This is a genomic window from Cupriavidus sp. C1SS-2L (genome assembly GCF_057073735.1).
On sequence record NZ_CP172709.1, the window covers coordinates 1759019 to 1816689 of the forward strand.

At 63.2% G+C, this 57671-nt stretch carries 44 protein-coding genes and 1 pseudogene (1 of these 45 cut by a window edge); 32 read left to right on the forward strand and 13 right to left on the reverse strand.

The window, feature by feature from the left end; all coding sequences use genetic code 11:
• The first annotated feature begins 691 nt into the window (after positions 1-691).
• The 6 genes from ACIGJG_RS25815 (at position 692) to yedA (ending at position 9565) form a co-directional block, all read left to right on the forward strand.
• Positions 692-2578, forward strand: coding sequence for a phage integrase family protein (locus ACIGJG_RS25815; RefSeq protein ID WP_483673266.1), 1887 nt, complete (start codon positions 692-694; stop codon positions 2576-2578).
• A 374-nt stretch (positions 2579-2952) separates the two neighbouring features.
• Positions 2953-5745, forward strand: a complete 2793-nt coding sequence (locus ACIGJG_RS25820; RefSeq protein ID WP_483673267.1) for a hypothetical protein — start codon at positions 2953-2955, stop codon at positions 5743-5745.
• A complete protein-coding gene (locus ACIGJG_RS25825; protein ID WP_483673268.1) occupies positions 5745-6794 on the forward strand; it encodes an AAA family ATPase in 1050 nt (349 codons plus the stop codon). Before ACIGJG_RS25820 ends, ACIGJG_RS25825 begins: the two co-directional genes overlap by 1 nt.
• A gap of 21 nt (positions 6795-6815) precedes the next feature.
• Entirely contained in the window at positions 6816-8093 is a 1278-nt protein-coding gene (locus ACIGJG_RS25830; protein WP_483673269.1) for a TniQ family protein, read from the forward strand.
• Positions 8094-8274: 181 nt separating this feature from the next.
• Positions 8275-8460, forward strand: a complete 186-nt coding sequence (locus ACIGJG_RS25835) for a hypothetical protein (protein ID WP_041680250.1) — start codon at positions 8275-8277, stop codon at positions 8458-8460.
• A 226-nt stretch (positions 8461-8686) separates the two neighbouring features.
• Entirely contained in the window at positions 8687-9565 is an 879-nt protein-coding gene (yedA, locus tag ACIGJG_RS25840; RefSeq protein ID WP_140951516.1) for a drug/metabolite exporter YedA, read from the forward strand.
• Between the two features lie 15 nt (positions 9566-9580).
• Here yedA and ACIGJG_RS25845 read toward each other — a convergent pair whose 3' ends face one another.
• From ACIGJG_RS25845 to ACIGJG_RS25855, 3 genes are all read right to left on the reverse strand, one after another.
• Positions 9581-10273, reverse strand: coding sequence for a GntR family transcriptional regulator (locus ACIGJG_RS25845; RefSeq protein WP_011300789.1), 693 nt, complete (start codon positions 10271-10273; stop codon positions 9581-9583).
• 137 nt (positions 10274-10410) lie between these two features.
• Complete coding sequence (locus ACIGJG_RS25850) at positions 10411-12033, reverse strand: OpgD/OpgG family glucan biosynthesis protein (protein WP_140951518.1); 1623 nt, start codon at positions 12031-12033, stop codon at positions 10411-10413.
• Between the two features lie 107 nt (positions 12034-12140).
• Positions 12141-12893 carry a TerC family protein gene (locus ACIGJG_RS25855; RefSeq protein ID WP_011300787.1) on the reverse strand — a complete coding sequence of 251 codons (753 nt, stop codon included), beginning with the start codon at positions 12891-12893 and terminating at the stop codon, positions 12141-12143.
• A 192-nt stretch (positions 12894-13085) separates the two neighbouring features.
• Here ACIGJG_RS25855 and ACIGJG_RS25860 point away from each other — a divergent pair, with 192 nt between their 5' ends.
• From ACIGJG_RS25860 to ACIGJG_RS25915, 12 genes are all read left to right on the forward strand, one after another.
• Positions 13086-14063, forward strand: coding sequence for a 2-dehydropantoate 2-reductase (locus tag ACIGJG_RS25860; RefSeq protein ID WP_011300786.1), 978 nt, complete (start codon positions 13086-13088; stop codon positions 14061-14063).
• Positions 14064-14349: 286 nt separating this feature from the next.
• Positions 14350-15069 (forward strand): GntR family transcriptional regulator, encoded by a 720-nt coding sequence (locus ACIGJG_RS25865; protein WP_011300785.1) that lies wholly within the window; start codon positions 14350-14352, stop codon positions 15067-15069.
• A 503-nt stretch (positions 15070-15572) separates the two neighbouring features.
• The gene (gene frc, locus ACIGJG_RS25870) at positions 15573-16805 is read left to right on the forward strand and encodes a formyl-CoA transferase (RefSeq protein WP_011300784.1); all 1233 of its coding nucleotides are present in this window, start codon (positions 15573-15575) and stop codon (positions 16803-16805) included.
• 85 nt (positions 16806-16890) lie between these two features.
• Positions 16891-17673, forward strand: a complete 783-nt coding sequence (locus ACIGJG_RS25875) for a fumarylacetoacetate hydrolase family protein (protein ID WP_483673270.1) — start codon at positions 16891-16893, stop codon at positions 17671-17673.
• Between the two features lie 25 nt (positions 17674-17698).
• On the forward strand, positions 17699-19255 hold the full coding sequence (locus ACIGJG_RS25880; RefSeq protein ID WP_483673271.1) for a Re/Si-specific NAD(P)(+) transhydrogenase subunit alpha: 1557 nt from the start codon (positions 17699-17701) through the stop codon (positions 19253-19255).
• A gap of 10 nt (positions 19256-19265) precedes the next feature.
• Positions 19266-20663, forward strand: a complete 1398-nt coding sequence (gene pntB, locus ACIGJG_RS25885) for a Re/Si-specific NAD(P)(+) transhydrogenase subunit beta (RefSeq protein WP_011300781.1) — start codon at positions 19266-19268, stop codon at positions 20661-20663.
• A gap of 285 nt (positions 20664-20948) precedes the next feature.
• Positions 20949-22283: an oxalate/formate MFS antiporter gene (oxlT, locus tag ACIGJG_RS25890; protein WP_011300780.1), complete on the forward strand. Its 1335-nt coding sequence runs from the start codon at positions 20949-20951 to the stop codon at positions 22281-22283.
• A 573-nt stretch (positions 22284-22856) separates the two neighbouring features.
• A complete protein-coding gene (gene oxc / locus ACIGJG_RS25895) occupies positions 22857-24590 on the forward strand; it encodes an oxalyl-CoA decarboxylase (protein WP_011300779.1) in 1734 nt (577 codons plus the stop codon).
• A 54-nt stretch (positions 24591-24644) separates the two neighbouring features.
• Positions 24645-25895, forward strand: coding sequence for a formyl-CoA transferase (frc, locus tag ACIGJG_RS25900; RefSeq protein ID WP_011300778.1), 1251 nt, complete (start codon positions 24645-24647; stop codon positions 25893-25895).
• Between the two features lie 181 nt (positions 25896-26076).
• Complete coding sequence (locus ACIGJG_RS25905) at positions 26077-26514, forward strand: PAS domain-containing protein (RefSeq protein WP_011300777.1); 438 nt, start codon at positions 26077-26079, stop codon at positions 26512-26514.
• 453 nt (positions 26515-26967) lie between these two features.
• Entirely contained in the window at positions 26968-27810 is an 843-nt protein-coding gene (locus ACIGJG_RS25910; RefSeq protein ID WP_483674044.1) for an alpha/beta hydrolase, read from the forward strand.
• Between the two features lie 159 nt (positions 27811-27969).
• Positions 27970-28653: a Fe2+-dependent dioxygenase gene (locus ACIGJG_RS25915; protein WP_011300775.1), complete on the forward strand. Its 684-nt coding sequence runs from the start codon at positions 27970-27972 to the stop codon at positions 28651-28653.
• A gap of 107 nt (positions 28654-28760) precedes the next feature.
• Here ACIGJG_RS25915 and ACIGJG_RS25920 read toward each other — a convergent pair whose 3' ends face one another.
• The 3 genes from ACIGJG_RS25920 to ACIGJG_RS25930 all read right to left on the reverse strand — a co-directional run bounded on the left by ACIGJG_RS25920 (position 28761) and on the right by ACIGJG_RS25930 (position 32710).
• A complete protein-coding gene (locus ACIGJG_RS25920; protein WP_483673273.1) occupies positions 28761-31004 on the reverse strand; it encodes a TonB-dependent receptor in 2244 nt (747 codons plus the stop codon).
• A 353-nt stretch (positions 31005-31357) separates the two neighbouring features.
• Positions 31358-31660 carry an HAD family hydrolase gene (locus tag ACIGJG_RS25925; protein WP_011300773.1) on the reverse strand — a complete coding sequence of 101 codons (303 nt, stop codon included), beginning with the start codon at positions 31658-31660 and terminating at the stop codon, positions 31358-31360.
• Between the two features lie 111 nt (positions 31661-31771).
• Positions 31772-32710, reverse strand: a complete 939-nt coding sequence (locus ACIGJG_RS25930; RefSeq protein WP_011300772.1) for a LysR family transcriptional regulator — start codon at positions 32708-32710, stop codon at positions 31772-31774.
• A gap of 208 nt (positions 32711-32918) precedes the next feature.
• Here ACIGJG_RS25930 and oxlT (ACIGJG_RS25935) point away from each other — a divergent pair, with 208 nt between their 5' ends.
• The 6 genes from oxlT (ACIGJG_RS25935) to fdhF all read left to right on the forward strand — a co-directional run bounded on the left by oxlT (ACIGJG_RS25935) (position 32919) and on the right by fdhF (position 42530).
• Positions 32919-34250, forward strand: coding sequence for an oxalate/formate MFS antiporter (gene oxlT / locus ACIGJG_RS25935; protein WP_011300771.1), 1332 nt, complete (start codon positions 32919-32921; stop codon positions 34248-34250).
• A gap of 255 nt (positions 34251-34505) precedes the next feature.
• Positions 34506-35438 (forward strand): LysR family transcriptional regulator, encoded by a 933-nt coding sequence (locus ACIGJG_RS25940; protein ID WP_011300770.1) that lies wholly within the window; start codon positions 34506-34508, stop codon positions 35436-35438.
• A gap of 143 nt (positions 35439-35581) precedes the next feature.
• A complete protein-coding gene (locus tag ACIGJG_RS25945; protein ID WP_011300769.1) occupies positions 35582-35800 on the forward strand; it encodes a hypothetical protein in 219 nt (72 codons plus the stop codon).
• 673 nt (positions 35801-36473) lie between these two features.
• Positions 36474-37793, forward strand: a complete 1320-nt coding sequence (oxlT, locus tag ACIGJG_RS25950) for an oxalate/formate MFS antiporter (protein WP_011300768.1) — start codon at positions 36474-36476, stop codon at positions 37791-37793.
• Between the two features lie 184 nt (positions 37794-37977).
• Positions 37978-39720, forward strand: a complete 1743-nt coding sequence (locus ACIGJG_RS25955; protein WP_483673274.1) for an NADH-ubiquinone oxidoreductase-F iron-sulfur binding region domain-containing protein — start codon at positions 37978-37980, stop codon at positions 39718-39720.
• Entirely contained in the window at positions 39717-42530 is a 2814-nt protein-coding gene (gene fdhF / locus ACIGJG_RS25960; protein ID WP_483673275.1) for a formate dehydrogenase subunit alpha, read from the forward strand. The genes ACIGJG_RS25955 and fdhF overlap by 4 nt, the downstream gene beginning before the upstream one ends.
• 16 nt (positions 42531-42546) lie before the next feature.
• On the opposite strand, the gene ACIGJG_RS25965 is transcribed toward fdhF, so the two are convergent.
• Positions 42547-42762 (reverse strand): hypothetical protein, encoded by a 216-nt coding sequence (locus tag ACIGJG_RS25965; RefSeq protein WP_049796501.1) that lies wholly within the window; start codon positions 42760-42762, stop codon positions 42547-42549.
• A gap of 240 nt (positions 42763-43002) precedes the next feature.
• Here ACIGJG_RS25965 and ACIGJG_RS25970 point away from each other — a divergent pair, with 240 nt between their 5' ends.
• Both ACIGJG_RS25970 and ACIGJG_RS25975 read left to right on the forward strand, forming a co-directional pair.
• Entirely contained in the window at positions 43003-44259 is a 1257-nt protein-coding gene (locus ACIGJG_RS25970; RefSeq protein WP_011300764.1) for a serine hydrolase domain-containing protein, read from the forward strand.
• Between the two features lie 69 nt (positions 44260-44328).
• Entirely contained in the window at positions 44329-44580 is a 252-nt protein-coding gene (locus ACIGJG_RS25975; RefSeq protein ID WP_011300763.1) for a hypothetical protein, read from the forward strand.
• Positions 44581-44592: 12 nt separating this feature from the next.
• Here the strand turns inward: ACIGJG_RS25975 and ACIGJG_RS25980 are convergent.
• Positions 44593-45114, reverse strand: a pseudogene (locus ACIGJG_RS25980) (adenylate/guanylate cyclase domain-containing protein); the annotation flags it as partial.
• 186 nt (positions 45115-45300) lie between these two features.
• Between ACIGJG_RS25980 and ACIGJG_RS25985 the strand changes: the two are divergent.
• Together ACIGJG_RS25985 and ACIGJG_RS25990 are read left to right on the forward strand one after the other, a co-directional pair.
• On the forward strand, positions 45301-47427 hold the full coding sequence (locus ACIGJG_RS25985) for a TonB-dependent receptor family protein (RefSeq protein WP_483673277.1): 2127 nt from the start codon (positions 45301-45303) through the stop codon (positions 47425-47427).
• Between the two features lie 158 nt (positions 47428-47585).
• The gene (locus tag ACIGJG_RS25990; protein WP_483673278.1) at positions 47586-48878 is read left to right on the forward strand and encodes a DUF3422 family protein; all 1293 of its coding nucleotides are present in this window, start codon (positions 47586-47588) and stop codon (positions 48876-48878) included.
• 4 nt (positions 48879-48882) lie between these two features.
• Here ACIGJG_RS25990 and ACIGJG_RS25995 read toward each other — a convergent pair whose 3' ends face one another.
• Positions 48883-49848: a Bug family tripartite tricarboxylate transporter substrate binding protein gene (locus ACIGJG_RS25995; protein ID WP_011300760.1), complete on the reverse strand. Its 966-nt coding sequence runs from the start codon at positions 49846-49848 to the stop codon at positions 48883-48885.
• A gap of 47 nt (positions 49849-49895) precedes the next feature.
• Complete coding sequence (locus ACIGJG_RS26000) at positions 49896-51044, reverse strand: L-talarate/galactarate dehydratase (protein ID WP_483673279.1); 1149 nt, start codon at positions 51042-51044, stop codon at positions 49896-49898.
• Between the two features lie 263 nt (positions 51045-51307).
• Between ACIGJG_RS26000 and ACIGJG_RS26005 the strand changes: the two genes are divergently transcribed.
• The gene (locus ACIGJG_RS26005) at positions 51308-52303 is read left to right on the forward strand and encodes a LacI family DNA-binding transcriptional regulator (protein ID WP_483673280.1); all 996 of its coding nucleotides are present in this window, start codon (positions 51308-51310) and stop codon (positions 52301-52303) included.
• Positions 52304-52311: 8 nt separating this feature from the next.
• Here ACIGJG_RS26005 and ACIGJG_RS26010 read toward each other — a convergent pair whose 3' ends face one another.
• Positions 52312-53295, reverse strand: coding sequence for a Bug family tripartite tricarboxylate transporter substrate binding protein (locus tag ACIGJG_RS26010; RefSeq protein WP_483673282.1), 984 nt, complete (start codon positions 53293-53295; stop codon positions 52312-52314).
• Positions 53296-53376: 81 nt separating this feature from the next.
• The gene (locus ACIGJG_RS26015; protein WP_483673284.1) at positions 53377-54369 is read right to left on the reverse strand and encodes a 2-hydroxyacid dehydrogenase; all 993 of its coding nucleotides are present in this window, start codon (positions 54367-54369) and stop codon (positions 53377-53379) included.
• Between the two features lie 52 nt (positions 54370-54421).
• Between ACIGJG_RS26015 and ACIGJG_RS26020 the strand changes: the two genes are divergently transcribed.
• The 3 genes from ACIGJG_RS26020 to ACIGJG_RS26030 all read left to right on the forward strand — a co-directional run bounded on the left by ACIGJG_RS26020 (position 54422) and on the right by ACIGJG_RS26030 (position 56449).
• Complete coding sequence (locus ACIGJG_RS26020; protein WP_483673285.1) at positions 54422-55351, forward strand: LysR family transcriptional regulator; 930 nt, start codon at positions 54422-54424, stop codon at positions 55349-55351.
• 154 nt (positions 55352-55505) lie between these two features.
• Positions 55506-55787: a hypothetical protein gene (locus tag ACIGJG_RS26025; RefSeq protein ID WP_140953594.1), complete on the forward strand. Its 282-nt coding sequence runs from the start codon at positions 55506-55508 to the stop codon at positions 55785-55787.
• 182 nt (positions 55788-55969) lie between these two features.
• Positions 55970-56449 carry a VOC family protein gene (locus tag ACIGJG_RS26030; RefSeq protein WP_011300753.1) on the forward strand — a complete coding sequence of 160 codons (480 nt, stop codon included), beginning with the start codon at positions 55970-55972 and terminating at the stop codon, positions 56447-56449.
• Between the two features lie 60 nt (positions 56450-56509).
• Here ACIGJG_RS26030 and ACIGJG_RS26035 read toward each other — a convergent pair whose 3' ends face one another.
• A protein-coding gene (locus ACIGJG_RS26035; RefSeq protein WP_483673286.1) for a coniferyl aldehyde dehydrogenase crosses the window boundary here: on the reverse strand, positions 56510-57671 show its 3' portion. It continues 311 nt past the right edge of the window; the window shows 1162 of its 1473 coding nt (coding positions 312-1473); its start codon lies off the right edge, out of view; its stop codon occupies positions 56510-56512.

The following is a 57671-nucleotide window of genomic DNA, read 5'->3' on the forward strand; positions in this document are numbered from 1 at the left end:
CACTATTGTCGACGAAATCCATGGGAAACGGCACGACCACGGGACCCTCCATTAGAGGGACTTGCGCGCTCACTCAGACGCGGATGTGCCTCAAGTACGGCCGGCATGGCCGTCTTCGCAACCCTGGCAGTCGGCATGCATTGGCAGGGATTGCGGCTTCTGGAAGGTAAAAAGGGGCGGGCGTAGATGTCCGTGGATATCACCTGAGGTCCTGCGCTCATTGTTGAGGCAGGCGGCGGGTCGACCTTCTTTTAAGGGGAGGTTGCAGATCCGGCAGGCGGTGAAGTCCGGTCGATAAGCGGTATGCACTCCGGTCGGGGGGGCCTGCGCCGCACGTTGTGCGGCCGCGCCGCTGATCACCGGTGGCGGCCAGTCCGCCTCGGGAAACGTGCCCTCGAGTACGGCCTGCCCATGTGCTGCCGCGCGCCTCGGCTGCTCATAGTGGAATCCAGTGCGCATCTGCTAGGGCCGTTGGGCCTCGTTTTGTCACGTCAGCTTTGCTGCCTTTCTGCAAAGATGTCCCCGGACGACCTGTCATCCGGCGTCCGGGGGCGGAGTCGCGGACGAACTGGCCTTCGCGAGCAAATCTGCCTATATAGATATCGCTACCTATCTGCATGAGCGTTTCTGCGTCACACCCACCAAGCGCCGACTGCGCCACGCGCACGTCGCTGACAACAGGAGGGCCCGTATGGCTTCCGCTCCCGCAGCTTCCCGCCGCCCGGCCGCGCCCGGGACCCCGTCCGACCCGGCAAACCACGGACCTCATGACCGTCGCTGCCGCAGCGCCGGCCAGCCCATCACCCAGGCCCGCCATCTCGGTGCCCACCTGTTCGCGTTCTACCGCGGTGTGCTCGAAGGGCTCGATCTCGCCGACCTAGGGGAACGGTATCTGGAAACCGGGCGCGACCGGCGCCAGGCGCGCCTGACCCAGCAAGTCATTGAGGCCGAACTGCTGCGCGGCGTGCGTCGCCTGACCTCGGCCACGGTGACCGCTGGCGCGCCGGCACTCGCCGACACCGGTGCGCTGCCCGACGAAGCTGGGTGGCGCGCGCTGTTTCGCGACACCGGCACGGCAGTGCCGGCGCGGCGCCGGCGCCGCCAGCTCGACGCGCTCGAGGCGGTGCGCCCGCACCTGACCTGTCTCCCCACCCCCGCCGATTCGGTCGCCGGCTGGTTCGCGCCGCCGGTCGCGGCGCGGCTGGCGCGCGCGGAGCTGGCGACGCTGGCCGACCTGCGGGCCCATGTCATCGCGCGCGGCCTGCGTTGGTATTGCGCCGTGCCGCGCGTCGGCGCCGCGACGGCCCGGCAGATCACGGCGTGGCTGACCGCCGAGGCGCCGGCGCTCGGGGCCCTCGCGCCGGCCGCGCTGGTGCCTCGGCACCGCATGCCGAGCAAGACCCGCGCGGTGCTGCGTCCGCCCGCGGTGATGATCGCGCCGCTGGAGGCGCTGCTGTTGCCGGCCACCTGCGATGGCCGCGCCGGCCACAACCGGCCCGGCCCGGACGCGACCCCGCGCACCGCCGCGCAGACCGACCTCGCTGCGATCCAGGCGTGGCTCGCCACCCACGAGCCCGAGGGCGGCCCGACCTGGCGCACCTATCGCTGCCATGCCGAGCGGTGGCTGCTGTGGTCCATCTTTTCGCGGGGCAAGGCGCTGTCGGACCTGACCGTGGAGGACTGCACCGCCTACTTGGCGTTCCTCGCCGACCCACAGCCGGCGGACCGGTGGGTCGGCCCGCGCGGCGTGCCGCGCTATTCATATGAATGGCGTCCCTTTGCCGGGCCGCTGTCGCCCAGCAGCCGCCGCCAGAGCTATACCGTGATGCGCGGCCTGTGCGCGTGGCTGGTCGACGCCCAGTATCTGCGCTACAACCCGTGGACCCTGGTGCCCACGCCCAAGGTGGCGCGTTCGCGCCTCCAGGTCTCGCGCAGCTTCACCAAGACCCAGTGGGCCAATCTGCAGCGTTGTGCTGCCGATTTGCCGGTCGACGATCCGCGTAGTGCACGACTTTGTTTCCTGTTGCGGTTTGCTTACGCAACGGGCCTGCGCATTGCGGAACTGTCGCGAGCCACGCTGGGGGATCTGCGCCATCATGACTTGCCGGACGATCCGCGCGGATCCTGGGAACTGGTCTTCACGGGCAAGGGCACCCTCGAGCGCGAGGTGCACGTCTCGCACGCGGTGATCGGCGCGCTGCGTCGCTACTTGGTGGCTCGCGGACTGGGGCAGGATTTCGGGCGACTTCATCCGGCCACGCCCCTGGTGGGACGCGTCAAGGCGGATGGTCGTGCGGGCGCGCTGTCGGTGGGGCAACTCCACGCCATCCTGACGCGCTTCTTTACGCACGCGGCTGTCGCCTTGCACGACGAGGATCCCGCGGGCGCGGCGCGTCTTGCATCCGCCTCGGCGCACTTCCTGCGCCACACCTTCGGTATGCATGCGGTCGCGGCCGGCGTGGGCCTGGACGTGGTGCAGAGCCAGTTGGGCCACGCCTCGCTGGCGACCACCTCGGTCTATGTGCGCGCCGACGCCGAGCGGCGTGCACAGGAACTCGAGCGCGTGGGGATTTTCTAGATCGGCCTGACACGTGACAGATAGGGATGCAAGAGGAAAAATGGATTTTTGTCGCATAGAAAATAAATATTAAATTTGCGCGTAAAAGTCCACGTCTATTCGGAAATTGAGTGCTTTGGATCAGTGAATTTCTGATTCATGGAGTCTTGCGAGGGATGCCGGTATGCCCAGTGCGTCATTGAGCAGCGGCGCTCGAGAGAAATCGCGCGCGGGTGTTTACGGCCACGCTTTCAGCGTCTAGAACTACAACAGCTACACGCCTTCCGACAGCAACTGCTGACGTACTCTGTCACGCTACATCGGCGTGACAGGGCATCCACCAGTGATTGTTGCCATCGTGAACGGGTAGGCCTCACCGGATGCAGGAGCAAGCCATGCTGGATGCGGATGCGTTAGACCTATTGCTCTCCAATAGGACAATCCCAGCGCCGGGGCGAACATTGCTCGCGAGCGTTCGGGAGCACGATTTCTCGAAGTTGTCGCGATCGATCAGCGGATGTGTCGAATACTTGAACAGCGAGAAGATGAGGGGAACTGTCGCAGTTCCTGGTCGCACCGTTGGGGCTCCGTTGGCGGAGCTACTCGAACTGGACGTGAATGTGCTGGAGTTCTATTTCCAGCCCTGGGAATTCGAGATTCTTGTACGAACGGAGGCCCGTCCCAACGGAGCAACACGCTTGCTCCATCGCCCCGCGGTAGTGCTTGTCAAGAAGGATGGGATTGTGGTGCAGGACTGGAAGGAGGAAAGAGTTCTCTTTCGCCAGAGCCAGAATTCCACAAATTTCTACAAGGAAAGTGAGTCGCCGTATCACTGGCACTGGCGACCCGGTGAATCAACCTATGAAGCCTTGGGGTTCCAGTATGAAATACACAGTCTTGCCGAGATACCGTTTGTTCTGGTCGGAAACATGCGGGATTTGCAGCGGTACGCTGGCATGGCGGCCATAGACAGGGAGATTGAAAGAGAGCTTCGCGATGTGATAGAACGGGAGGTCGTGCTGACGCTGCGACAACTGCGCGAGCAGTATCAATTTGATGCCGATACAATTCGACTCGCCATCGTACAGCGCATTCTATGGTGCGACCTCGTACATTGCCGTCTAGATAGCGACGACACCTTCCGAGTCTTTCGGGATCCTGTGGCAATGGCGATCTGCGGCCTTGGCGACAACGGTCGTGACAGCCTGCCGCTTCCGCGGCGCGGTAATGTCGTTCCAGGAGCTCTCATTCAATTCAACGGCGAAAGCCATTGGATTGAGGTCATCGATGGCGAATCGGTTCGGCTGCGGGGGCCCGGTGACACGGTGAGAGTACTTCCACGCGAAGTGGTCGCGTATGCCTGTTTGCCGCCCGCGATAGCCGAGGCAGATGGTTCGGTTCGTCCAGCCCTTCGAGAGCAGCTGTCATTGCTACCCCAAGCCTTGTTGGATCAAGGGATAGAGAGGCTGAGCGCAGTCCGTGAGGGTCGTGAGATTCGTTCTAAACGACAGATGGCACGGTACCGTGCCATCGTCGCGTCGAGCGATACCGACACGGAAGCTGCCATCCGCTTGGTCGAGAATGTCCGACAACGGGGAAATCGGTCGCCACGTTTGCCTGATGACGTTGAGCTGCTGGCCGAGAAGACGATTGGCCACGTCTATCATCGCTCGCCCAATGTCACAGCGCATGGCTGCTACATGCGATACAAGGGACTCGCATTGCGGCTGCATCGGGTGCCGATGAGTTATCCGACTTTCGCTGTCCGTGTGGGCCGCTTTCGCAAACTGGAGAAAAAGCACGGAGCACGCGCGGCGCTGGCCATGAAGCCAATCGCGACAAGCCTTGACCCAGGGCTGTCGCCTCACGGACTCTTGCCGCACCAGTGTGTACACATTGACCACACGCCCGCAGACGTGGAAACTATCGCGCCGGCGGCTAGCCTCCGGCTCGGGCGACCGTTGATAACGCTCGCGCATGATGCCAGCTGTAAGCGATCTCGCGCGCTTTATTTGTCGTATGGCGGCGCGTCGGCGGAATGTGTATTGATGGTATTGCGCGACTACGTGCGGCGCTGGGGACGGTTGCCGCAAACCATCATTGTGGATGGCGGCGCAAACTTGCGTAGTCCAGCGGTAATGCGTTTTGCCAAGCTGCATCACATCACAATCCGCCAACGAGCCAAGAACAACCCTCGTCAGGGGGGACCCATCGAAACGCAAAACCGAGCCCGAGAGTGGGAGGTAGATCGGCTCTTGCCCGGCAGCACGTCGCACATGAAGGCGCCTCGTCCTTACAACGGATATCCCTCACCGAAAGACGTCGCGGAAGAAACGTTGTTCAGCGTTTATCGTCGATACGAGCAGTACTTCTTCACGGTCAAGGACTGCGAGCACGTGCATCCGGAGCTTGGGATGACCCCAAAAGAATACGAGCAGATGCTTGAGCGCGAGCGAGGGACGCAACCGTTTCGCCGTGTGGCATTCGACGAACATTTACTAATTCTCACGTCGCCATTCGCGTCGCATCCGAAGCATGTTATTGAGCGGCGTCGAGGCGTATGGGTCGACTACCGATGGTATTGGAACGACGCATTTGCCGGTGCAAAGGAACACGACACTGCCTTAGTAAGGGTCGAGCCGTTCAATGCTGACGTGGTCTATGTGGAATACAACGGGCAGATGCTGGTGGCCATCGCGCGCGACCTAAGTCCCGTGCCCAACCGTACTCGGTTCCAGGTGGAGCAAGCAATCCGCCAGATGCGGAAAGAGGCCGGAGCAAAGGCACAGCGCTCACGATTTGAGTATCACGAAGAGCGCGACGTGATGTCCTTAGACGCGCACCATTTCGATCCTTGTCTCGCCTTGAAGCAACAGGAAATGCTCCGCCTTTACAGCGCCTTGGCCATGGTGGCACGTATCGATTGGCCTTCGCACTCGGTTCAACCTCCAGAACCTAGCGCCGATCCGAGCGATCGGGTCATGCCGAAAATTCCCTCAACTGAGAGTTGCTTCTCAGGTGGGCTAGACACTTCCCTCCACGATAACGTTGCGGCGCGCGGCACATCTAGTTCAAAAAGAGCTACCCAAAAGACGTTCCCGCCCGCGGGGGGGGCGACCGTAGCAGACGCAGAGGAGCGCCTTGCGCTGAAATCAGTCGATCTTAAATTAGTCAAAGGGCTTGCATAATGAAAAAAAATATCCATCCTTTGGTTGAGATGACCTCAAGTGCACGTTACGCATTGTCGAATCAAGATAAAGTCGACGCTTTCAAGTTTTTGAGTATTGCACATCCACTGTTGGAGGATGTTATGAATATGATGACGCACTATTTATGCCCAAATAATGGGATCGAAATTATTATTTTGGTTGGTGTTTCTGGGGTTGGAAAGTCATGGTTGCTGCACGAGATACTTCCCGGTGTCGTCGTGCAGAAAGATTATAGGAAGCCTGGTGGCATTGTATATGTCGAAGCGCCGGCGCTCGGTGAGCAGAGAATGATGTTGAAAGCATTCTACACACTTGTTTTACGCGCGGGAAACGAGCCGTTGATCGATAAAAAGGTCGGATTTGTCGTCAAAAATGGTCGATTGAGGCTCGAGAATAAAGGGCGCGGGCCAACAGCTGGAGTTTTGTTTGAATCGATACAAAGCATGTTCGAATGCAGACAGCACCTCGCGCTTGCCATCGACGAGGTATTACATCTTCTGCGGTTCCGTGAGGTCGAGCCAATGATGGATATGCTCAAGTCAATGGCTAAGGATGGCTGTCCGAAGCTGATTGTGGTCGGTGATTTTAATGTCACGGAACGGGCCAGAAATTATGAACAATACGTGAGGCGAGGAAGGACGGTTTTCTTCCCGCGCTATGACTATCGCTTGGCTGTTGCTAAAAAGTCGGGCGCCGAAAGAGAGTTGCAGGAGGCGGTATTAAGTCAGTTTCTTTCGATCTTACTGAAGATAAAGAAATATTGGCCTTGGCAGGAGTTCATGGATGTGGATAAATTTTGTCCGAAGCTATTGTGGCAGTGCTTGGGGAACATGGGGCTGCTCAAGCAAATTATGTCTAGTTGCTTGTCGATGCAGAATGACAGTGATGGGGATTGGGACGACAAATTTTTGCAAAAGAGTTTTCTGCCAGCTCTGCAGCGGGCAAGTTTGGAAGGTAAGTTTAATGATAATGAGGTAGAGATGAGAAAATTTGATTGTTTGGGCGATCCAGCAGAGTTCCCTGTTTGAGAGGCTGGCTGGAGCGTTAAGATGAGCGTTACGGAAAGCAGCACGCTGTATCCAATTCCATGGATCGGTGCGGGTACACTATTTAGTGAATCGATATGCAGCTATTTTTATAGATTGGCATATCTGCATCGCGTTACTCCGTCTACGCTGTATCGCTCCTATATTGTTCCACGCCTAAGAGATCTAGGGATGGGAACTCATGTCTGCTATCAAATTCAAGACGGATTGGGACTATCGGCCGATAGCGTGGTGCTGCGATGCTTGACGGACACACTAGTGGAGCTGACGGGCGTCGAAACCATTCGCTACGGGAGTTTACAAGGGATGGCCGCGCTCGTTGGTCATCGAGGCCTTGCGCATCTTAAACGACGTTATTGTCCCAAATGCTTTGCAGAACCGCGTCTCGGTCGGTATGGGCATGCACTCTGGGAGTTTCAAGCGGTTCAGGCATGTCCGATACATGGCGTGCGCCTGGTTGCTGAAGTATGTGGCGACTCTTCGGTGCGACTCGCCCCGAGCCACCGGCCTCAGTTGTACGGCGTCTGCCGTCAATGTGGCAGTATCGGGATGGCTTGTGGTGCCCAACCTCAGGTGCTGGCGGGCAGCAATGAAATCTGGGTAGCGCAGGAGGTTGGGGATGTTGTTGCCTATGCCTCTGGAGGCGGTCAGCTCTCTCGTGACGGCTTGGAAGCGGGTATTACTGCCTGCATTGGTTTATATCGTTCCCGGTCAGAACTAGCGCGGCGCTTGCATTGCACGCCGTCAGCATTAATAGCGGGTGCTCGAGGTCGACCGAGCCTTTCTGTGCTACTAGCGATGTCCGCGCACTGTGGATGTAGTCTTCTCAGCATTTTTCAGGGGAGGCCGGTACCTACAGGCAATGGGCAGCAACGCTTCGCCCTCCCTAATAGGGTCGAAGCGTCGTGGCGACGTGACGCTCAACTGAAACGCAACATCGAACTGCTCGAAGAAAAATACCGCTCTCTGGACATGTGTGCCGACTCAGGCGCCGTCGTGTCGCAAAGGTTAGGCGTGAAGCGCATGTTTCTAAAACGGCGTGCGCCTGTTCTGTGGGAGCAGATCGTGTTAGCGCATCGAACGTACGTAGCAGCCGAGCTAGCGCAACGCCTCGAATTGAAGAGGGCGCTACTTCTCACCGCGATTGAAGAAGTTATCGCGTCGGAAGAACCTCTCACGGCCCAGTCGATACTGCGAAAGCTAAGGGTAGTGGATTGGCAGGTCTACGAAATGATAAAAGTGCTCAAAAAAACACTTTGTCTCCTCCCAGCGCCGGTGTAAGCATAATGTGGCCTTTCTTCCTTGCAAGGATAACGTGGCATTTCGGCCATGAATTGCTTAACTTCCCAGGCGGACCGTTGCGCTTTCACATACGTACATTTACGTAATGCTGCAGCGCGACAATTCCTTTGCTACAATCAGGGAAAACCCCATGAGGGTAATCCCTGTAAGGAAGGACGCCATGAACACCCAATCCGATATCAAGCTGACCGACCAACTGGAACGCGACCTCATCGATCGTGAACTGGGCTACCGTGGCCTGGGCATTGGCAATGATGTGAAGCGCGCGATTGCGTTTGTGCAGTCGGTGCTGACGCGTCTGCAAATGCAAGCCCGCAAGGCCAAGGTCAGCTACGCCAACGGCTGAGAGATCGCTCCCTGAGCGTGCTGGTCTCCTGATCGAGACCGGAAAAAAGCCGGCTGAAGCCGTCCCTCGGGGCGCTCTTGCCGGCTTTGCCATTTAAGGCCTGGTGACTTCAAGTGATGTGCCCTTGACTTGTGAGCTGCATTCGCAAGCGTTGCCAGACCTTTTCGTTTTGAGCCGGCGTGGCGGAAGGCTATCGTGGAGGCCTTTCCGCAGTTGCCCACACGCCATGCCGCCGCTCGTCCTGTGCTGCCTGCTGATCACCTACGTGGTCTGGGGCACGACTTATCTCGCTATCCGGTTCACGCTGGAGAGCTTCCCGCCGTTGCTGATGATGGGCTCGCGCTTCCTCTGCGCGGGGCTGCTGCTGGCCGCCTGGCTGGCCTGGCGACGCACGCCGATGCCGACTTGGCGCCAACTGCGCAACTGCGCGGTACCTGCGGTATTCCTGCTCGTCGGCGGGATGGGACTGACCGCCATTGCCGAGCAAACCATCTCTTCGGGGGCGACCACGGTGATGATCGGGTCGATGCCGATCTTCGGCCTGTTCTGGAGCGCGTGTTTCGGCACGCGTCCGCGCTGGTATGAGGGGCTGGCGATTGCGATCGGTAGCGTCGGCATACTTGTGCTGACCGCCGGCGCCGAATTCCGCGTCAGCACCGCAGGCGTGGTGGCGCTGTTGCTCGCTGTGGCGAGCTGGTCGTTCGGGTCGCAGCTTGCGCGCCGGATTGAACTACCGGACGGTGCTTCCGCGTTCGCCGCTGAGATGCTGATCGGCGGAGCGATCCTGCTGGTGTTGTCGGCGCTGCGCCAGGAGCCGTGGCCGGCCACGATCAGCACGCAGGCGTGGTGGGCGTGGGGTTATCTCGTGGTGATTGGCTCGCTGGTGGCGTTTTCCGCTTACATGTACCTCGTCGCGAACGTGGCCCAGACGCTGGCCACCAGCTATGTCTATGTGAACCCGCCCGTGGCGCTGGCCGTGGGCGCGTGGCTGGGCGGGGAGCAGGTTGCCCCCCAGACGCTATGGGCGATCGTGCTGATTCTTGCGGCGCTGGCGGTGTTGAGCGTGGGCAGCCTGCGCACGGCGCGTGCGGCAGCGGCTGCCTGAGCCGCGCCGGGTGCCTCAGGATGACGACTGTTCTTCGATCCAGAGCGACAGCCGCACCTTGTAGGCCTGCTGGATATGGCGGCGCGTGATCTGCTCGGCCAGCGCGGGGTCACGCTTTTCCAGCGCTTCAACGAGGGCAAGGTGTTCCTCGTAGGAACTGCGAGGCCGGCCCGGTACTGATAGTGTGGTGCGGCCGAGAAGCGCCATGGACTCGTGCAGCGACCGCAGCGTCTTGAGCAGGTAGCGGTTGTGCGCGCAACGATGCAGCGTTTCGTGGAACAGTCGGTTGTTGGCGGCCAGCCGTTCGGGATCGTCGATCATGGAAAGGTCGCGCTCGACGATATCGCGCAGCAGCGAGATCTCGACATCGGTGGCGTGGCGTGCGGCCAGCGCGGCCGCGGTGCCTTCCAGCACTTCGCGCATGACATAGAGTTCGCTGACCATGCTGGCGTCGAGCTGGGTCACCATCATGCCGCGGTTCGGCTCGTTGACGACGAGGCCCTCGGATTCCAGCCGCGACAGCGCTTCGCGCACGGGCGTGCGCGACAGGCCCAGCGATTCCGCCAGTTCGACCTCGCGCAGGCGCGTCCCCGGGGAAAGCTGTCCAGCCTGGATGGCCGCACGCAACTGCTGGTAGGCGCGCTCGGAGCGCGGCAGGGACGAGGCCTGGCCGGCGTCGGTGCCGCCGGCGAATTCGGTGGAGATCATGTGAAGCTGGCTGGTTGACCCGTGTAAGCGGTCATCATACCCGCTCGCAAGCCGCTGACATCACTGCGCCGCAATACTGTGCAACGCGGCCGGACGCTTGCCAGGCCCCGCAAGCCGGGGCTGCGGCGTGCGGCGCGTCAGGCGCCGTAGGCCGTCTGCGACTGGAACGGGTGGTACTGGTAGAGCCACGTCTCGGACAACGGCTTGCCATCCAGCCGCAGGAACAGCCGCAGATCGACCGGCTCCTTGCCGTCGGCCGTCAGGTCGAACTGGGCGCGCCAGTGGCCCGGTACGCCGTTGGGCACGGCCTCGGTGAAGACATAAGAGAACTTGCCGCGCGAGGCGGTCAGCACCGCTTCGGGCTTGACGCCGAACGGCAGCTTCTCAAGCGGGGCGCCCTTGAATTCCACCATGAACTTGCGCACGCCCTTCGGGCGCGGCTGGCCCGGCTGGCCGCCGTTGCCCATGCGCGTGGCGACGCAGCGGGCCAGTGGCGAGGGAAACGGCTCGTCGGCCAGCCAGTGGAGCCGGTAGCGAAGCCGATAGGTGTTGCCCGCGCGCGCGGGCGCCTTGGGCACCCACATGGCGACGATGTTGTCATGGATCTCGTCATCGGTGCGCAGCTCGACAAGCTGCACCGCGCCCGCGCCCCAGCCGTCGCGCGGCTCGACCCACAGGCTTGGCCGGCGTTCGTAGTTGACGCCGTCCTGGTAGTGGTCGAACAGGCGGTCGCGCTGCAGCAGGCCGAATCCGCGCGGGTTGTCGTCGCCGAACGCGGATGCCATGGTCTGCGGCGGGTTATTGAGCGGACGCCAGATATGCTCGCCTGCGCCGTTCCAGATCGCCAGGCCGTCGGAGTCGTGGACTTCGGGGCGCCAGTCCACGGCGGTCCCTTTCATGGTCTCGGAGAACCAGTACATCGACGTAAGCGGTGCGAGCCCGAGCCGCGCCACGTCCTTGCGCAGGAACAGCGCGCATTCGACGTCCATGACCACGGCCTTGCCACGCTGCATGACGAACTTGTAGGCGCCGGTGATGCTCGGTCCGTCGAGCAGCGCATAGACAGTGACCGTGTCGCCCTTGCCCTCGGGCGGTTCGAAATAGAAATGCGTGAAGTTCGGGAATTCCTCCGACTTGCCGGCCTCCGCCACGTCGATGGCGATGCCGCGCGCCGACAGGCCGTACTGGTACAGCTCGCCGATCGCACGGAAGTACGACGCGCCGAGGAAGGCGACCCAGTCGTTCTTCTTCCAGTCACGCACCTTCTGGTCGCCCAGCCGGCTTTCCTGGAAGCGGAAGCCCGCGAAGCCGCTGCCGCGCGGCAGCTTGTGCGCTGGACTGTCGGTGGGCATGTCGAAGTAGCTCTCTTCGTAGACGATTTCCCGTGCGTTGCCCTTGCTGTCCTTGCCGCGCTCGATCACGTGCATGCGCACCGGCGTGCGGAAGTAGGTGCCCAAGTGGAAGAACGTCACCGGGAACTGGCCCGGGCCGTCGGCAAACAGCGCGTTTTCCGGACGGAAGCGAATCTTGCCGTGGGCATCGTAGTCGATGCGATCGAGGATCTCGGGTGGCGGCGCGGGCGGGGCGGCATAGGGTTTGCCGGCCAGCGCGCGCGCCTGGTCGATGAGAGCGTCGAAGCTGAACGGGCGGGCGTCGCCCAGCTTGATCCCGCTGGCGGCCAACGCCGAAGGGGGGATGCCCAGTGCGGCCAGGGCAGCCGAGGCGGTGGCGGAAACCAGCAGGGTGCGGCGGTTCATCATGTGGCGTCAGCGTCCTTCTTCTCATCTTCGATCAGTGCAGAACTGTAAGAGACGCCATCGCCGGGCGAAAGTTCGGACACCGACTGTTACAGCAGGTGGTTCAGCCGTCACTGTCCGGCGCGTGCGCGGCGCTGCGCACGCCGCTTCCTGGAAACCATGTTCAACCCTTCAACTGCGGCCGAGAACGCCATCGCCGTATAGATATAGCCCTTGGGCACGTGCGTGCCGAAACCTTCGGCAATCAGCGTCATGCCGATCATCATCAGGAAGGCCAGCGCCAGCATCACGATGGTCGGGTTGCGGTTGATGAAGTTGGCCAGTGGCGTGGCGGCAAACAGCATCGCCGTGACTGCGGCGATCACGGCGATGAACATGATCTCCACATGCTCGGTCATGCCGACCGCGGTGATGATGCTGTCGATCGAGAACACGAGGTCCAGCACCAGGATCTGGCCGATGGCGCTGGCAAAGCTCTGCGATGCACGGGCCTTGCCCGTGTCGTCGCCTTCCGCCTCCCCCGAAACGTGGTGATGGATTTCCCGCGTCGCCTTCCACATCAGGAAAGCACCGCCTGCAATCAAGATCAGGCCGCGCCACGATATGCCGCGCCCTAGTACGGTGAAGAGCGGCTCGGTGAGCGTGACGATAAACGCGATGGTGGCCAGCAACGCGAGCCGCAGGATCAGCGCCAGGCCGATGCCGACGCGCCGCGCCTTTTCGCGCATGTCTGCCGGCAGCTTGTTGGTGAGGATGGAGATGAAGATCAGATTGTCGATGCCAAGCACGATCTCCATGACCACCAGCGTGGCCAGCGCCGCCCACGCGGCGGGATCCTGCAGCAATGCGAGGGACGATTCCATGTCAGCTCCGTTCGAGAGTGGGGCCGATGGAACCGGGCCCGCAAGCGCAGTGTTGCCGACATGTTAGCAACTGCCTTGTGACGAAGGAAATCTAGTTCGCTTGCGAGCGAAAATTAGGGTTGTCGTTCGGCCTTGTGGAATATAGTATGTGATATATCAATGAATACTATCGAGCCATCAAGGAGACAGGCAATGAAAGTGTGCATCTATGGGGCAGGGGCCATCGGCGGCTATGTGGGCGCCCAACTGGCGCGCGCGGGGGCCGAAGTCAGCTTCGTCGCGCGCGGTCCGCACCTGGCGGCCATGAAGGCCAACGGCGTTCGGCTGCTGATCGACGGCGAGGAGCGGGTGGCCAGGGTCAACTGCACGAGTGATCCGCGCGAACTCGGTCCCCAGGATTATGTGTTTATCACGCTCAAGGCGCATTCGGTGCCCGGCGTGGTGGATCTGATGCAGCCGCTGCTGGGACCGCAGACGGCGGTAGTCACGGGCGTCAACGGTATTCCTTACTGGTATTTCTACAAGCATGGCGGCGAACTGGCGGGCAGCACGCTCGAAAGTGTGGACCCGGGCGGCAAGCAGTGGCGCGGCTTCGGCCCCGAGCGTGCGATCGGTTGCGTCGTCTATCCCGCCGCGGAAATCATCGAACCGGGCGTGATCAAGCATGTGTATGGCAAGAAATTCCCGCTTGGCGAGCCGGATGGCAGCCAGTCGGACCGCGTCACACGACTGAGCGAGATGATGATGGCGGCTGACCTGGAAGCGCCGGTGCGAGAAAACATCCGCGATGAAATCTGGCTCAAGCTGTGGGGCAACCTCTGTTTCAACCCGATCAGTGCGCTGACCCACGCCACCTTGGACGTCATCACAGCAAATCCCGCCACGCGGGCCCTGTCGCGCCAGATGATGCTGGAGGCCCAGAGCATTGCCGAGTCATTCGGCGTGAAATTCCGCGTGGACGTCGAGCGCCGCATCAACGGCGCGGGCGCCGTGGGCGCCCACAAGACGTCGATGCTGCAGGACCTGGAGGCGGGCCGCGCGATGGAAATCGACCCGTTGCTCACCGTCGTGCAGGAGATGGGCCGCCTGGTCGGCCATCCGACGCCGATGTGCGATGCAGTACTGGGCCTCATCAAGCAGCGCGACGAAATGGCGCGCCTGGCGGCCTGATCGTCGGCATGACCTACGCCCCGTGCCACAGCCCGCGTGGCCGGGGCGCATTTGATGCATGCAAGTCCGCCGGGAAAGTCACCTTTTCGTGGCTTACCGCCCGGAATGGATATCCATTGTGATATACCATATACGACAGGCCGGGCACCGGGTGGCACGCCGGACTTATAACCGATCGGGTTTGATGCGATCCGGGAATGAGTCCAGATGATTTTGCTAAGCTGTGCAGGAATGCGGAGGGCAGCCATTGTGGCCGCCGCGCCACCGGTCTCACACGAGCTCATTCATGTCTGCGCAAACCCAACCTATCGTCCAGTCACCGGGACTGACCCTCTCCGTGCAACCGATCAACGCCGGCGCCAGCCTGCGCGACCAGGCCTATGCCATGTTGCGCCAGGCCATCGCCGACGCGGATATCTACCAGTCGCGCGACGAGATCCGGCTCGATGAACGCGTGCTGAGCGAGGCCATGGGCGTGAGCCGCACGCCGATCCGCGAAGCCATGACACTGCTGGAGCAGGAAGGCTTCCTGCGCACGGTGCCCCGCCGCGGCATCTACATCATGCGCAAGACCAAGCGCGAGATCGTCGAGATGATCCAGATGTGGGCGGCGCTGGAAAGCATGGCGGCGCGCCTGGCCACGCTGCACGCCACCGACGCGGAAATCGCGCAACTGCGCAGCATGTTCGACAGCTTCCGCGATTCGACGCCGGCCGAGCATATCGAGGAATACTCCGACGCCAATATCGTGTTCCACCAGGCGATCGTGCAGTTGTCGAAGTCGCAGATCATCATGGACACGATCCGCAACATCTTCATCCACGTGAGGGCGATCCGGAAGATGACCATCTCGCAGAGCGACCGCGCGGCGCGTTCGATCGTGGATCACTTGCGCATCATCGAGGCGCTGGAAAAACGCGATACGGAACTGGCAGAGCGCCTGGTGCGCCAGCATTCGCTGGACCTGGCCGACTACGTCGAAAAGCACTGCGACTTCCTTGACTGATCGGCTATTTTTACAGCTTACCGATAAGAACGGCGGACCGAGTCCGCCGTTTTTTGTTTCTGAACGCGGACGTGGGCCGGCTTCACCGTTGGTATGTGATATATCAAGTAGACTGGCGCAAAGGCACCGCCCGGTTGGCCCGATACATCATTTGGTAGCGAGTCAGAAGCCGCCGCTTCAGTGCTGGCAAGGGCTCGCTCGGGTGGGGCGTGGTCCGGACGGCGTCGTAATTGTTGCGGTGCACCGACGAAAGTTGAGGCCGAGGTGGGAAAAGAGCTTGCCGTTCTCTGATATATCACATACCGTATGTCATCAAGACGGTCGAAAACGATCGGCAAGAGATAGAAGCATCCAGCGGGCCACCCGCCACCGAATTCAAGTCAAACGAGGAGACCAAGCATGTCCGAAGTCCACGCGAAGCGCGCCGAGAGCCGTACCGCGGAAAACACCCTGAAGACCCTGTACCAGTAAACAGACGCCATCGGAACCGAGGAGACATCGCCATGGAACGAAAAGCACTGGATGGCATCCGTGTTCTGGACATGACGCACGTTCAGGCAGGCCCTTCCGCCACGCAGCTGATGGCATGGATGGGCGCCGACGTGATCAAGGTGGAAATGCCGGGCCGCGGGGATATTACCCGCAGCCAGCTGCGCGACGTGCCCAACGCCGACAGCCTGTACTTCACCATGCTCAACAGCAACAAGCGCAGCCTCACGCTGAACATGAAGACGGCGGAAGGCAAGGCGTTGCTCGAAGACCTGATTCAGCGCAGCGACGTGCTGATCGAGAACTTCGGCCCTGGCGTGCTCGCACGTGCGGGTTTCGACTGGGACCGCATGCAGGACCTGAACCCGCGCCTGATCTATGCATCGATCAAGGGTTTCGGCCCCGGTCCGTACCAGGACTGCAAGGCCTATGAAAATGTGGCCCAGTGTATGGGCGGCTCGGCCTCCACGACCGGCGATGCCGCAGGCGTGCCGACCGTGACCGGTGCGCAGATCGGCGATTCGGGTACCGGCGTGCATTGCGTGGTCGGCATCCTGGCTGCGCTGCTGCAACGCGAGCATTCGGGCCGCGGCCAGCGCGTGGAAGTGGCCATGCAGGATGCGGTGCTGAACCTGTGCCGCGTGAAGCTGCGCGACCAGCAACGGCTCGATGCGGGCCCGCTGCGCGAGTACCCCAACGAGCAGTTCGACGACCACGTGCCCCGCGCCGGCAACGCATCAGGCGGCGGCCAGCCTGGCGCCGCGCTGCGCTGCTCGCCCGGCGGCCCGAACGACTATGTCTACGTCATCATCCAGCCGCAGGGCTGGGAGCCGCTGATGCGCCTGTGCGGCCGCGAAGATCTGATCACCGATCCGGAGTTCGCCTCGCCCGAGGTGCGCCTGAAGAAGCTCGGCGAATGCTTCGGCATCATCGAGCAGTGGACCATGGGACTGACGAAGTTCGAGGTGATGAACGCGCTCAACGAGGTCGATGTGCCGTGCGGTCCGATCCTGTCGATGAAGGACCTGATCGAGGACCAGTCGATGTACGACCGCGGCTATCTGGTGGAGCTGGAGCACCCGACGCGCGGCAAGTACGTGCAGCTCGGTTCGCCGATTGCACTGTCCGATTCTCCGGTAAAGGTGGAACGTGCCCCGCTGCTGGGCGAGCACACCGAGGAAATCCTCGAGTGGCTGGGCCGCACGCCAGCCCAGATCGCCGCGATGAAGCTGGCCGGCGCCGTCTGAGCGTCCGCCTTCCTCTCCTCTTCTTCCCCTGTTTCTCACACCGAGCGGGCGCGCCTGGCGCGTGCCCGCCGGAGGAGTTCGTGCTGTGAAATCCTGGATTCGTTTTCGCCGTCCCGACGGCAGCGTCGGCTACGGCCGCACGGAAGGCGACGGCAGCGACTGCGTCATTGAGTTCGATGGCCCTGGCTATGTCGATCCTCAACCCACGGGCGCCAGTTACAAGCTTGGCGAACTGCATCTGCTCGCCCCGTGCGAGCCCGGCAAGGTCGTGGCGCTTTGGAACAACTTCCACGCTCTGGCACGCAAGCTGGAAAAGCCCGTGCCAACCCATCCGCTGTTCCTGATCAAGCCGGCCACTTCGCTGGCGGGCCCTGGCGATGCCGTGGAGCGGCCGCGCAGCTATGACGGCAAGATCGTCTACGAGGGCGAGCTTGGCATCGTGATCGGCAAGAAGGCGCGCAACGTGTCGGTGACCGAGGCGGCATCGCACATCTTCGGCTACACCGTCGTCAACGACGTGACCGCCGCCGAGCTGATCGCTGCCGACCCGAATTTCCCGCAGTGGACCCGTGCCAAGGGCTTCGACACCTTCGGCTGCGTCGGTCCGGCCATCGTGCCCGGCTTCAATTGGCGCGCGGCCAGCGTAAAGACACGCCTCGACGGCGTGGAGCGGCAGAACTACCCGCTCTCGGACATGATCTTCACGCCCGAAGAGCAGGTCAGCCGCATCTCGCAGGACCTGACGCTGATGCCGGGCGATGTGATCGCTGTCGGCACCTCGCTGGGCGTGGGCTCGATGAAGGATGGCGCGGTGGTGGAGGTGAGCATCGAAGGCATCGGCTCGCTGGTGAACCACGTTCGCGGGTAATCGCGCAATAATCAAAGGGAAAGCCATGCCAATGACAATTGGTGTCCCCCGGGAGGTCCATCCCGGGGAGCGGCGCGTTGCCGCGACGCCCGATTCGGTCAGGGAGCTGACCAAGCTCGGTTATGAGGTGGCAGTGGAATCCGGCGCAGGCCAGCAGGCCTCGTTCTCGGACGAAGCGTATCGTGCCGCCGGCGCAGCCATTGTCGATGCCGCCAGCCTGTGGGCGTCGGTCGACGTCGTCATCAAGGTGCGCCCGCCGCAGGTCCACCCGAGCCTCGGCGTGGAAGAGGCGGCGCTGCTCAAGAAGCACGCCACGCTGATCAGCTTTGTGTGGCCCGCGCAGCAGTTGACGCTGCTGGAGCGGCTGTCGCAACGCGGCGCCACGGTGCTCGCGATGGATTGCGTGCCGCGCATTTCACGCGCGCAGAAGCTCGATGCGCTCAGCTCGATGGCCAATATGGCGGGCTATCGCGCAGTGATCGAAGCCGCGCATGCCTTCGGCCGACCGTTCGCAGGCCAGATCACGGCCGCGGGCAAGATTCCGCCCGCGCGCGTGCTGGTGATCGGCGCTGGCGTGGCTGGCCTTGCCGCCATTGGCGCAGCGCGCAGCCTCGGTGCCGTGGTACGCGCGTTCGACACGCGACCCGTGGTGCGCCAGCAGATCGAAAGTCTCGGCGCCGAATTCCTGACGGTGGAAATCGAGGAAGACGGCAGCGGCAGTGGCGGCTACGCGAAGGAGATGAGCCCGGCGTTCATCGAGGCCGAGATGAAGCTGTTCGCCGAGCAGGCGCGCGAAGTGGACATCATCATCACGACCGCGCTGATTCCCGGCAAGCCCGCACCCCGCTTGCTGGAGGCCGACACGGTGGCGCTGATGCGTCCCGGCAGCGTGGTGGTCGATCTCGCCGCGGAGCAGGGCGGCAATTGCGTGCTGACCGTGCCTGGTGAATCGGTGACGCACAACGGGGTCACGGTGGTCGGCTACACCGACCTGCCCAGCCGCATGGCCGCACAGTCGAGCCAGCTCTACGCCACCAACATCCGGCACCTGCTGACGGAGCTGACGCCCGCCAAGGACGGCCAGCTCGTTGTCGATATGGATGACGAGATGATCCGTGGCGCCACGGTGCTGCACCAGGGCGACGTGACCTGGCCGCCGCCACCGCTGAAGACCTTGCCGCCACCGGCACCTGCAGCGGAAGTGCAGGCGCCCTCCGAACCCGTCGCGCCACCGAGCCGCACGGGCACGACGCTGGCGGCACTGGCTATCGCCGTCATTGCGTTGCTGGCGCTCGGTGCCGTGGCACCACCAGCGTTCATGGCGCACTTCACGGTGTTCGTGCTCGCCATTTTTGTCGGCTACCAGGTCGTGTGGAACGTGACGGCAGCCCTGCACACGCCGCTGATGAGCGTGACCAATGCGATCAGCGGGATCATCGTGGTCGGCGCGCTCGTGCAGCTCGGCAAGCCGTCGCTCGTTACCGCCATCGTCGCCGGCGCGGCGGTGCTGATCGCCACCATCAACATCGCAGGCGGCTTCCTCGTGACGCAGCGCATGCTGAAGATGTTCCAGCGGGACTGAGGAGACAGACATGCCTTCGGGAATCAGCAGTATTGCTTACCTGGGCGCGAGCGCGCTCTTCATCCTCAGCCTGAGCGGGCTGAGCCATCCGGCCAGCGCGAAGCGCGGCAACCTGCTCGGCATCGCGGGTATGGTGATCGCCGTGCTGACCACGGTGCTGGCCGGCAGCCCGGACGGGGTGCCCATCATCATCGGCGCGATGGTGCTCGGCGCGGCGGCCGGCGCGGTGCTGGCCCGACGCGTGGAAATGACGCAGATGCCGGAGCTGGTTGCGGTGCTGCACAGCTTCGTCGGCCTGGCTGCGGTGCTGGTGGGCTATGCGAACTATCTGGACGCGCATGCGCTGACCGGTGCGGAGAAGGCCATCCACGAGATCGAAACCTACCTTGGCATCCTGATCGGCGCGGTGACGTTCACGGGTTCGGTGATCGCGTTCCTCAAGCTGCGCGGCACGCTCGGCGGCAAGCCGACGCTGCTGCCGGGCCGTCACGTGCTCAACGCGCTGGCGCTGATCGTGTGCGTGGTGCTGGCCTACCAGTTCCTCAATGCGCCATCGGTGCAGGACGGGCTGGTGCCGCTGGGCGTGATGACGGTGATCGCGCTGCTGGTGGGTGCACACCTGGTCGCGGCGATCGGTGGTGCCGACATGCCGGTGGTGGTGTCGATGCTTAACAGCTACTCGGGCTGGGCCGCCGCGGCGACTGGCTTCATGCTCGGCAACGACCTGCTCATCATCACCGGTGCGTTGGTTGGCTCGAGCGGCGCGATCCTCAGCTACATCATGTGCAAGGCCATGAACCGCAAATTCCTGTCGGTGATCCTGGGCGGGTTCGGCGTCACGCAGGCCAAGGGCGCGGCGACAGAGCAGGGCGAGGTGTTGCCGGTATCGAGCGACGAGGTCAGCGCGCTGCTGAAGGACGCGAACGAGGTCATCATCGTGCCCGGCTACGGCATGGCGGTGGCGCAGGCGCAGGGCACCATCAGCGAGATCGCAAAGCGGCTGCGTGCGCAGGGCGTCAATGTGCGCTTCGGTATCCATCCGGTCGCCGGCCGTTTGCCCGGGCATATGAACGTGCTGCTGGCTGAGGCGCGCGTGCCGTATGACATCGTGCTCGAGATGGAGGAGATCAACGACGATTTTGAGCACGCCGACGTCGTTCTGGTGGTTGGCGCCAACGATATCGTTAACCCGGGGGCGCTCGAAGACCCCGCCAGCCCCATCGCCGGCATGCCGGTGCTCGAAGTCTGGAAAGCGCGCACCGTGGTGGTGTCCAAGCGCAGCATGGCCGCCGGCTATGCGGGCGTCGACAACCCCTTGTTTTACAAGGAAAACACGCGGATGTGGTTCGGCGATGCCAAGGGCAGCGTAGACGCGTTGTTGCGCCAGCTCGAGGAGGTTCCCGCGTGATTGGCCGCGTTCGTCCGCCGCAAAGCATGACTACGACTTATGTATTAACTTGCAGTCATGCGGCGGACGGCGGCCCAATTGATGCGGAATTCGCAATATATAATCGATCATAAATACATACGATAAAAAAGTTTAAGACTCATCAAATTAAGCATCGGTTAGCATCAATCCCCAGATTTACGTGCCGCAATGACAGGCGCCGATCCCGTTGTGAATAGGGATGCCGAAATAGAGCACCCCAAGCAGTCCCGGCGAGGACGCAGAAAAGCACTAGGAGACAGGTAGATGGCGCATCAAGAAGCGGGAGCCACGTCCGGCAATGGTCGTGGCCTGCAGAATCGTTGGTTTCAGCTGGCCGTAGGCGTGGTTTGCATGGGGCTGGTAGCGAACCTGCAATATGGCTGGACTCTCTTTGTGTCACCGATGGACGCCAAGCATCACTGGGGCACGTCCGCGATCCAGGTGGCATTTTCGATCTTCATCGTCACCGAGACCTGGCTGGTGCCGCTTGAGGGCTGGCTGGTGGACAAGTTCGGCCCGCGGCCGGTGGTGGCGGGCGGTGCACTCTGCGCCGGCCTGGCGTGGGTGATGAACGCGTATGCGACGACGCTGCCGGAGCTGTACGCAGCGGCGGTGATCGCAGGCATCGGGGCCGGTGGCGTGTATGGCACGTGCGTGGGCAATGCGCTGAAGTGGTTCCCGGACAAGCGCGGCCTGGCGGCCGGCCTGACGGCGGCGGGTTTTGGCACGGGCGCGGCGATCACGGTGATTCCCATCGCGAACATGATCCACAGCGCCGGGTACGAAAGTGCGTTCCTGTTCTTCGGCATCCTGCAAGGCGTGGCGATTTTCGCGCTGTCGCTGCTGCTGGTGAAACCGCGCGCGCCGAAGGGTGCCGTGGCGGCGAAGGCGGTGCTGACCAACAAGGTGGAATTCTCTCCCGGCCAGATGGTGAAGACGCCGGTGTTCTGGGTGATCTACGCAAGCTTCGTGGCAGTCGCCGCGGGCGGGATCATGGCAACGGCGCAGCTCGGCCCGATTGCAAAGGACTATGGCTTTGCCTCGATGCCGGTGACGCTGCTGGGCATGACACTGCCGCTGCTGACGATGACGCTGTCGATCGACAATCTATGCAACGGCTTCACGCGTCCGCTGTGCGGCTTTCTATCTGACCGCTTTGGCCGCGAGAACACGATGTTCGTGATCTTCATCGGCGAGGGGCTCGCGCTCTTGGGCCTGATGCAGTTTGGCCGCGACCCCTATGCGTTCATCTTGTTCGCTGCGCTGACCTTCCTGTTCTGGGGCGAAATCTTTTCGATCTTCCCGGCACTGTGCGCGGACACGTTCGGCAGCAAGTTTGCGGCGTCGAACGCAGGCACGCTATACACGGCGAAGGGCACGGCGGCGATGCTGGTGCCGCTTGCATCGATCCTGTCGGCGAATGGTGGCTGGGACGCGGTGTTCACCGTCGCGGCGGTCGTCACCATTGCAGCGGGGATATCGGCCAAGCTGTTGCTGGCGCCGATGCGCAAGCGGTTCATCACGGGCCATTCGGAGACGCCCATGCCGGTATCGGACGGGGCCTTCTTTGCGAGTGCATCGGCCAGGCGCGGCGAATAGGCAATAGGCAGAGAGCATTGCCATCGCCGTACTTGTAGCGATGCATTGAAAGATTGTAGAGGCCTGGCGCATGTCGCCAGGCCATCAGGCGCAAGCGTCTGGAGCAGGGCCAGTAAGAGACCTCGAGGACCTCGCAAAGCATTCCAGCGGGCGTCAAAGCGTCTGAAAATCTGGTATGTAATATATCTTGGTGCCGAACTTCAAAGGCCGCTTGGCCTGTGCATTGGCTTCCTTGATCTGTGCGCGACGCGAATCAATGGCGCACATTGAGGAGTTGCGCTGATTTAGGCACAGATTCGAGCTCGTTTGCTGCAGTGCATCGACGAAAGTTGATGGATAGGTAGGAAAATAGCTTGCCGTTCTCTGATATATCACATACCGTATGTCATCAAGACCGGTCGAATTGATCGGCACAGATTGAAGCAGGGGGCCGAGCCTCATGCACCACGAAGAAAAGTCCAATAGGAGACCAAGCATGTCCGAAGTCGTAGCCAAGCAGCCCGATAGCACCACCGCGGCAGCCACGAAATAACACATTCCCACCCCAGTCAATTTGCATAGAAGGAAGCAACCATGGCAGAAGTCGGAAACGAGCTGCAGCGTCACGCCGCGGAAGAACAGCAGGCACAAACCGATGGTTTCCATCTGGTCATCGACGCGCTGAAGCTGAACGGCATCGAAAACATCTACGGCCTGCCCGGCATTCCGGTCACCGATCTGGCTCGTCTGGCGCAGGCCAACGGCATGCGCGTCATCAGCTTCCGTCACGAGCAGAACGCAGGCAACGCCGCAGCGATTGCCGGCTTTATCTCGCAGAAGCCGGGCGTTTGCCTGACCGTGTCGGCCCCTGGCTTCCTGAACGGCCTGACGGCGCTGGCGCATGCCACCACCAACTGCTTCCCGATGATCCTGATCAGCGGCTCGAGCGAGCGCGAGATCGTCGACCTGCAGCAGGGTGACTACGAAGAGATGGACCAGCTGGCCATTGCCCGTCCGCACGCGAAGGCTGCCTTCCGCGTGCTGCACGCCGAAGACATTGGCGTGGGTATCGCGCGTGCCATTCGTGCCGCCGTATCGGGCCGCCCGGGCGGTGTGTATCTCGATCTGCCGGCCAAGCTGCTGGGCCAGTCGCTGGAAGCAGAGAAGGGCAAGAAGTCGCTGATCAAGGTAGTGGATCCGGCCCCGCGCCAACTGCCCGCACCGGACTCGGTCGACCGCGCCGTCGCATTGCTGAAGAACGCCAAGCGCCCGCTGATCCTGCTGGGCAAGGGGGCCGCTTACGCACGCGCCGACGAGGATATCCGTGCGCTGGTCGAGAAGACCGGCATTCCGTATCTGCCGATGTCGATGGCCAAAGGCCTGCTGCCCGATACGCATCCGCAATCGGCCTCGGCGGCACGCTCGTACGTGCTGGCTGAAGCCGATGTGGTGATGCTGGTCGGCGCCCGCCTGAACTGGCTGCTGTCGCACGGCAAGGGCAAGACCTGGGGCGGCCCGAAGCAGTTCATCCAGATCGACATCTCGCCGACCGAGATGGACAGCAACGTCGCCATCGCCGCGCCGGTGGTGGGTGACATCGGTTCGTGCGTGTCGGCGATCCTTGGCAAGGTAGGCAACGACTTTGCCAAGCCGCCCGCCGAGTGGTTGAACGCTGTGTACGAACGCAAGGACAAGAACCTGGCGAAGATGGGCGAGCTGCTGAACAAGGAAGTCTCGCCGATGAACTTCCACACCGGGCTGCGCGTGCTGAAGGACGTCATCAAGGCCAATCCGGGCATCTCGTTCGTCAACGAAGGCGCCAACACATTGGACTACGCCCGCGCCGTGATCGACATGTACGAGCCGCGCAAGCGCCTCGACGTCGGCACCTGGGGCGTGATGGGCGTGGGCATGGGCTACGCGGTCGCCGCAGCGGTCGAGACCAATAAGCCGGTGCTGGCGCTGTGCGGTGACAGTGCATTCGGTTTCTCGGGCATGGAAGTCGAGACGATCTGCCGCTACAACCTGCCGGTGTGCATCGTCATCTTCAACAACAACGGCATTTACAAGGGCATCGACAAGAACCCCACCGGCGGCGCGGACCCGGCGGTCACCACCTTCGTGCCGGGTGCCCGCTACGACAAGATGATGGAAGCATTCGGCGGCGTCGGTGCCAACGTGACCACGCCGGCGGAACTCGAGGCTGCCGTGAACGAAGCGCTGCGCTCGGGCAGGCCCACGCTGGTCAATGCTGTGATCGACCCGTCTGCCGGCACCGAAAGCGGCCGCCTGACCAACCTGAATCCGCAAAGCTCGGCCAAGAAGTAATTCAACCGAATTTCAATCCCGAATTTCACCCGCTTATCCAATAGGAGAACGAAAGTGACCCTCCCACTCAACGGCATCAAGATCATCGACTTCACGCACGTTCAGGCTGGGCCCGCGTGCACGCAGCTTCTCGCGTGGTTCGGTGCGGACGTGATCAAGGTGGAGCGCCCCGGTTCGGGCGATGTTACGCGCACGCAGCTGCGCGACATCCCGGATGTCGACGCGCTGTACTTCACCATGCTCAACAGCAACAAGCGCTCGCTCACGCTGGACACCAAGAAGCCGGATGGCAAGAAGATCCTGGAGCAGCTGATCCGCGAATCGGACGTGCTGGTCGAGAACTTCGGCCCGGGCGCGCTGGATCGGATGGGCTTCTCGTGGGAACGCATCAACGAACTGAACCCGAAGATGATCGTCGCCTCGGTCAAGGGCTTCAGCGACGGCCACCACTATGAAGACCTGAAGGTGTATGAAAACGTGGCGCAGTGTGCAGGCGGCGCAGCGTCGACCACGGGCTTCTGGGATGGTCCTCCGACAGTATCGGCCGCGGCGCTGGGCGATTCCAACACCGGCATGCACCTGGCCATCGGCATCCTGACGGCACTGATCGGCCGCGACAAGACCGGCAAGGGCCAGAAGGTGGCCGTGTCGATGCAGGACGCCGTGCTGAACCTGTGCCGCGTGAAGCTGCGCGACCAGCAGCGCCTGGACCGCCTGGGCTACCTGGAAGAGTATCCGCAGTATCCGCATGGCGAGTTCAGCGACGTGGTGCCGCGCGGCGGCAACGCCGGCGGTGGCGGACAGCCGGGCTGGGTGCTGAAGTGCAAGGGCTGGGAGACCGACCCGAACGCGTACATCTACTTCACCATCCAGGGCCACGCTTGGGAGCCGATCTGCAAGGCGCTGGGCAAGCCGGAGTGGATCACCGATCCCAACTACAGCACGGCCAAGGCGCGTCAGCCGCATATCTTCGACATCTTCAAGACGATCGAAGAATGGCTTGCCGACAAGACCAAGTACGAGGCCGTGGACATCCTGCGCAAGTACGATATTCCGTGCTCGCCGGTGTTGTCGATGAAGGAAATCGCCGCCGACGAATCGCTGCGCGCGAGCGGCTCGATCACCGAAGTGCAGCACAAGGAGCGCGGCTCGTACCTGACGGTGGGCAGCCCGATCAAATTCTCCGACCTCAAGCCGGAAATCACGGGTTCGCCGCTGCTCGGCGAGCACAGCGAGGAAGTGCTTGCGGGCCTCGGCTACGCTGCTGACGATATCAAGCGGCTGCGCGAAAGCCAGGTGATCTGAACCGGCTCGCCTGTGCCTGAACAGGACTGAGCTGAACCGGACGCCGGAGCGCCGCGCACGCGGTCTCCGGCGTTTTTACTGAAGCGCACAGCTGTGCCAAACTGCATTGCGGCACGTTGCCGCGAATCTTTACCGCCAACCTTTACACCCTGCCGCAATGTCCGGCAAAGAGGGGATCCCCATGCAAGCCAGCATCGACTACGAACAACTGGTTTCCGCCATCGGTGACGCCGTCATCATCTCCGACGCCAACGGCGCCATCACGCTCTGGAACCCGGCAGCCGAACGCATGTTCGGCTACACGCAGGCCGAAGCGATGGGCCAGTCGCTGGACCTGATCATTCCGGAGCGGTTGCGCGGCCGCCATTGGGAGGGCTACGACAAGACCATGGCCACGGGCATCACGCGTTACGGCCACGACCTGTTGAAGGTGCCGGCTGTCGACAAGAACGGCAAGTCGATGTCCATCGCCTTTACCGTGGCGCTGCTGCACGGTGACGATGGCAAGATTTCGGGCATTGTCGCCATCATTCGCGATGAAACCGTGCGTTTCCAGGAAGAGCGGGCGCTGCGCAAACGCATTACCGAACTTGAGGCGCAGTTGAAAGTCGGCGCCTGACGCCGGCATGCGCGGTCAAGTGCCACAACAGCTGGTTTGCGAGAGCCGGGAAGAGTATCTCGTTCTCGCAAGACCGGTGTCAGTCCAGTTCCGATCCAGAGATTTTTTTAGCAATAATGATTTAAATCAATTCATAACTATTCCTTGTTCGAGGGATGTGCGCATAACGCCCTTTCTGTGTGTGATTCGAGGTCCATTTTTCCGGGGAGTCCCTGTTCTATTGCTGCACGGTGCCGGGCAAATCCGTATGTGAAGGCTATGTCCCGCGTGACAGACTAGGTACGTCCGAATGTCAACGAGATGACGGCTCGTTTCGTTTACAAACAATTACGTGCTGAGTAGCGAAGGCGCCGCACGGAGACACAGTGCGGTACCTGGAATAAAGTGAATAGAACAGTGGATGGACAGTTCTTGGGTGGCGATGCTACGGGTTCTTGCAATACAGTTGCAGCCCTGTTGATCCACGGTCTCGGCGGTACCGAACATGAGCTTCGGCTTGTCGAGAAGACGCTGAAGGCGGAAGGATACGAAACAAAGTGCGCCGTACTGCCCGGGCATGGTACACGCCCGGAGGATCTGGTCGGCGTAAGGTTCGAGCAGTGGCTTGAGGCCGTATCGATTGAATATCTTGAACTGCGCGCCAGGCACGATACCGTCCACATCGTCGGCATGTGCATGGGTGCGTTGCTGGCGCTTGCGTTGAGCCAGTTGATCGGCGACAGGCGCGGCCGCGTCGTCGCACTGGCAGCACCTGTATTCCTCGACGGCTGGTCTCTGCCCTGGTATCGCGGCTTGCGGCATCTGGTGTACCGTCTGCCGCGAGCCCGCGACAAATTCCGCGTGAAGGAATCCGAGCCGTTCGGTGTCAAGAACGGCGTATTGCGCGCGGCAATCAAGGCTCGCTTCCTGCGAGGCGACACGTTTCACTATTCGTGGACGCCGCTCACCTGCATCCGCGAACTGGATCGCCTGCGCAGCTACGTCCGCAAGCGCGTACGGCGCGTTAGCCGGCCAGCACTGATTATTCACGCTCGCGAAGATGAGTTGACGAGCCTGCGATCGGCCTACTTTCTCAGCAAGCACATTCGCGCGGCCAAGTTGCTCGTCGTGGACGAGAGCTACCACATGCTGAGCATCGACAATGATCGCAGGCTGGTCGCCAGCACTGTCGCGCAGTTTCTCCGCGAAGACGAGAACAGTGGACAGAACTTCGGCACCGCGCGGAGGGGCGTCTTTGCCGAACCCGCGAACGAGCCATTCGAGGCATTGGTCGGTATCTCCCTGGCCGCCGAATAGTCACGAGTCGCGCAGCAATTGCCAAACGGCCGCCGCAGGCCGTCGCCATTTTTCGGCCTCCGCACGTGCTTGGAACAAACTGATAATGATTCCTGTTTGCGTTTGAGGCCGCCTTTACCCTACAATCTTCGATCCCCGACCCGAAGGTAGGCACGAGCCATGATGCTGCAGATTCCGGACGTCCTGTCCAAGGCCCAGGTAGCGCAATGCCGGCAAATGATGGATGTCGCGGACTGGACCGATGGCAATGCCACGTCCGGACATCAGTCCGCGCTGGCCAAGCGCAACATGCAACTGCCAGAGGGCTCGCCTGTCGCGCGGCAAATCGGCGATCTGATCCAGGATGCACTGGGCGCCAACGCGACGTTCTTCTCCGCAGCGCTGCCGCTCAAGGTGTTCCCGCCGCTGTTCAACCGCTATGAGGGCGGCCAGGCGTTCGACAACCACGTCGACAATGCCATCCGCTACCTGCGCGGCACCGGCTTTCGCGTGCGCAGCGATCTTTCCGCGACGCTGTTCCTGACGGAGCCGCAGGACTACGACGGCGGCGAACTCGTGATCGAAGACACCTACGGCCAGCACCGCGTCAAACTGCCGGCGGGCTATATGGTGCTGTACCCGGCCACCAGCCTGCACCACGTCACGCCCGTCACGCGCGGCGCGCGCGTGTCATCGTTCTTCTGGATCCAGAGCATGGTGCGGGACGAAGGGCAGCGCGCCTTGCTGTTCGAACTCGACACGCGGATCCAGCAGGTTGCGGAAGAGATGGGGCAAAAGGATTCGGGCGTAGTAGGGTTGACCGGCGTCTACCATAACCTGCTGCGCCGCTGGGCCGACGCCTGACAGCAACGCAAGCGCCAAAGAGCCTGTTAAAACAACAAAAAACCGCGGGCTCCGGCACAAAAATGCCAAAACCCGCGGTTGCTCGCAACGCTTGAATCCATTCAGCCTCAGAACCTGAAGTTCGCCGTCAGCATACCGAAGCGGCCCGGCGCCAGAGCGCCGTAGTGCGTATGCGCCTTGGTGTAGTACGTCTTGTCGAACAGGTTCTGGATGTTCAGCTGCAGCGTCAGGTTCTTGTTCACGCGGTACGCACCCATCAGGTCGAAGCGCCAGTACGACGGCACGTACAGCGAGTTGGCCGGATTGGCGTAGACCTTGTCGACATAGTAGGCGCCTGCGCCGATCGTCAGCGGTGCCAGTACCTGGTAAGTCGTCCACAGGCTGAAGCTGCTTTTCGGCGTGTTGGGGAACTGGTTGCCGTTGTTGGCGGCGTTCGCGGCTTGCGGGCCGTTATCGATCAGTTCGCTGTCCAGGTGGGTATAGCCGCCGAATACGCCCCACTTGTCGGTCAGGTTGCCGGCGAAGCCCAGCTCGAAGCCCTTCACGCGCTGCTTGCCCGCGTTGACGGTAGTGTTGGCGTCGACGGCCACGCGCGCATTGTTCTTCTCGATCTGGAAGATCGCACCGGTCAGCGACAGGCGGCGCGACAGCAGGTCCCACTTGGTGCCGATTTCGAACGAGCGCGCGGTTTCAGGCTCGAGATTGCGCTGCGCCGCGGTGATGTTGTCCGCGCCGTCGCCATTGGTCGAACCGGGCGGCGTCGACGACGTGCCGTACGACACATAGATGCTGCCGTACTCGACCGGCTTGTACACCACGCCGGCCTGGTAGTTGAAGAAGTGCGACTGGTTGCGGATGTCCACCTGCGCCACGGCCGCGCCGGTGTTCGGGTTGGTGTACGCGTTGGTGAAGGAGTGCGTGTCGTAGTTGTCGTAGCGGATGCCGCCGTTGACCAGCCACTGCTTGGTGATTTCGATCGTGTCGAACAGGTAGACCGATTGCGTATTGGTCGTTGTGGTCTGCGTGTACGGCATCTTGGTGATGCTGCCGCGCCACGGATCGTTCGGGTTCGGATTGCCCAGCGGCGCGCAGTCGAAGCTCGCCAGTAGCGAAGCGTTGCAAGTGCCACCCGATGCGGCCGCGTTGGCCGACACCACGTTGTACGGGTTGTTGTCCGTGTTATCGCGGCTGAACTCGAAGCCGAACAGCAGGTTGTGCTTGAGGCTGCCGGTGTGGAATTCCGACGTCAGGTCGGTCTGGTTGGTCAGGGTCTCGGTGGCCGAGTCGCGGTTCTTGGTGTTGCGCCATACGAAGCCGCGCGGCACGTTGCCGCGGCTGTCGTCGGGATTCGTGACGACGTAGTCGTTCGTTGCACGGCCCCAGCGTGTCGTGTTGCGGAACACGAGGCCGTTGCGGAAATCATGCTGGACCGATGCGGTGGCAATGTCGGACTGCGTACGCTGGAAGTCGCGATCGGTCAGCCCGTAGAAGTTATTGCGGTCGACGCTGGCCGGCGCCGACGGGTTGGCCTTGGTCGCCTGGCTGGACGGGCGCGCGTACGGGATGCTGTAGTCAGGCATGCCGTCGCCCTGCAAGTGGTAGTAGGACAGCGTGACCTGCGTGGGCGAACTCAGGCCGAACGTCACCGATGGCGCAAAGCCCCAAGAGTGCTGGTCGACTTCGTTGCGGCCCGGCACGTCGAAGGACTGGCCCATCGCGTTCAGGCGCACCGCGGTGTTGTCGTTGAGCAGGTAGTTGCCGTCAGCCGTGGCGCGGAAGTACGAATCCGTGCCCACGCCGACCGAACCCTGCACGAAGTTCTCGGCGGTGGGCAGCTTCGACACGAGGTTGATCATGCCGCCGGCCGAACCCTTGCCGCCGAAGGCCGAGCTCGGTCCCTTGATGACTTCGACGCGGTCGATGTTGAACATGTCGCGCGTCTGCGAGGCTGTGTCGCGCACGCCATCGACGTAGATGCTCGACATCGAGTCGAAACCGCGGATGAAAGGACGGTCGCCGATCGGGTTGCCGCCTTCGCCGGCGCCGAACGTGATGCCCGGCGTGGTACGCAAGGCGTCCTGCAGCGAGTTGGAGCCGGTCTGCTGCAGCACTTCGGCCGGCACGACGGTGACGGACTTCGGCGTGTCGAGCAGCGGGGCGGTGAACTTGGACGACTGGGCTTCGTCCACCTTGTAGCCATCGTCCTTCGTGCTCGTCACCGTCACGCTTTGCAGCGTCACCGGCTTCGACGCGGCCGCAAGCTCGGCGGCCGGCTGGTTTTCCTGCGCGCCGGCGCTTTGCATGGCGAACGCCGCGACGGTACCGGTTAGCGCTGCGGCGAGCGGGTTCAAACGGAATTTTTCCTGTTTTCCTTCCACGGTTCTACCTTCCCTTTGTAGTTCTTGACGCGATCAATGCATCGTCATGAAGACAAGTTCAGGCAACGATGAAGCTATTGATGCAAGTCATCCATAACGAAAGGCGATTGTACGTAATTGAAAATCAAAATACAAATACGAATCATTCGTACTCAATAAAAAAAGTAGACTTCTGTGCATATTGAGTGCTGCATTCCTAAGTCGACGTGCAGGTCCGCAGGTTTCTCGAGGGCCTTTTGTGATGTAGCCCCTGGCGCACAAACCAAAAAAAGCGAGCACGCCCCGTGAGCGCGCTCGCTTCAAGTGGAGATCGGCGTCTCAGCTGTTCAGTTGAGATGACCGACCGCTCGCAGGTATTCGTTTTTCTTGTCGAAGATCAGCTGGCTCAGGAATGCGGCGTCATACGCGGTGAGCAGATGCGTGTGGTGTTCCTCGATGTAGCGGGCCACGCGCTCCTTCTCGCATTCGATGCCGCACAGCCATTCGTACATCGCCTCGTCCCAGCGGAAGCGCAGGCCCAGTTCGATGAACGCCGCGTTGTAGGCGGCGAGCTGGGTGGCGCGCGAAAGCGGTTGGTTGTCACTGCCCAGCGTGGCGGCCGGCTGGCGTTCGATCTCGATCTGGTTCATGGTGTGCCTCCTGTCTTCTCTCTGGCGGTGCGGTAGAGGGAAGCATAGGGGCGGCCATGGATTTACGATAATTAAAGTTTCATCGATAAATCATAAGATATCGTTTATGTATCACGCGTGCCGGATCAGCCCCTCAACGCCTGTGATGCGCTGAATCAGGCCTGCGCCTTCCTCCATCAGGAACTGCTTGAACGCAAGCGCCACGGGCGGCAACCGCTTGTTCTTGCGGTGCACCACATACCAGTTGAGCATGACCGGGAAGCCTTCGATATCCAGGACGGCAAGCTTGCCGGTCTGCAACTCCAGGCCCACGGTATGGGCGGAAAGGAACGCAATGCCCATGTTCGCAATGACCGCCTGCTTGATGGTCTCGGTACTTTTGATCTCCATGGCGATGCGCATGTTCGACAGCCGCCCGGCAAAGCCTTCCTGCATGGAGTTCCACGTATCGGAGCCCTTCTCCCGTGCGACGAAAGCCTCATCGGTGAGCGCGGACAGCGGGATCTTGCGCTGTCCGACCAGGGGATGTGTCGGCGCGGCGACAATCACATAAGGGTGCGGCGCGAACGATTCGTTGATGGTGTCCATGCTTTCGGGCGGGCGCACCATGACGGCGAGGTCCGTGAGGTTGCCAGCCAGCTGGTGCAACAGTTCCTCGCGATTGTGCACCGCAAGATTCAGCGTGACGCCGTCGTGCCGTTCCATGAATTCGGCCAGCAGCCGTGGGAAGAAATAGTCGCCAGCGCTGATCACCGCTACGTTGAGCCGGCCGCCGGAGATGCCCTTGAGCTGCGACATGGCGTCTTCCGCTTCGCGGAATTGCTGGATGATGCTGCGGCTGTAGTGGAGCATCTCATGGCCCGCGGGCGTGAGATAGATTTTCTTGCCCAGTTGCTCGAACAACGGCAGGCCGACGTGGCTTTCGAGCTGCCTGACTTGCGTGGACACGGCCGGTTGAGTCAGGTGCAGTTCTTCGGCGGCACGCGAAAAGCTCATGTGCCGGGCCACGGTTTCAAAGACTTTAAGCTGGCGCAGGGTGGCATTCTTCATCAGTTGTTCCGTGCAATATATAAACGGTCGTCAATGCATATGATAAAAAACTTTAAGCCGTCTGAATCTTAGATTGAAGTAGCATCAATCCCACAGATTTGCATGCCGCAATGTCAGGCGCCGATCTAGTCGTTTAGGGCCCGCCCCACAGAGGCCCAGGAAAGCGTCCCGTCGGGGACGCATCAGAACCGCACTAGGAGACAGTTAGATGGCGCAACATCAAGCGGCAGCCGTGTCCGGCAATGGACGCGGCGTGCAGAATCGTTGGTTTCAGTTGGCCGTAGGCGTGGTTTGCATGGGTTTGGTTGCAAACCTGCAGTATGGCTGGACCCTCTTCGTGTCACCGATGGACGCCAAGCATCACTGGGGCACGTCCGCAATCCAGGTGGCGTTTTCGATTTTTATTGTGACCGAAACCTGGCTGGTGCCGCTTGAGGGCTGGCTGGTGGACAAGTTCGGCCCGCGGCCGGTTGTGGCAGGTGGCGCGATCTGCGCGGGCCTTGCTTGGGTGATGAACGCGTATGCGACCACGCTGCCGGAGCTGTATGCGGCCGCGGTGATCGCGGGCATCGGCGCCGGTGGCGTGTATGGCACCTGCGTAGGCAATGCGCTGAAGTGGTTCCCGGACAAGCGCGGCCTGGCGGCTGGCCTGACGGCGGCAGGCTTTGGCGCGGGCTCCGCAATCACGGTGATTCCCATCGCGAACATGATCCAGAGCTCGGGCTATGAGCACGCCTTCCTGTTCTTCGGCATCCTGCAAGGCGTGGCGATCTTCGCACTGTCGTTGCTGCTGGTGAAGCCGCGTGCACCGAAGGGCGCGGTGGCAGCCAAGGCGGTGCTGACGAACCCGGTCGAGTTCACGCCTGGCCAGATGGTGAAGACGCCGGTGTTCTGGCTGATCTACGCGAGCTTCGTCGCAGTCGCTGCCGGCGGCATCATGGCCACGGCGCAGCTTGGCCCGATCGCCAAGGACTTCGGCTTCGCCTCGATGCCGGTGACGATGCTCGGTATGACGCTGCCGCTGCTGACGATGACGCTGTCGATCGACAACCTGTGCAACGGCTTCACGCGTCCTCTCTGTGGTTTCCTGTCTGACCGCTTCGGCCGCGAGAACACGATGTTCGTGATCTTCATCGGCGAAGGCCTGGCGCTGTTGGGTCTGATGAAGTTCGGCCACGACCCGTACGCCTTCATGTTCTTCGCGGCGCTCACGTTCCTGTTCTGGGGCGAGATCTTCTCGATCTTCCCGGCACTGTGCGCAGACACGTTTGGCAGCAAGTTTGCTGCAGCGAATGCGGGCACGCTGTACACGGCAAAGGGCACGGCCGCGATGCTGGTACCGCTGGCGTCGATCCTGTCCGCACGTGGCGGCTGGGATGCGGTGTTCACGGTGGCGGCAGTGGTGACGATCGCGGCCGGGCTGTCGGCGAAGGTGGTGCTTGCGCCGATGCGCAGGCGGTTCATCACGGGCCATGCCGAGGCCGCCGTGCCGGTGTCGGATGCCGCGTTCATGGTACGCACCCATAGGGAAGCCGAATAAACAGGAAGCAGGGAAGGACTGGGGGGCCGTGCATCCGGACCCCAACGCCCCCGGCAAGCGGTCTGCGCACGGCGCAGGCCGCTTGGCATGTGGGCCACGGACACAACAACTCATAACAGGTGGCCTCGCCGCCAAGGAGACAGCCGTGCGCAGACTGAAACCATCCACGCTTGCCGCAGGAACTTCCGCTGCGACGCATCGCGGTACTGCGATGCCGTTGGCGCAACCGAAATGGGACGGAGGAGGAGGGCGGTCATGAACATTTCACTTCCCCAACTGAAGGCATTCGCCGCCGTTGCCCGGCACAAGAGCTTTACGCGCGCCGCGGCTGAGCTGGGCCTCACGCAATCGGCCGTGAGCCGCAGCGTGCGCGAGCTGGAAGAAGAAATCGACCAGCGCCTGTTCGACCGCACCACGCGCCAGGTCGAACTGACGGACGCCGGACAGCATCTGTCGCAACGCATCTGCCACCTGATCGAAGAGGTCGAGCAGACGCTGCGTGAAAGCCAGGGTGCCGCGCGGCCATCGCAAGGCATGGTGCAGATTGCGACGGACCCGGTGCTCAGTTCGATGTCCGTGCCCGCTTGGCTGGCCGGTTGCCGCAAGGCGTGGCCCGCGATCGCCATCCACCTGAAGGACCGTTCGCAGGAATCCGTATTGCAGAGCGTGCGCAGCGGCGAAGTCGACTTCGGCATTGCCACCGATCCGCAATCGAGTGATGACCTCTATTGCGAGCCGCTGTGCGTCGACCCGTATCACGCCGTGCTGCCCGCGCAGCATCCGCTCGCATCGCGTGACGCCATTGCATGGGGCGACCTGTCCAATGCCAACGTGTTCACGCTCGACCAGCAGTGCGGCGTGCAGCCCGTCGTGGAAAAAGCGCTCAGCCACCACCACGTGCGTGCCGGTTCGTTGCAATTGCTTGGGCATTTCGCTGCGGTGTTCGGCATGGTGGCGCTTGGGCTCGGCATCGGCGTAGTGCCATCGCGCGCGCAGGCGGGCGGTCTTCATCCCGCAGCCGTCATGCGGCCATTGCGGCCGCAGGTCACATCCACGGTCATGCTTGTGCGGCGCAAGAGCCGATCGCTGAAGCCCAACGCCGCGGCCATCTGGGATGCGCTGCGCGGACTGGAGTACCGCGATGCCGCCGAACCGGACCGGCAGCCGCCTGTCCCGGTGGAAGTCTAGGATTCAGGGCGGTTCCGGCCGCCGTTGACCGCTGTTGTATTGGAGCAAAACCACCACTGATATATTACATACAGGATATTTACACATACTGCGGCGCAGCATATAATGGAAACTCCTAAACACAAAGCAATGGGAGTTTTCAAATGGAAGTCGCTCTTCTCTTCGTTCTCGGTCTGGGCCTGATCGCTGCCGGTGTCGGCATGACGACCCTGCTGGCTACGCGCCTGCCGATGGACGTGCTGGTGACCGCGCAGGCACATGGCCGCTTCGCAGGGCTGGGTTCGAACCAGGAAAGCGATGGCGTTGGACGCGCTCGCCCGTCGCGTACGGTTGCAGCCGCCGGCGAACTCGCCTACGCCTGATGGCCGCTTGCATCTGGCGCCGTGCCTGACTGAGCGGCGCATCGGACAAGGGCTGTAGCGGCCGGCAACCCTTGGCGCAGTATCCCGCATGACGTGTTGTCCCGCAGTTCGCGCTGGCGTTTCGGTACAGCGCTCGCAGCAGCGAAACACGATGAAGCGAAGCCTCGGCCGCCTTCCCTCAGTGGACTGCGTATCCCCCCGCGCATCCTCTGCCACTGTCCGGCGAACCGCCGGTTCCAGGATGTACCCACGTCTTATTTGTGCAGACAAACGGGTAATGTCTTGATTGTCTCCATCTAGGGACTTTCCCCAGCCCAGCTGTTTTGCCATGTTCCCGTGCTGCGAATCGCGTCATGCTGACGCCTGTTCTGACGCGCGGGATTGATGCGGCAGGACACGGCAACTCCTTGATTTCCAAAGGCTCCGGAAACTTTCGTCTGCCACGTTGATGCGCGTTGCGCACCAGTCGATTCGCCACGCCGCGGCGTGGCGATTTTCCGTGCAAACCGGATGCTGCAGGGCCGCGAAGAATACGCTTGACTTGCGTGATATATCACATACCGTATAGCACTAGAACGGCTCAGCTGTTCGAGAAAGCGCAGTAAGCGAGAGGCGTCAGCAGGCGCCCGCATCTTCCACCACGGGTGGTTTCGACCGCCTAGAAGGAGACATCATGGAACTGCAGCACAAGGAGTCCACGTCGCGCTTTGCGTCGCCGTGGGTACAGCTGGTCTTCGGCGTCATCTGTATGGCGATGATTGCCAACATGCAGTATGGGTGGACGCTGTTCGTCAACCCGATCGATGAGAAGTACCACTGGGGCCGCACCGCGATTCAGGTCGCGTTCACGATCTTCGTCGTGACTGAAACCTGGCTCGTGCCGATCGAAGGCTATCTGGTCGACAAGTACGGCCCGCGTCCCGTCGTCGTAGGCGGCGGCCTGCTGTGCGCAGTGGCATGGGTGCTGAATTCCATGGCGTCATCGCTGCCGATGCTGTACGTTGCGGCGGCCATCGGGGGTGTCGGTGCCGGCGCGGTCTATGGCACCTGCGTGGGCAATGCGCTCAAGTGGTTCCCGAACCGGCGCGGCCTGGCCGCGGGCATCACGGCGGCGGGCTTCGGTGCGGGTTCCGCCATGACGGTGGTGCCGATCGCCAACATGATCAAGTCATCGGGCTATGAAGCCACGTTCCTGTGGTTCGGGCTGGGCCAGGGCCTGATCGTGTTCCTCCTCGGCATGGCCCTGTACCCGCCGTCGGCGAAGATCCTGAGCGAGGTCAAGTCCACGCTGAAGGCAGCCGCCACCTACAACGCCACGCCGCGCCAGGTGCTGAAGTCGCCGATCTTCTGGATCATGTACGCGATGTTCGTGATGATGGCCGCCGGCGGCCTGATGGCCACCGCGCAGCTCGGACCGATCGCCAAGGACTTCGGCTTGCATGACTCGCCGGTATCGATCCTCGGCCTGACGCTGCCCGCACTGACCTTCGCGCTGACCATCGACCGCGTGCTCAACGGCCTGACCCGTCCGTTCTTCGGCTGGATCTCCGACCATATCGGCCGCGAGCGCACCATGTTCTTCGCTTTCGCGGTGGAAGCAGTCGGCATCCTGCTGCTGTCGAAATACGGGCACAACCCGGTGGCGTTCGTGGTGCTGACCGGCATCGTGTTCTTCGCCTGGGGCGAGATCTACAGCCTGTTCCCGGCGACCTGCGGCGATACCTTCGGCCCGAAATTCGCTGCCACCAATGCCGGCTTGCTGTACACCGCCAAGGGCACGGCCGCGCTGCTGGTACCGTTCTCGAGCGTGATCACCGCCGCGACCGGCGACTGGCATGCGGTGTTCGTGCTGGCCTCGGCCATGGCCGGACTGTCCGCGCTGCTTGCACTCTTTGTGCTCAAGCCGATGCGTGAAGCCCATGCCCGCAAGTATGTGCATGCCAATACCACCAGCCCGATGGGATACCGCGCCGTGCCGGAGGACCTGACCTGATCTGATGCAACGATGAAGAGAGCCATACGGCGTGGCGCTGTCATCACGCAGCACAGACAGCGCAGCCGGTAGCACAATACGAGGAAGACAAGAATGAGAGCGACAGGAAGGCTGCCCGCAAGGGCGTCTTCCTGAACGCCTTTATAGCGACGCCATGATCGCCCCCGCAGGAGACAGAAGACCCATGAATCAGGTTGTCATCCCGATCGAGGCCACCGGCCTTGGAAGGCTGCGCAAGCGCCGCCAGCCCAAAGGCAGGCAGGTGGACGCTGCCGCGCTGGCGGAAGTCCGCGCGGCGCTTGGCGACATGCCGCGCCGCCGAGACCTGTTGATCGAACATCTCCACTGCATCCAGGACCGCTACGGTCAGCTGGCCATGCCGCATCTTGTCGCGCTGGCGCAGGAACTTGGCCTGGCGATGACCGAGGTCTACGAGGTTGCGACGTTCTACCACCACTTCGACGTGGTGCGCGAAGATGCGGACGGCCACATCGCACCGCCGCCGGCACTGACGGTGCGCGTATGCGAGGGCATTGCCTGCGAGATGGCCGGGGCGCAGGCGCTGATCGACAAGCTGCCCGCCGTGCTTGGCACGGACGTACGTGTGGTGGCCGCGCCGTGCATCGGCCGGTGCGAGAAAGCGCCGGCCGTGCTGGCCGGACAGAAGCCGGTCGATGGCGCGACGGTGGAGGCCGTCGCGAGTTGCGTGGCGGCGGGCACCGTTCGCGATGCCATCGCCGCGCAGAACAGCTATGGCGCGTACAAGGCAAACGGCGGCTATGGCCTGCTCAAAGCGCTTGTGCAGGAAGGCTCGCTCGATCCGGCAGCCGTGATTTGCACGATGGAAGACTCCGGCCTGCGCGGCCTGGGCGGCGCCGGTTTCCCGACCGGCCGCAAATGGCGCATCGTGTCCGGGGAGCCGGCACCACGGCTCATGGCCGTGAACATCGACGAAGGCGAGCCCGGCACCTTCAAGGACCGCGTCTACCTGGAGCGCGATCCGCACCGTTTTCTGGAGGGCATGCTGATCGCTGCCGCTGTGACGCAGGTTGCTGCGATCTATATCTACCTGCGCGACGAATACGCGGGCTGCCGCGCCATCCTGACGCAAGCGCTGCAGGAACTGCTCGATGATCCGCCCGTGCCAGTTCTGCCGCGCATAGAACTGCGCCGCGGCGCGGGCGCGTATATCTGCGGCGAAGAGTCCGCGATGATCGAATCGATCGAAGGCAAGCGCGGCATGCCGCGCCTGCGGCCGCCCTATGTGGCACAGGTCGGGTTGTTCGGCAGGCCGACGCTCGAGCACAACTTTGAAACGCTCTACTGGGTACGCGACATCCTGGAGAACGGCGCCGAGTGGTTCGCGTCGCAGGGCCGGCATGGCCGCAAGGGGCTGCGCTCGTTCTCGGTGTCGGGCCGTGTGCGCGAACCCGGCGTGCACCTGGCGCCGGCCGGTATCACGGTGCGCGAGTTGATCGATGAATATTGCGGCGGCATGCTCGACGGACACACGTTCTACGCCTACCTGCCCGGTGGCGCGTCGGGCGGCATCCTGCCAGCGTCGATGGGCAATATTCCGCTGGACTTCGACACGCTGCAGCCACATGGCTGCTTTATCGGCTCGGCCGCCATCGTCGTGCTGTCCGATCGCGACAGCGCCGTGGCCGCAGCGCGCAACCTGATGCACTTCTTTAAGCACGAGTCGTGCGGGCAATGCACGCCGTGCCGCGTCGGCACCGCCAAGGCGCTCGACCTGATCCGCCAGCCGAAATGGGACTTGCCCGCGCTGGAGGACCTGTCCGCCGTCATGCGCGATGCCTCGATCTGCGGGCTCGGACAAGCTGCGCCGAATCCCGTCGATTGCGTGATCCGCTACTTTCCCCATGAACTGCAGGCGGCGCCAGACCGCCCGGAGGCACAGGCATGAATGCGCTGACACGCGCCGAACGCGCACTGGTCGAATCCACGGAGCCGCCCGTCACGTTTACGCTGAATGGACGTGAAGTCAGCGCGCACCCCGGCGAAAGCCTGCTGAAGGTCGCGCAGCGCGAAGGCTTTGACGTGCCCCATCTCTGCTACAAGGATGGGCTCGATCCCGCGGGCAACTGCCGCGCCTGTATGGTCGAGATCCAGGGCGAGCGCGTGCTGGCGCCGTCGTGCTGTCGCTATCCGTCGCAAGGCATGACCGTCCAGACGGATTCGGAGCGTGCGCTCCGCGCCCAGCGCACGGTGCTCGAGCTGCTGCAGTCGGACATGCCGGAAACCGACTACACGCGGCACAACGAACTGGACCAGTGGTCCGCACGCCTCGACGTTGGCAAGCCGCGCTTTGCGCCGCGTGAACGCCTGGCGGCGGATCTCTCGCATCCCGCCATCGCCGTCAACCTTGACGCCTGCATCCAATGCACGCGTTGCGTGCGCGCATGCCGCGACGAACAGGTCAATGACGTGATCGGCCTTGCGCTGCGCGGCGATGCTGCACGCATCGTGTTCGACATGGACGACCCCCTGGGCGCGTCCACGTGCGTCGCGTGCGGCGAATGCGTGCAGGCGTGCCCGACCGGTGCGCTGATGCCCGCGCGCGACGCCGCGCTCGCCGTGCCCGATCAACAGGTGGATTCGGTCTGCCCGTATTGCGGCGTGGGCTGCCAGCTGACCTACAACGTCAAGGACAACCGCATCCTTTACGTGGAAGGGCGCGACGGTCCGGCCAACCACGAGCGCTTGTGCGTGAAGGGCCGCTACGGCTTTGACTATGTCCAGCATCCGCAGCGGCTGACCATGCCGCTGATCCGGCGCGAAGGCGTGCCGAAGCGCGGCGACTTCGTCATGGACCCGGACCATGTGATGGACGTCTTTCGCGAAGCGACGTGGGAAGAGGCGCTCGCGCTCGCCAGCGGCAAGCTTGCGCAGATCCGCGACACGCACGGCAAGCGCGCGCTGGCCGGCTTCGGCTCGGCCAAGGGCAGCAACGAAGAGGCCTATCTGTTCCAGAAGCTCGTACGCACGGGCTTCGGCAGCAACAACGTCGATCACTGCACGCGGCTTTGCCATGCGTCGTCGGTGGCGGCGCTGCTTGAAGGGATCGGTTCGGGCGCGGTATCGAACCCGGTGATGGACGTGGATCGCGCCGAACTCGTGATCGTGATCGGCGCCAATCCCACCGTGAACCATCCCGTGGCGGCGAGCTGGATCAAGAACGCGGTGAAGAACGGCACGAAGCTGGTCGTGGCCGATCCGCGCCGGTCGGACCTGGCGCGCTTTGCCTGGCGCTTCCTGCAGTTCACGCCCGACGCGGACGTCGCGCTGCTCAATGCGATGATGCATGTGATCGTCAGCGACGGGTTGGTCGATCAGCATTTCATCGACAGCCGCACCATCGGCTTTGAAGAACTGCAGCGCAACGTGGCGGCGTTCAGTCCCGAGCTGATGGCGCCCATCTGCGGCATCGACGCGCAGACCATCCGCGAAGTCGCGCGCGCCTATGCCACGTCGAAGGCCTCGATGATCCTGTGGGGCATGGGCGTATCGCAGCATGTGCACGGCACCGACAACGCGCGCTGCCTGATTGCGCTGGCGCTGATGACGGGCCAGATCGGCCGTCCCGGCACCGGGCTGCATCCGCTGCGCGGCCAGAACAATGTGCAGGGCGCGTCCGATGCGGGTTTGATTCCGATGATGTATCCGGACTACCGCCGCGTGGACGATCCTGACGCCATTGCGAGCTTCGAGGCGCTGTGGGGCATGCCGCTCGACCGCCAGCCCGGCTTGACCGTGGTGGAGATCATGGATGCCATCGGCCGCGGCGAGGTGCGGGGCATGTACATCATGGGCGAGAACCCGGCCATGTCCGACCCCGACGCCGAGCATGCGCGCGAGGCGCTTGCCGCGCTGGACCATCTTGTCGTGCAGGACATTTTCCTGACCGAGACCGCCTATCTCGCGGATGTCGTGTTGCCGGCTTCGGCCTTCCCGGAAAAGACCGGCACCTTCACCAACACGGACCGCACCGTCCAGCTTGGCCGCCAGGCGCTGTTGCCGCCGGGGCAGGCGCGGCAGGACCTGTGGATCATTCAGCAGATGGCGCAGGGGCTCGGCCTCGACTGGCACTACGGCAATGTGGCGGAGGTCTTCGACGAGATGCGGCAAGCCATGCCGAGCATCGGCGGCGTGACGTGGGAACGGTTGGAACAGGACGGAGCTGTGACGTATCCCTGCCATGCGGAAGGTGATCCGGGCGAGCCGGTGATCTTCACCGATCGGTTCCCGACTCCCACCGGGCGTGGCCGCTTCGTGCCGGCGGACATCATCCCCGCCGACGAGCGGCCGGATACCGACTACCCGATGGTGCTGATCACCGGGCGCCAGCTCGAACACTGGCATACCGGCAGCATGACGCGGCGCGCGGGCGTGCTCGACGCGATCGAACCTGACGCGGTGGCACTCGTGCATCCGCTTGATCTCGGCTTGCTGGGCGGCCAGCCGGGCGACGTCATCACGCTGGCTTCGCGGCGCGGCGAGGTCTCGCTGTATGCCCGCGCCGATGCCGGCACGCCGCGCGGTGCCGTGTTCGTGCCGTTCTGCTACTACGAAGCGGCCATCAACAAGCTCACCAACGCGGCGCTGGATCCGTTCGGGAAGATTCCCGAGTTCAAGTACTGCGCGATTCGGATGACGCTGGGCGGGGTAGCGCCCGCTCAGTCGAGCTATGGCGGAGGCAAGGTGCTTGGGGCCTGACGATCAGGCCCGGGGCTCAATACTTGATGTCGCGGGCTGTCTGCCGTCCCTGCTGCTTGGAATGCCGCTTGTCCTGGCGGCAGCCCGCGTTGCTCTGGTGGTCGGCAGCACGGCAATCCTGCTTGGTGTGCCGGGCATCCTGGCGCGTATCCTGCCGCACGTCGCGCCCTTCGCGGCGTTGCTGCGCCTGTTCCGTCGCCGAGGCCATGCCTGACCAGGCTGACAGCGCCATGGCAACGGCCAGTGCGGTGAATCGTGGGTTCCATGCACGCATGATGTGATCTCCTGGGAAAGTCATTGACCAGACAGACTCCAATCTAGTCCACCGCGGCCCGGAAATCGCGCCGGGTCTGCCCGGATTCGCGCCCGGCCCGCTTGCGCTTGGCGCGAACGGGCGGCCAATGTCATGATGGCAGGGACGCCGCTTGCGGCGGCACGTCGGCCAAGGCAAAAACCCGGGAGAGAGGTGACTATGCAAGGCAGGGAAACACAAGGAATGTCGCGCGAGCGGCTTGCGCGCATTGAACGTTTCATCGACGAATCCTATGTCGCGAATGGCAAGCTGCCCGGCGCGCTGGTCCAGGTATGGCGCCGCGGCGAACTGGCGCTGAACTCTGTCCTTGGCGTCGCTGACCGGGAACGGCAGGTGCCGCTGGCCGAGGATTCGATCTTCCGCATCTATTCGATGACCAAGCCCGTGACTTCCGTCGCGATCATGATGCTGGTCGAGCAATGCAAGATCGCGCTGGATGACCCGGTCAGCAAGTACATCCCGGCATGGGAGAAACTGGGCGTTCACGCAGGCGGCTTCATGGAGAGCTTCCAGACGAAGCCCGCCGCGCGACCGATGCTGGTGGTCGACCTGCTGCGCCACACCTCGGGCCTGACCTACGGCTTCCAGCAGAACACCAACGTCGACGCGGCTTACCGCAAGCTGAAGCTGGGCGAGCTTGCCACCGAAGGCACGCTCGACGAAATGATCGACAAGCTGGCGGGGCTGCCGCTCGAATTCTCGCCGGGCGAGGCCTGGAACTACTCGGTGTCGACCGACGTGCTTGGCTACCTGGTCGGCAAGGTCAGCGGCATTCCGTTCGATACCTTCCTGAAGGAACGTATCTTCGAGCCGCTGGGTATGGTGGACACGGGCTTCCATGTGCCGGAAGACAAGGTGGCGCGCTTTTGCGCGTGCTATGCGATCGGTGTGCTCGGTTCGAAGGTCATATCGAACAAGGGGCCCATGCTGCAGGACGACCCGCGCGCCAGTCCGTACCTGAAGCCGCCTAGCTTCATTTCGGGCGGTGGCGGGCTCGTGTCGACCGCCGCGGACTACATGCGCTTCGCGCGCATGCTGCTGCAAGGCGGAGAACTCGACGGCGTGAGGCTGCTCGGGCCCAAGACGCTGAAGCTGATGACCGCCAACCACCTGCCCGGCGGAGTGGACCTGCCGGCCATGTCACGCTCGATGTTCAGCGAAGCGACCTATGACGGCGTGGGATTCGGCCTCGGCTTTGCCACCACCGTGACGCCCGCGTCCACGCTGATTCCCGGCAGCGCGGGTGATTTCTTCTGGGGTGGTGCAGCAAGCACTTTTTTCTGGGTGGACCCGCAGGAGGATCTTATCGGTCTCTTCCTGACCCAGTTGTTGCCCTCTTCCGCATATCCCGTGCGACGCCAACTGCGCACGCTGGTCTACAGCGCCATCACGGAGCCGGGGGCTGCGCCGCGCTGAATGCCCGTGGGGTCCGGGGAAGGCTAAAATATGGTTGTGTGACACCAGCCGGAAACCGGACACATTGGCATGAGGAAGGCAAACACTCTGATCATCGCGATCACGCTCGCTGCGGCGAGTCCGCTCGCGCAGGCGAGCCTGTCCGCGGATGCCCATGCATTCAAGGAAAACGTCAAGGCAGCAGGCAAGCAGGGCGGCCATGCCGTGCGCGATGCCACTTTCGCGATCGGCCGCGGCACCAAGGCGGCCGCGCACGGGGTTGCTGATGCGACCAAGCACGGCTATCACGCCACCAAGCGAGCAGTGACTGGACACGATTAAGGCGGGCGTCCCCTATGCGGGGGCGTCGGTGGTTCTGCCTGCCAGCAACCACGTACGCACGTCACCGATCCCCCGGGCCGTAATCAACCCACGTTCTTCCAACAGGAAGGGTTCCGCAAGGCGTCCCCGCTGCAGGCCGTGGCCGCTGCGCTGGTTGAAACGGTCCAGTGACGCGATCATGTCCAACGCCATATGGGCCGCCTGAACGGCGGGGTCGGCTGCGGGAACGGGCAGGCCGGTCGCCCCCATGTAGGCATCGCCGATAGTCTTGATCTTCTCGAGTCCCCGGCGGTCGGCAATGTTGTCAAAGTCGGCAAATATCTCGTTCAGTACCGCCACCAGGCGCTCGGGGCCCATGCTCGGCGAAAAGCGGGTGAATTGCACGAGGTCCGCGAACAGCACCGACACGTCCTCGAACCTGTCCGCGATGACTGCCGGCGGGCCCTCGGCGACGAGATCGGCACGCAGCTTCAAACGCTCGGCGGCGGGAGCGGGCAGCACGTTGAGAAGCAGTTGCTCGGTGACCTGCTGCTCGCGTCCGTTCGCATGTCGGCAATACTGCGTGTTTGCCTGTGTAGTTGTGGCGTAAAGACAACATTTTGATGATTTTGAGTAGCGCGTAAAGCGCTTTATCGCAATGAATCCATAAACAATAACCGTTATCATTTACATTCATGACTTTGTACGTTTGTGCGCTGTTTGCTACAAGGAAGAGAAGTCATGAAGTCGAGCCGATGCGGCAACGAGCCCGCCGCACCCCAGATCGCCCTGCGCGCCACGGCGCTCGCCGTTTCGTTGCTGTGCATGGCGCCATTGGCGTTCGCCCAGAAGGTGGATGCGCAATCGGGGGAGAGTGGCAATGTCGAGCAGGTGCTCGATACCGTGCAGGTCACTGGCAACTGGCTCGGCACCGGGCTGCAGAACAGCGTGAAGACCTTCCCCGGCGCGCGCACCGTGGTGGGAGAAGAACAGATCGAACAGAGCGGCGCATCTAGCATCAGCGACGTCATGCGCCGCGTTCCCGGCGTGCAGTCGACCGATAACTCCGGCACGTCCGGCAGCGCCATTTCCCTCAACATCGGCGTGCGTGGCCTGACCGGCCGGTACTCGCCACGCTCTACAGTGTTGCTTGACGGCATTCCGATGGCAGTCGCCCCGTACGGGCAACCGCAGCTTTCATTTGCGCCGGTGAGCCTGGGCAATATCGACTCGATCGACGTGGTGCGCAGCGGTGGCGCGGTGCGATACGGCCCGCAGAACGTCGGCGGCATCATCAACTTCAACACCAGACCGATCCCCACCAGCCCGGGCATCACCGGGGATGCGTCGATCCGCGAAAACATCTACACCGAAGGCGGCGGCAGCAATACGCAGTACAACGCGTTCGTGGGCACCACGCTCGACAGCGGGCTCGGACTGGCCGTGCTGTACTCGGGCATGACCGGCCGCGAATGGCGCAAGGGCAGCGATGACGACGTCAACGATCTCGCCGTGAAGTTTGCCTACGACATCAACAACACCTCGCAGGTCTACGGCAAGGTCTCGTACTACGACGTGCGCTCGCGCACGCCGGGCGGCCTGACGGTCGCGCAATACAATGCCGACCCGTTCCAGAACACGCGGCCGAACGACTACTGGAGCGGCAACCGCACGGCGTTCGACCTCGGCTACGTGAACACGATCTCCGGCAACCAGGAATTCGAGATCCGCACGTTCTTCAACGAGAGCTATCGCCAGAGCACGCTGCAGCAAAGCGCCACCGTAATCGCGCACCAGCCGCGCAACTACACCACGTTCGGCATCGAGCCGCGCTACACGCAGCGCCTGGCGCTGGGGCCGACGACGCATGACATCACCGTCGGCTACCGCTATATCCGCGAACGCGGCGATGACAACGCCTTCAACCAGAATCCGCGTACGGGCGTGGTCGGCCCGACCACCACGTTCGACAACGCCACCGATGCGCATGCCGTTTATATCGACGACCGCATCGCCGTCGGCAACTGGCGCATCGTGCCTGGTGTGCGTTTCGAACATATCGACACCACACGCCAGCAGCGCGGCACGACCACGCAGTTCGACAGCATGAACAACAAGGCACTGCCGTCGATCAACGTCTCGTACCTCGTCAACAATGCGTGGACTGTGTTCACCGACTACAGCACGTCGTTCGGCCCGGTGCAGAACACGCAGCTCAACTCGCAGACACCGAGCAATCCGCTGCAGCCGGAAGTGGCGCGCACGTTTGAAGTGGGTACCCGCTGGACCGACAACCGCATCAAGGCCGAGCTGACGGCGTTCAAGATCAAATTCGACAACCAGATCCAGCAAGTGCCGGGCCTGTTCCCCGCCACGTTCCAGAACATCGGCGCGACTGACCACGATGGTGTCGAAACCGCGATCGACTACACGTTCGACCGCGCGAGCGTGCTTGGCGGCCTGAACGTCTACGCCAACTACACCTACACGCGCGCGATCCAGAAGTCGGGCGCCACGGCCGGCATGGACGTCCCGTTCTACTCGCGCAACACCGATACCATCGGCGCGCGCTACAACTGGCGCAACTGGACCTTCAACGCTTCGACCACACACCAGAGCGCGCAGTACTCGGACCTGGCCAACACCGTCGCCGAGTCGGCGGATGGCAGCGTGGGCCGCATTCCTGGCTTCCGCACCTGGAACCTGCAGGCGATGTTCACGGTTCCGCAGTGGAAACGTACCGACATCACCATCGGCATCAACAACCTGTTCGACAAGCGCTACTACACGCGTACGACGGACAGCAATGCGGGGCGTCTGGTTGGCGCGCCGCGCATGGTGTATATCCAGGCGCGCGCCGGGTTCTGATTGTCGATGCGGCGCCGGCCAGCGTGGCAGCAAGACTCGCGCGACCCGAAACGACAGCAACTGTCCTGTTGCACTGCGCAATGCCGTGCGGGAGAATTCGTTCCATGGATGCCTTGCCGGCGCCCCCCTGAGCGAAACCTTCCGAGAGAGCTTCAAATATGGACCACGCCCTGCGCGCGAGCCTTGCGAACGAGTTGCACGCCAGACCCTTCCTGCGTTTGTCGGGTTCCGTCGCCCTGGCACACCTGGCAATCTACGCGGGAGACGACGCCTCGGTGCATGAACAGCTCCTGCGCGCATTGTGTGATCTCACCGGCATGCCGTCTCCTGAGCCGGGCAGCACCCACTATGCCGCGCAATGGAACGGCGAGCGCCAACTCAAGTGGGAGCGCCACACGGAATTCTCCACCTATACGTTCGTCGCCAGCCGGCGCGATACCGAGTATTTCTCCGGCCTGGCGACCGATCACGTGCCCCAGGGATGGTTCGCGCAGATTGCCGGCATGCGCTTCGTGGCAATACGCATGGAGCTGGTTTCCGGCGAGCACGCCGTACAGGCGCGCAAGGACTACGGCCGCTGGATCGACGGCCCGATCAAGGTCGGCAGCCGCGTGCTCGGCAATGGCGAAGTCTATTGCGACTGGACCATCAAGCCTGATGGCTTTTCGCGCTTCCTGGTGATCGACGAAGGCTTCCGCGAAGCGCAAGGTGGCCGCCTTCTGCAGCGGCTGTACGAGATCGAGACCTATCGCATGATGGCCTTGCTCGCGCTGCCCGCCGCGCGCGAGCTCGGTCGTTCGCTCGATGGCCTGCAGCGCTCGCTGTCCGGGCTGATGAACCGGATGGACTCGGCGCCGAACGACAATGTGGACGCCGCCCTGCTGCAGGATCTCACACACCTGGCCGTGCGCGGCGAGGCGCTGGCCGAGTCCAGCCACCGCTTCAGCGCCAGCCGCGCCTACGAGCGCCTGGTCATGGCCCGCATCCAGGAACTGCGCGAGGAGCGCATCGAAGGCATCCCGACCATTGCCGAGTTCATGGAACGCCGGTTCACGCCGGCCATGGAGACATGCCGCGCCAACTGGAACCGGCTCGAGCAATTCACGGCGCGCGTGGCGCGGGCGGTCGACCTGTTGCGTACGCGGGTGAGCCTGGCGCAAGAGGGCAACACGATGCGGCTGCTCGCCGGCATGGACCGCACCGCGCGCACGCAGCTTCATCTGCAGCACGCGGTGGAGGGTCTGTCGGTCGCGGCAATCTCTTACTATGTGCTGTCGCTCACGGCGGTAGGGCTGCGCTCCATGCATGCCTTCCACCTGCCGCTGGATCCGGAACTGGTCGAAGGCCTGCTGATCGCGCCCGTAGTGTTGCTGGTATTTCTGGTGATCCGGCGCACCAAGCGATCCAACGGGCACGGGCAGGCGCACCAAGGCGCGACGCGCGCAGGCTGAGCGCTCAGTCCGCCGTGATCTTGCCCACTTCGATCACCTTCTTCCAGCGCGCGAACTCCGACGCCTGAAACGCGGCGAACTGCTCCGGCGTATTGGCGACGATCTCGAAGCCAAGGTCGAGCAGCTTCGCCTTGGTGGCCGGCTCATTGAGCGCGGCCACGGTGGCGCTGTGCAGCTTCGCCTTGATCTCTGGCGGAAGTCCCTTGGGCGCGGCCACTGCCTGCCATGAGTAGACGGTTACGCCCTTGACGCCGGCCTCATCCATGGTGGGCACATCGGGCAGGATGGGCGAGCGCGCAGTGCTCGTGATGGCCAGCGCGCGAAGCTTGCCCGCCTTAATATGCGGGACCGCCGTGTTGATGTTCATGAACGTGGCATCGACCTGTCCGCCGATCAGGTCATTCATCGCCGGCGCGCCGCCTTTGTAAGGCACGTGGATGCCTGTCGTGCCTGTTTGCTGCCAGAACAGTTCGGCGGTGAGGTGGTCGCTGGTGCCATTGCCGGCGGAGGCGAAGGTCATCTTGTGCGGGTTGGCCTTCTCGTAGGCGATCACATCCTGAAGCGTCTTGAATCGTGAACCCGCTGGCACGGCGAGGACATTCGGCGCCTGCACCCCGACGCTGATGTAATCGAAATCCTTGAGCGGGTCATAGCCGGCGTTCTTCGTGAGATGCGGGCCGATGACGAACGGCCCCAGCGACGAGACGAACACCGTGTAGCCATCGGCGGGCGCGCGCTTGACCATGGCGGCACCGATCATGCCGGCCGCGCCGGGCCGGTTGTCGACCACGAAGCTGCCGCCGAACTGGGTCTGGTACTTCGCGCTGAGGATACGCGCGACATTGTCCGTCGAGCCGCCCGCCGGGAAGGGCACCAGTACGGTGACCGGCTTCTCCGGCCACGCCGCGTGGGCCGCCATGGCAACGGTCATGGCAGTCGTCGTGAGTACGGACGCAATCAGCTTTTTCATCTTTTGTCTCCTTTCACCGTTCTGTGTATGCGGGATTCCGACGCCTGTCAGGCTTGTTGGCCGAATTCGGCCTGTTCGCGCGTCCACGCGCGGGCCTGCTCGCTGATGGTGAGTCCCAGGCCCGGCCGGGTCGGCACCACGATGCGGCCGCCGCGTATCTCCAGCCGTTCGTTGAACAGCGGTTCTAGCCAGTCGAAGTGCTCGACCCAGGGCTCGCGTGGATAGGCTGCGGCAAGGTGCACGTGCAACTCCATGGCGAAGTGCGGCGCGATCATCAGGCCCGCATGCTCGGCCAGCGCGCAGACCTTGAGAAAGGGCGTAATGCCGCCAACGCGCGGCGCGTCCGGCATCAGGTAGTCCGCGGCGCGGTGCCGGATCAGGTCCCAGTGTTCGGCCGCGCTGGTCAGCATTTCGCCGGTCGCGATCGGCGTGTCGAACTGCGTGGCGAGCGCGGCGTGTCCCTCGTGGTCGTAGGCGTCCAGCGGCTCCTCGATCCAGACCAGGTTGAAGGATTCGAACGTGCGGCACATGCGTTGCGCCGTCGGCCGATCCCATTGCTGGTTGGCGTCGACCATCAGCGGCACGGCATCGCCAAGCTGTTCGCGCACGGCGGCCACGCGCTGGATGTCCAGCGCACCATCAGGCTGGCCGACCTTCAGCTTGATCCCGCCGATCCCGCGCTCCACCGAGGCCGCTGCGTTGACCAGCAACTGGTCCAGCGGCGTGTGCAGGAAACCGCCCGAGGTGTTGTAGCAGCGCACGGCGTCGCGATGGGCCCCCAGCAGCTTGGCCAGCGACAAGCCTGCCCGCTTGGCTTTCAGGTCCCAGAGTGCCACATCGAACGCGCCCATTGCCTGTGTCGACAATCCGCTGCGTCCGACCGACGCGCCGGCCCAGCAGAGCTTGTCCCACAGCCGGGCGATGTCGCTCGGGTCCTCACCGAGCAGGGCCGGTGCGATTTCGCTGGCATGCGCGAACTGGCCCGGTCCTCCGGCGCGCTTGGCATAGCTGAAACCGATACCTTCGTGGCCGCCGTGGGTCCGGATCTCGGCAAACAGGATCGCGACCTCGGTCATTGGCTTTTGGCGACCGGTCAGGACCTTGGCATCGCTGATCGGTGTGGCCAATGGCAAGTAGCACGAGGAAAGCCGGATCGTGGCGATGGTGTCGGTGGAAGGAGCGGCAGGGGTGGTCATGGGCGTGGGGCAGGGAAATTTTGATCGGGCAGACATTGAGGTACGGAATTGCCCCTGGGCGTTAATGATAACGTTATCATTTTTGGGTGTGCGTGACTGATATAATCCAAGCGTCATCTCCGCCGGGGTTCAACATCCTGGTTCCGCTCGGCTGCGACAGGTCGCTGACGAAGGAATGATGGAAATGCTAACGTTGTCATTCTCGATCGTCAATCGCCTTCAGGCGAGCAACCGGTAGCGAATTACCCTGACTCAGGATCCGCATGTCGAATACCACTGGGCCGAAATCCGTGACGCTGCACGACGTGGCACGTGAGGCTGGCGTCTCACTGATTACCGCCTCGCGTGCGCTTAGCAATCCCGGCATGGTGTCGGAGAAAACCATTGCGCGGGTCCGGCAGGCCGTCGAGGCGACCGGCTATATCCCGAACCTGCTTGCCGGCGGGCTCAAGTCGAAGCGCAGCCTGATGGTCGCCGCGCTCGTCCCGAACATTGCGGTGGCCCAGTTCCTGCCGACGGTCAAGGCACTGACCGATGCGCTCGACGCGGCAGGCTATCAGGTGATCCTTGGCCAGACAGGCTACGACCACGCGCGCGAAGACGCGTTGCTCGCCACGATGATCAGCCGGCGTCCGGACGGCATCGTCGTCACCGGCCTGGTCCATTCGCAGGTGTCGCGGGAGCGCTTGCGGCGGGCGGGTATTCCTGTCGTGGAGACCTGGGATCTCAGCGACCGGCCCGTCGATATGGTGGTCGGCTTTTCACACCTTAAGGTGGGTAGCGCCGTCGCGGGTTATTTCCTCGGCAAAGGATGGCGCCGCCTCGGCATTGCAACCGGCGACGATCATCGCGCTTCGGTGCGGCGCGAGGGCTTTGTCTCGACGGTCGGCCACGACGTACCGACTGTGGTCGTGCCCGCGCCGAGCAGTCTGGCGCGGGGGCGCAGGGCCCTTGCCGATCTCCTCGAGAAAGATCCGCGGATCGAAGCCGTCTATTGCAGCTCCGACCAGCTCGCGCAGGGCGTCATGGTCGAGGCGCTCGCACGCGGACTGCGCATTCCCGGCGACCTGGCGATCTGTGGCTTCGGTGATGCCGATTTTGCCGCGCACCTGAATCCGTCGCTGACGACGGTACATGTGGATGGCGCGGCCATTGGGGCGATGGCCGCGCGCTTGCTGCTGGAGCGCTGCCGTGGCGAGTCGGTTCCAGAACCGGTCGTCGATGTCGGATTCCGCATCGTCGAACGCGGTTCGACCTGACCTGGCCTTCACTCCAGCTTGATCCCCAGTTCCCGAATCAGCTTCGCATAGCGCGCCGTATCCCGCGCGATCAACGCGGCAAACGCCTCCGGCGTGCTGCCGGATGGCACGGCACCTTGCTCGAGCAGCATCTGTTTGACCTTCGGATCGGCCAGCGCTGCGCGCACGTCCTGCGAGATCTTGCCGACGAGCGCCGGTGGCGTGCCCGCTGGCGCCAGCAGGCCGATCCAGGAGACCGCTTCATAGCCTGCCAGCCCAGTCTCGGCCACGGTCGGCACGTTGGGCATTGCCGCAGCGCGCTTGTCGCCGGTCACCGCTACCGCTTTGAGCTTGCCGCCCTTGATCATGCCCATGGTTTCGTACAGCGTCGCAAACGTGTAGTTCACGTGCCCGGCCATTACGTCGGCCACGGCCGGGCCGCCGCCCTTGTACGACACGTGCAGCATGTCGATGCCTGCCTGGCGCGCGAACATGGCACCGGCGAGATGCATCGAGCTGCCGCTGCCCGAGCTGCTGTACGTGATCCTGCCTGGCTCACGCTTGCCCGCTGCGATCGCCTGCGGCACCGTGGCCGCCGGGTTTCCGGGAGCGGTCACCATGATCTGCGGCAGCTCGGCCACCAGCGATACCGGCGCGAAGCTCTTCACCGCGTCATACGGCTGCGACTTGTACAGCGAAGGGTTGATCGAATGCGTGCCGATGTTGCCCATGAGCAGCGTATAGCCGTCCGGCTTTGCACGCGCCACGTAGTCGCTGCCGATCTGCCCGGCGGCGCCCGGCTTGTTTTCAATGACGACAGCCTTGCCCCACAGTTCGGTCAGGCGCTGCGCCAGCAAGCGAGCGCCGGTGTCGGTGCCGCCGCCGGGCGGGAAGGGCACGACGATGGTGACCGGCCGCTCGGGGTAGCCGCCGGCGTGCGCCGGTTGCTGGGCGATGGCGACGAGTGCGGCTGCAGCCAGCAGCGCCAGCACGGGAAATGCGCGATGTTGCATGGTGTCTCCTGAATTTTGTCCGGGCGCTCTATGACGGCGCCCTGATCCATGAAGGGGGATGCGATGACCGGTTGATGCGTGCTACGCCATCACCGTCGCAGGCGGGCGTTCGCCGGCAAGGCAGGCGCGCAGGTTGGCGAGCACGATCTCGCCCATCGCATCGCGGGTCTCCCACGCGGCGCTGGCACGGTGCGGCTGGATCACGACGTTGTCCATGGCGAGCAGGGCGGGTGGTACGGCCGGCTCGTCGGCGAACACGTCTAGCCCGGCGCCCGCGATGCGGCCCGCTTCGAGCGCACGCACCACCTCGGGCTCGTCCACGAGCCGGCCGCGCGCCACGTTGATCAGCACGCCGTCGGGTCCCAGCGCATCGAGCACGGCGGCGTCGACCACCGGCTTCGCGCCGTCGGCCGATGCGGCCAGTACCAGCGCGTCGCAATGGGAGGCAAGGGCGGCAATGTCCGGCAGGAAGGTGTAGGGCACATCGGGAATCGCACGCAGGTCGGTGTAAGAAACCGGGCAGCCAAACGCCGCGGCACGAACCGCAATCGCAAGGCCCACGCGGCCCAGTCCGACGATGCCCACGCGCTTGCCGCTGAAACGGCGCGCGAGCGGCAACGGCGCCTTGCCCCACTGTCCGGCGCGCACGTAGCGCTCTGCTTCGGTCAACCGGCGGTACACCGCGATCAGCAGCCCGATGGCCTGATCGGCGACATCGGCTGTCAGCACATCGGGCGTAGTGGTGACGTGGATGCCACGCCCGCGTGCGTAGGGCAGGTCGACCGCATCGGTGCCGACGCCGGACACCGCGACGATCTTGAGTGCCGGCAAACGTCGCATCACGGATTCCTTCAGGCCGAGCGAGCCGCCCGTGACGACGCCCTCGATGCGCGGCCCGACTTCGTCGATCAGCGCGTCGGGCGATGCGGCGGCATACAGGCGGTGGATCTCGTAGGCTGCCTTGAGGCCGGCTTCGAGACTGGGAACTACGGGCTGGGTGAGCAGGATGGCGGGTTTCACTGGCAGGCGTCTTGGAGCGGTTGTCGATGGGCCGAGTATAGGAACGCCATCCATGCATGTCTAAGCTATAGTTTGCATCGATCAATCCAACTATTGGCATGATGCAATGATTCCGGATCTGAACCAATTGCGCTGCTTTATCGCCGTGGGCGAGGAGCTGCACTTTGGCCGTGCCGCCACGCGGCTTTTCATGACGCAATCGCCGCTGAGCCGGCAGATCCGCATGCTGGAGGAATCGCTCGGCGTACGGCTGTTCGACCGCAACAGCCGCGTGGTACGCCTGACCGCGGCCGGCAGCGCCTTGCTCGACGACGCGCGGCGCCTGCTGGCACTGGCCGGTCACGCGGTGGACGTGGCGCGGCGGATCGACAAGGGCGTCAGCGGCAAGGTACGCGTCGGCTTCACCGCCGTGGCCGGCTACGAACTGGTGCCCAACCTGATCGCCCGGGCCATGCAGGAGTTGCCGGAGATCGAGGTGACCCTGCATGAGATGGTGACCGTCGCGCAGATTGAGGCCTTGCAGGCAGGGACCATCGACCTGGGCTTCCTGCGGCCGCTGCCGGACGTGGATCCGGAGCTGCAATGGCGGCCCGCGGTCAGTGAGCCGTTGCTGCTTGCCATGCATGCGACACATGCGCTGGCGGCGCGGGAGCGCATCGCCGCCGAAGATCTGGCGGGCCAGACATTCATCCAGTACTCCGCCACCGAAGGCAAATATTTCCATGATCTGATCGGCTCGGTGCTCGCCAGCGCCGGCCGTCCGCCACGTGTGGTGCAGCAGATGAGCCAGACGCATAGCGTGCTCGCGCTGGTGCGCGCTGGACTGGGGCTGGCGCTGGTGCCGGCATCGGCGCGGCATCTGCATTTCCCGGGCGTCGTGTTGCGGCCGATCTGGCGCGACGATGTGCGAGCGGAACTGCGGTTGGTGTGGCGCGATGCGAACCGCAACCCGGCGTGCCGGGTGTTTGCGGATTTTGCGGCGATGCATCTTGCAAGCGCGAAGGAGCTCAGCCAGACGTTGACAGCCTCGGACTGAGGTGCCTCGCGGTGTCTACCATTCTTCAATCGATGCGGTGGTTCTTACACGCCGCATCGACGGGTGTGCGGTTTGTGTGACGTGACATGCTGGAACGAAAGTTGCGCGCCGATATTCATGGCCTCGATCCGTGCCCAATGCTTTCGGAGGCGTCATGAAACAGAGCAGACACGACACATCAGGGAACCCCGAACTCGACAAGCGGCAGGGGCTCGACGATCGGGAGTTGCGCGAGAACGCTGAAGCGAATCAACGCTCGCGCGAGCGCGCGGCGGCGGATTGGGAAAATGCCGCTTCGCACCGCAAGGGACCGGCCGACAAGCCGCGCGACGAGCGCGCCGGAACGGGCGAATTTCCGCCGGGCGTCGGAAAGCGCGATCTGCATGACCCGGGCAGCCGCGATCCCGATGCGCCGCCCATCGTCAATCGCTCATGAGCCACGTTGCGGACCATGCACTCTCAAGGGCTGCGCCCGAAGCGAGAACGTGAGACATTAGGCATCCGCAAACGGCCTCCATGTCATTCACGCGGGAATAAGCGACCCGTCGCTTGCCGCCGTTGACCAGAAGATGCCGAGGCCGGCGTTCAATCCCTGCAGACCCTTCAGGAGACACCAGGATGATTAGCAAGAACACGATCTGCCTGTGGTACGACGGCGGCGCGCTCGACGCCGCGAATTTTTACGCTGCAACGTTTCCGGACAGCTCGGTTGGCGCCGTCCACCGCGCGCCGGGTGACTACCCCGACGGTCAGGAAGGCGATGTCCTGACGGTCGAGTTCACCGTCATGGGCATTCCCTGCCTCGGGCTCAATGGCGGGCCGCATTTCAAGCACAACGAGTCCTTCTCGTTCCAGGTCGCGACCGACGATCAGGCGGAAACCGACCGCTTGTGGGACGCGATCGTCGGCAATGGCGGCCAGGAAAGCGAATGCGGATGGTGCAAGGACCGCTGGGGTTTGTCGTGGCAGATCACGCCGCGCGCGCTGACAGCCGCGTACACCGATCCGGACCGCGCGGCGGCCAAGCGCGCCTTCGACGCGATGATGACCATGAAGAAGATCGACATCGCGAAGATTGAAGCGGCGCGGCGTGGCTGAGGCCCGCTTTTGATGGAGTGACACGGAATTGCCCGGACCCGCGTCAATCTGGCTGCGCTATCAGTCGGTGCTGCGGTGCGCCGGTTGTGTGCCAGCCGGAGTGCCGCGCTGCGATTCGCCTTGCGCTGGCGCGCCCAGGAACAGGCGCATGGCCAGGCGCTGCACCCACGAGCCGTAGGGCGGGTGGAACAGCTCGATCGGGAACCAGCGGCGCTCGGCGAATACGGACTTCGCGTGCGACAGCTCGCGGAAGCCTTCCGCACCGTGGTAGTTGCCCATGCCGGATGTGCCGCTACCGCCAAACGGCAGGTCATGGTTCACCACGTGCCAGCCCCAGTCGTTCAGCGTGACGCCGCCGGCGTGCGTGCGTTCGAGCAGCGGACCGGTTTCCGCCTTGTCATGGCCGAAGTAATAGAGCGCCAGCGGACGGGTGCCGCTCTGCACGTGCGCGATGGCTTCGTCGAAGCTGCGATAGGTGAAGACCGGCAGGATGGGTCCGAAGATTTCCTCTTGCGCGAGGCGCATCTGCGGCGTGACGCCGAGCACGACGTGCAGCGGCAGGCGCCGTCCGCCCGAGGGCATGGCCGCCGAGAACACGCGCGCGCCAAGCGCGCGCGCGTCGTCGAGTAGTGCACGTTGCCGCGCAAGCGCCCCATCGTGGATGACAGCCGTGTAGTCGTCGCTGCCTTGCGGGTGCATCTGGCTGGCGGCATCCAGTACCGCTTGCGCGAAGGGCTCGGCATCTTCCGCCGGCACCAGCGCGTAGTCGGGGGCGACGCAGATCTGCCCGCCATTCACGGTCTTGCCATGGGCAATGCGGGTGGCGGCGGTCCGCAGGTTCGCGCTGCGCGACACGATGGCCGGCGACTTGCCGCCCAGTTCCAGCGTCACGGGTGTGAGGTTGGCCGCGGCGGCTCGCATGACGTGGCGGCCGATTTCCGGGGAGCCCGTGAACACGATGTGGTCGAACGGCAGGCTCGTGAAGGCGCGGGCGACATCGGCATCGCCTTCGACGATCGCGACCCTGTCTTCGTCAAACACTTCACGCAGCAGGGCGCGCAGTGCCGCCGACGTATGCGGCGCGTACTCGGAGGTCTTCACCATGCAGCGGTTGCCCGCGGCCAGTGCCGTGGCCAGGGGGCCGAGCGCCAGGTAGACCGGGAAGTTCCACGGCACGACGATGCCGACCACGCCCTTGGGCTGGTACATGACCCGCGCGCTG

Bases quoted from the DNA above. Each gene is read 5' to 3' on its own strand.
- ACIGJG_RS25815 (WP_483673266.1), top strand. From the start codon at position 692: ATGGCTTCCGCTCCCGCAGCTTCCCGCCGCCCGGCCGCGCCCGGGACC.
- ACIGJG_RS25820 (WP_483673267.1), top strand. From the start codon at position 2,953: ATGCTGGATGCGGATGCGTTAGACCTATTGCTCTCCAATAGGACAATC.
- ACIGJG_RS25825 (WP_483673268.1), top strand. From the start codon at position 5,745: ATGAAAAAAAATATCCATCCTTTGGTTGAGATGACCTCAAGTGCACGT.
- ACIGJG_RS25830 (WP_483673269.1), top strand. From the start codon at position 6,816: ATGAGCGTTACGGAAAGCAGCACGCTGTATCCAATTCCATGGATCGGT.
- ACIGJG_RS25835 (WP_041680250.1), top strand. From the start codon at position 8,275: ATGAACACCCAATCCGATATCAAGCTGACCGACCAACTGGAACGCGAC.
- yedA (WP_140951516.1), top strand. From the start codon at position 8,687: ATGCCGCCGCTCGTCCTGTGCTGCCTGCTGATCACCTACGTGGTCTGG.
- ACIGJG_RS25845 (WP_011300789.1), bottom strand. From the start codon at position 10,273: ATGATCTCCACCGAATTCGCCGGCGGCACCGACGCCGGCCAGGCCTCG.
- ACIGJG_RS25850 (WP_140951518.1), bottom strand. From the start codon at position 12,033: ATGATGAACCGCCGCACCCTGCTGGTTTCCGCCACCGCCTCGGCTGCC.
- ACIGJG_RS25855 (WP_011300787.1), bottom strand. From the start codon at position 12,893: ATGGAATCGTCCCTCGCATTGCTGCAGGATCCCGCCGCGTGGGCGGCG.
- ACIGJG_RS25860 (WP_011300786.1), top strand. From the start codon at position 13,086: ATGAAAGTGTGCATCTATGGGGCAGGGGCCATCGGCGGCTATGTGGGC.
- ACIGJG_RS25865 (WP_011300785.1), top strand. From the start codon at position 14,350: ATGTCTGCGCAAACCCAACCTATCGTCCAGTCACCGGGACTGACCCTC.
- frc (WP_011300784.1), top strand. From the start codon at position 15,573: ATGGAACGAAAAGCACTGGATGGCATCCGTGTTCTGGACATGACGCAC.
- ACIGJG_RS25880 (WP_483673271.1), top strand. From the start codon at position 17,699: ATGCCAATGACAATTGGTGTCCCCCGGGAGGTCCATCCCGGGGAGCGG.
- pntB (WP_011300781.1), top strand. From the start codon at position 19,266: ATGCCTTCGGGAATCAGCAGTATTGCTTACCTGGGCGCGAGCGCGCTC.
- oxlT (WP_011300780.1), top strand. From the start codon at position 20,949: ATGGCGCATCAAGAAGCGGGAGCCACGTCCGGCAATGGTCGTGGCCTG.
- oxc (WP_011300779.1), top strand. From the start codon at position 22,857: ATGGCAGAAGTCGGAAACGAGCTGCAGCGTCACGCCGCGGAAGAACAG.
- ACIGJG_RS25905 (WP_011300777.1), top strand. From the start codon at position 26,077: ATGCAAGCCAGCATCGACTACGAACAACTGGTTTCCGCCATCGGTGAC.
- ACIGJG_RS25915 (WP_011300775.1), top strand. From the start codon at position 27,970: ATGATGCTGCAGATTCCGGACGTCCTGTCCAAGGCCCAGGTAGCGCAA.
- ACIGJG_RS25925 (WP_011300773.1), bottom strand. From the start codon at position 31,660: ATGAACCAGATCGAGATCGAACGCCAGCCGGCCGCCACGCTGGGCAGT.
- ACIGJG_RS25930 (WP_011300772.1), bottom strand. From the start codon at position 32,710: ATGAAGAATGCCACCCTGCGCCAGCTTAAAGTCTTTGAAACCGTGGCC.
- oxlT (WP_011300771.1), top strand. From the start codon at position 32,919: ATGGCGCAACATCAAGCGGCAGCCGTGTCCGGCAATGGACGCGGCGTG.
- ACIGJG_RS25940 (WP_011300770.1), top strand. From the start codon at position 34,506: ATGAACATTTCACTTCCCCAACTGAAGGCATTCGCCGCCGTTGCCCGG.
- ACIGJG_RS25945 (WP_011300769.1), top strand. From the start codon at position 35,582: ATGGAAGTCGCTCTTCTCTTCGTTCTCGGTCTGGGCCTGATCGCTGCC.
- oxlT (WP_011300768.1), top strand. From the start codon at position 36,474: ATGGAACTGCAGCACAAGGAGTCCACGTCGCGCTTTGCGTCGCCGTGG.
- ACIGJG_RS25955 (WP_483673274.1), top strand. From the start codon at position 37,978: ATGAATCAGGTTGTCATCCCGATCGAGGCCACCGGCCTTGGAAGGCTG.
- fdhF (WP_483673275.1), top strand. From the start codon at position 39,717: ATGAATGCGCTGACACGCGCCGAACGCGCACTGGTCGAATCCACGGAG.
- ACIGJG_RS25965 (WP_049796501.1), bottom strand. From the start codon at position 42,762: ATGGCGCTGTCAGCCTGGTCAGGCATGGCCTCGGCGACGGAACAGGCG.
- ACIGJG_RS25970 (WP_011300764.1), top strand. From the start codon at position 43,003: ATGCAAGGCAGGGAAACACAAGGAATGTCGCGCGAGCGGCTTGCGCGC.
- ACIGJG_RS25975 (WP_011300763.1), top strand. From the start codon at position 44,329: ATGAGGAAGGCAAACACTCTGATCATCGCGATCACGCTCGCTGCGGCG.
- ACIGJG_RS25985 (WP_483673277.1), top strand. From the start codon at position 45,301: ATGAAGTCGAGCCGATGCGGCAACGAGCCCGCCGCACCCCAGATCGCC.
- ACIGJG_RS25990 (WP_483673278.1), top strand. From the start codon at position 47,586: ATGGACCACGCCCTGCGCGCGAGCCTTGCGAACGAGTTGCACGCCAGA.
- ACIGJG_RS25995 (WP_011300760.1), bottom strand. From the start codon at position 49,848: ATGAAAAAGCTGATTGCGTCCGTACTCACGACGACTGCCATGACCGTT.
- ACIGJG_RS26000 (WP_483673279.1), bottom strand. From the start codon at position 51,044: ATGACCACCCCTGCCGCTCCTTCCACCGACACCATCGCCACGATCCGG.
- ACIGJG_RS26005 (WP_483673280.1), top strand. From the start codon at position 51,308: ATGTCGAATACCACTGGGCCGAAATCCGTGACGCTGCACGACGTGGCA.
- ACIGJG_RS26010 (WP_483673282.1), bottom strand. From the start codon at position 53,295: ATGCAACATCGCGCATTTCCCGTGCTGGCGCTGCTGGCTGCAGCCGCA.
- ACIGJG_RS26015 (WP_483673284.1), bottom strand. From the start codon at position 54,369: ATGGATGGCGTTCCTATACTCGGCCCATCGACAACCGCTCCAAGACGC.
- ACIGJG_RS26020 (WP_483673285.1), top strand. From the start codon at position 54,422: ATGATTCCGGATCTGAACCAATTGCGCTGCTTTATCGCCGTGGGCGAG.
- ACIGJG_RS26025 (WP_140953594.1), top strand. From the start codon at position 55,506: ATGAAACAGAGCAGACACGACACATCAGGGAACCCCGAACTCGACAAG.
- ACIGJG_RS26030 (WP_011300753.1), top strand. From the start codon at position 55,970: ATGATTAGCAAGAACACGATCTGCCTGTGGTACGACGGCGGCGCGCTC.